Here is a 56896-nt window from a genome sequence, read left to right as displayed (position 1 = left end):
CATGACGATGGCGGCCAGGGCCAACAGCGCGATGAGCCAGAACAGGCCACTGAGCCCGACCGCCCGGGTGATGAGGGGGCCGGTCACCATGGCCACGGCGAAGGTGAGGCCAAAACTCACCCCGATAAAGGCCATCGCCTTGGTGCGATTCTGTTCGCGGGTGAGATCCGACAAGAGCGCCATGACGGCGGCCGAGATGGCGCCGCTGCCCTGCAGGGCCCGACCGGCGATGACCCCCCAGATAGAGTGAGCGCTCGCTGCCAGCACGCTGCCAGCGGCGAAGAGCAGCAGGCCCCCGACGATGAGGGGCTTTCTGCCGATGCGATCCGAGAGCAGGCCAAAGGGGATCTGCAACAAAGCCTGGGTCATGCCATAGACGCCGATGGCCAGCCCGATGAGGGGTTCGGAGGCGCCGGCCAGCGTCATGCCATAGGTGGTCAGCACCGGCAGCACCATAAACATGCCCAGCATGCGCAAGGAGAAGACGGTGCCGAGCGCCCAGGTGGCGCGCCGCTCACCGCGGGTCATGGTGAAATCGTTCATAACGGCCTCTTTGCTTGGAATTCACGCGCCGGGCGCGTCGGAAAATGGACCGGGGGAGGCCCCCTGAGACAGCAGAGCCGGGAAAGTCCCGGCTCTGAATTCTACGCCATATGCACTCAGGGCAACATGCTTACCAGCACAGGCGCCGCCTCGGGCTGGAAGTCCACCGACATCATCACGCTCAGACAGGTGATGGTGACGATCGAGAAGAGGAACAGCTTGCGCGCCCAGAGGGAGTCATCCACCGCCGGCTTGTAACCCGACAGGGCCATTCCCAGCCACCAGACACTCACGGCACCGGCGACGATAAGGTACTTGTAGCCGGCGTAGCCGCCCAAGAACAACATCAAGGTCGGCACCATAAAGGCCAGGATGTAGAGAATGATATGGCGCTTGGCCACGACAATCCCCTTCACCACCGGCAGCACAGGGATGTTGGCCGCCTGGTAATCCTTGAGACGGAAGATGGCGATCGCATAGGAGTGGGGCATCTGCCACAGGCTGAAGATCGCCAGCAGGATAAGCGCCCCGGAGTCGAACTGGCCGCTCACGGCGCAATAGCCGATGACCGGCGGCGCGGCGCCGGAGAGGCTGCCGACCAGGGTGCCATAGACCGAGTGGCGCTTCATGTAGAGGCTGTAGACCCCCACATAGACGATGAAGCCCAGCACCGCCAACAGGGCGGCCAACGGATTGGCCGCGAAGTAGAGCAGTGCAATCCCCGCAAGGCCCAGCGCCGTGGCGTACCAGAGGGTGACCCCGGGGGCGATCAACCCCCGCACCAGCACCCGGTTCTTGGTCCGCTCCATGATGCGGTCGATGTCCCGATCGATGTAGTTGTTGAACACACAACCGGAGGCGACCACCAGGGAGACCCCCCCCATGGTCAGGAGGAAGAGAGGCAGATCCAGGCTCCCTCTGGAGGCGAGCAGGAAGCCACCGATAACCGAGATGAGGTTACCGAAGATGATGCCCGGCTTGGTCACTTGCAGGTACTGCTTCATCATCACCGGCCTCAGTGAACCATCATGTTGATGTTGAGGTTGTACATGATCCACAGGGATCCCACGACCACGATGGCGATGATGATCACCGTAAACACCAGGGCGGTCAGGTTCCAGCGCTCCTCGGACGAGGTGTTCATGTGCAGGAAGTAGACCAGGTGCACGAAGATCTGCACCACCGCCAGTCCCACCACGGTCAGCAGGGTGGTCTGGTGGGAGAAGCCCCCGTCCATCACCATCCAGAACGGAATACCGGTGAGGATCAGCGACAGCACGAAGCCGATCAGGTAGGAGTTGGCAGAGCCGTGGCTGGCGCCGTGATTGTCGACAGAATGACTCATTTACATTGCCCCCATCAGGTAGACCACGGTGAAGACGCAGATCCACACCACGTCGAGGAAGTGCCAGAACAGGCTCAGGCACATCAGGCGAGTACGGTTGCGCTCGGTCAGCCCCTTCCTGGCCACCAGGATCATCATGACGACGATCCAGACAAGGCCGCTGGTCACGTGGATACCGTGGGTACCGACCAGGGTAAAGAAGGCGGAGAGGAAGGCGCTGCGATCGGGACCGAAGCCCTCGGCGATCAGGTGATGGAACTCGTAGATCTCCATCGCGATAAAGCCGGCACCGAACAGGAAGGTGATGAACAGCCAGGTATTGACCACCGTCACCTTGTTCTTGTTCATGGCCAGCATGGCGAAGCCGAAGGTGATCGAGCTCAGCAACAGCAACATGGTCTCGCCGAGCACGAAGGGCAGCTCGAAGAGATCCTTGCCGCTCGGACCGCCAGCGGTACCGTTAACCAGGACTGCATAGGTTGCAAACAGGCATGCAAACAGGATGCAGTCACTCATCAGGTAGATCCAGAAACCGAACACCTTGGTGGCGCCGGCATCATGGTGCCCATCCTCGTGGGCACCGTGAGTGTGATGTAAAACGTCAGTCGCCATGGAGTTAAGCCACCTTGTTGATGTTGGCAAAATGGTGCGCCTCGATGCGCTCGATCTCGTCCACCTGGACGTAGTAGTCCACGTCGTCGTTGAAGCTGTGGGCAATCCAGGTCGCGATCATGCCGACGAAGCCCAGCCCCGCCATCCACCAGATATGCCAGATCATTGCAAAGCCGAAGAGAACGCTGAAGGCGGCGATGATGACCCCGGCGCCGGTGTTCTTGGGCATGTGGATCGGTGCGTACCTGGCCGGCTGCCTGAAGGCGCTGCCGTCTTCCTTGGCATCCCAGAAGGCATCCAGACCCTTCACCTTCGGCTCGATGGCGAAGTTGTAGAAGGGGGGCGGAGAGGAAGTGGACCACTCCAGGGTACGGCCCCCCCAGGGGTCGCCGGTGAGATCGCGGTTTTGTTCCCGGTCACGAATACTGACCACGAGCTGGATCACCTGGCACAGCACGCCGATGGCGATGAGGGCGGCGCCGACGGCGGCCACCACCAGCCAGGGGTGGAACTCAGGGTCAATCTGCTGGCTGACGCGACGGGTCATGCCCATGAAGCCCAGCACGTAGAGGGGCATGAAGGCCACGAAGAAGCCGACGATCCAGAACCAGAAGGAGCGCTTGCCCCAGGTGTCATTGAGCTTGAAGCCAAACGCCTTGGGGAACCAGTAGGTGATACCGGCGAAGCAACCGAACACCACGCCACCGATGATGACGTTGTGGAAGTGGGCTATCAAAAACAGGCTGTTGTGCAGCACGAAGTTGGCCGCCGGCACCGAGAGCAGCACCCCGGTCATACCACCGATGGAGAAGGTGATGATGAAGCCGACGGTCCAGAGCATGGGCGAGGTGAACTCGATGCGACCACGGTACATGGTGAACAGCCAGTTGAAGATCTTCACCCCGGTCGGGATGGAGATGATCATGGTGGTGATGCCGAAGAAGGCATTCACGTTGGCCCCGGAGCCCATGGTGAAGAAGTGGTGCAGCCACACGATAAAGGAGAGCACGGTAATGGCGACGGTCGCCCACACCAGGGAGGTGTAACCGAACAGCTTCTTCTTGCAGAAGGTGGCCACCACTTCGGAGAAGATACCGAACACCGGCAGCACCAGGATGTACACCTCGGGGTGACCCCAGGCCCAGATCAGGTTGATGTACATCATCATGTTGCCACCCATGTCATTGGTAAAGAAATGGGTACCCAGATAACGGTCTGCGGTGAGCAGGGCGATGGTGACGGTGAGGATCGGGAAGGAGGCGATGATCAGCACGTTGGCACACAGGGCGGTCCAGGTGAAGACCGGCAGACGCATCATGGTCATGCCCGGGGCGCGCATCTTGATGATGGTGGCGAAGAAGTTCACCCCGGTCAGCAGGGTGCCCAGACCCGATATCTGCAGACTCCAGATCCAGTAATCGACCCCGACCCCGGGGCTGAATTCCAGTCCCGACAGGGGCGGATAGGCCAGCCAGCCGGTCTGGGCGAATTCACCGACCCCGAGGGAGACGTTGATCAGCACCACGGCGGCGGCGGTGAACCAGAAGCTCAGGTTGTTCAGGAAGGGGAAGGCCACGTCGCGGGCGCCGATCTGCAGCGGCACGACGATGTTCATCAGACCGATCACCAGCGGCATGGCCACGAAGAAGATCATGATGACACCGTGGGCGGTGAAGATCTGGTCGTAGTGGTGTGGCGGCAGAATGCCGTCGCCGCCGGCAGAGGCCATCACCTGCTGGGTGCGCATCATCACCGCATCGGCGAAGCCGCGGATGAGCATGATCATGCCGAGGATGAGGTACATGATCCCGAGGCGCTTGTGGTCCACCGAGGTGAGCCACTCTTTCCACAGATATTGCCACTTGCCGTAGTAGGTGATGAGCCCGGTGATGGCCAGACCGCCCAGCAGGATGCAGGCGATGGTGACCATGATGATAGGCTCATGAAACGGGATGGCGTCGAGGGTTAATTTTCCAAACATCAGTGAGTACCCGCTGTCACAGTCTTGTCGGCCGGCAGGTGGCCGCTGTGGCCAGCCTGCTCCTCATGGTGCATGGGCGCGTCGTGCGCCATGCCTTCGTGATTCATGGAGGCCTGATCGCCGTCGTGATTCATGTCTTCGTGATTCATGGGGGCCTTGGCATCGTCGTGATGCATGCCTTCATGATTCATGGGGGCCTTGGCATCGTCGTGATTCATGCCTTCATGATTCATGGGGGCCTTGGCATCGTCGTGATTCATGCCTTCATGACTCATTGCGGCGTGCTCACCATGCTTCATGTCGCCCATAAACTTGTTGATCAGGTTGACGAACAGTTGGGGATCGGCGCTGGAGTAGTACTCCACCGGATGGTACTGGGTCGGCTTGGCGAGTTCATCGTACTGGGCCATGGTGGTGAGTTGCCTGGGCGAGCCCTTGACCTTGGCGACCCAGGCGTCGAAGGCGGCCTGGTCCGGGGTGGCGATGGCCTTGAACTTCATGCCCGAGAAGCCGGCGCCGCTGTAGCTGCCGGAGATCCCCTTGTACTCGCCCGGTTCGTTGGCGATGAGGTGCAGCTTGGTCTGCATGCCGGCCATGGCGTAGATCTGGCCACCCAGTTGCGGGATGAAGAAGGAGTTCATCACAGTGCCCGAGGTGACGCGGAAGTTGACCGGGGTGTTGGCCGGGAAAGCCAGCTCGTTGACGGTAGCGATGCCAAGATCCGGATAGACGAACAGCCACTTCCAGTCCAGAGAGACCACATCGACCCTGACCGGTTTCACCGCCGAGTCGAGGGGCTTGTAGGGATCCAGCTCGTGAGCCGTCTTCCAGGTAATGGTCGCCAGGATGACGATGATGATGACCGGAATGGTCCAGACGACCGCTTCGATTTTATTGGAGTGGGCCCAGTTGGGGGCATAGGTGGCCCCGGTGTTGGCGGCCCGATACTTGCGGGCGAAGGCGACGGTCATGATGATGACAGGAATCACCACGATGAGCATCAGCATCAGGGCGGTCAGGATCAGGGATTTCTGCTCCACACCGATCTGCCCTTTGGGGTTCATCAAGGCCATGTCACAACCGCTGAGCAGCAGGCTCAATGGCACTCCCAGCAAGGCTGCACACCCTCTTATCAGCCGAGAAGGTCTCATACTGCGTCCTCTAATACGAAAGGGGTAAAGGTATCGATAAAATGCATTATTCTATTGCAATGCCCCATCCCGTTAACAACGTGAAAAATTAATCGCAACAAGCCGCCTCAATTTATTCAAGCGACGTACCGTGCCGCTTGATATATCGCCTCAACAGGATTAATTATTTCGAACAACAAAACCCCAGAAAGGCTGTTTTTTGTCCGCTCAAGCGAAAAAAAGCCCGATAAAACCATATGAAAATTGATGCCATTCAAGGATTTTCATTCAACATTCAGAAAGCACCTCCCGACGAAACCCAACAATAAGCCCCAATGGAGTCACAAATTAATCACGATAAACAATCTCGGATAGGATAAAATAACGACAGCGCGCATTTCCCACCTCGCCACAAACAAACATTTTATTAACACACCAGGTTAATATGGAAATCAGGAAATAAAGGAGGAAAAACAGAGAGGATAAAATTGAATCGGGAAGGAAATAATAAGTCTCAATGGCGACCCTTTCAGGCACCCGCAGCGGCAGAGATATAAGGGGAAAACAGGGTGGCCCGAGCGATAGACGCCACAGGCCACCCGAGAGCGTCAGGGGTGAGACCTTCCCCAGTCGATCAGGGTCTGGCGATAGAGGGCCAGCAGGGCCCCGTCATCCACCGCCACCCCGACCCGCTGCGCCCGGTAATCGGCCCACTCGTCGTGCGGGTGACGCCGGCCGTCAAACTTCTGCAGGGTGTGGCCGATGGCAGGCCCCTCGGTCACCACCCGAACCGGTCCGTCGCGCAGGGTAAACAGGGCTGGGTCGATGACATAGGCGATGGCGGACGGATCGTGCACATGGCAGCCGTCCATGCCGATGCGCGACGAATAAAAGCGCAGGTAATAGCGGCTGACATCCCAGATGAAACGCCCCGGCTCGCCCGCGTCATCGCGCAGGGCATCCAGGTAGGCGCCGCTGAAGACGCTCTGCTGGGTCACGTCGAGGCCGATGATGACCAGGGGCCAGTCGGCGGTGAAGACCCGGTCGGCGGCCTCGGGATCGTCGTGGATATTGGCCTCGGCATAGGGGGTCACGTTGCCCCGATGGCCGTTGACGCCAAACGCCCCCCCCATCACCACCACCTGCCTGACCAGGCCGGTTATCTCGGGCGCATGCTCGAGGGCCAGCGCCAGGTTGGTGAGCGGCCCTATGGCCACCAGGGTGATCTCGCCCGGCGCCGCCTTGACGGCATCAGCCATGTATTGCCAGGCGGGGCGCGGGTCGGGGCATCCCCGTACGGCGCCGGCCTCGACATCCCCGAAGCCGTGTTCCCCGTGGACGATAGTGGTCGGCCCCACCGGCGGACGCCGCAGCGGGCGGTCAGCCCCTTTGGCCACGTCCGCCTTCATGGCGTATTTTTCCTTGAGCCAGAGGGCGTTGCGAGTGCCATCCTCGATGGTGGCATTGCCAAAGACGGTGGTGATGGCGAGCAGCTCGACGCCCGGATGGGCCTCGGCAAAGAGGATGGCCATGGCATCGTCGATGCCGGGATCGGTATCCAGAATGATCTTGTGGGTCATGGTACGGCTCCAACCGGGACGAAACCGCCAGTGTAGCGGTGGCAACGGGACAAATCCGGGCCCGGCTCACATCCCCGGCTTTCCATCGCGTCCGCCTCGTGCTATCTCTGCCCCTCCCCTTCCAGCCAGGAGAGAGTGTGTTTACCCTGATCCCCCAATCCCGCTACCGCCCCATGCCGTGGAAGAGTGGCCGCGGCACCACCGCCGAGATCCTCGTCTCCCCGGGCGGCGCCAGCCTGGCAGCCCTCGACTTTGACTATCGCCTGAGCATGGCGCCGATCCGCGAGGATGGCCCCTTCTCCCCCTTCCCGGGCTTCTCGCGCATCCTGCTCCCCATCAAGGGGGCCGGCTTCGTGCTCAACGGGCACCCCTATGCCACCTACGAGATCGCCCACTTCGACGGGAGCGAGCCAACCCACTGCGCCCTGCTGAAAAAAGAGGTGACCGATCTCGGGCTCATCTACGACCCGGCACGCATCAAGGCCAATGCCCGGGTGCTCAACCTCCCCTTCTCCCTGAGCCTGACCCTGGAGCCGGCCAACACCTACCTGGTGGTCCTGCTCGATGGCACTCTGGAGGCGGGCGGACATGAGCTGCAAAGCGGTGACACCCTGAGCATCAGCGGCGAGCCGGCGCTGGCGCTGACCTGCCAGAAGCGGGCGACGCTCGCCTTCTTCACCCTGCAACCCTGCGGTTAAGACATAAAAAAGGGGCAGCGTCTGCTGCCCCTTCACTACGGCGGGATTAGCCCACCTTGAAGCTGCCCTTCATGATGGCCCAGTGGCCGGGGAAGGAGCAGAAGAAGCTGAGATCCTTGCCGGCCAGATCCTTGGTCGGGAAGGTGATGGAGGTGCTCTCACCGCCGCCCACCAGCTTGGTATGGGCAATGACGCGGGGATCGTCTTGCTTGATGTAGTTGTTGTCGGCCCCGGCGCTCATCCCCTCGGTGGCGACCGCCTGCATGTCGGCAGTAGCCGCCAGCACCCAGTTGTGGCCCATGGCGGTGACCGGCAACTTGCCCACGTGCTTGAGGGTGACCGTCACCTCCTGGCAGGTGGCCGGCACCGTCATGGCGGCGGTATTGAACTTCATGGCGTCGTCCGCCTCGACAGTCAGGGAGCACTCATCGGCAAAGGCAGGAGCCGCCATGGCCCCCAGCAACAGAAACGGGATTACGGATTTCATCGGACTCTCCTTTCGCAACAGGTTTCACCATGATAACAACCAGACTCATTTCAGCCACATTTTGGTGACAAGCCGTCCCGATTTTGTGAGCGGGTCGCCATAGTCAACGCGATCAATCCCCTTGACCCTTCTCACTTTTACCGCCTCGGTAACGTGTTAGCATCGCCATTTTCTAACCCGATGGAATCCACTATGAGCCAAGAGATTGTCATCATCGCCAACGGCGCCCCCTATGGCAGCGAGTCCCTCTTCAACGCCCTGCGCCTCTCTCTCGCCCTGGCCGAGCGCGAGGGGGTCAGCCTCAGGCTGTTTCTGATGTCCGATGCGGTCACTGCCGCCCTCCCCGGCCAGGCGCCGGCCGAGGGGTACAACCTGCGCCAGATGCTGGAGATCCTGCTGGCCCAGCAGGTACCGGTGCGCCTGTGCAAGACCTGTTGTGACGGCCGTGGCCTGAGCCCCTTGCCCCTCATCGAGGGGGTCGAGATAGGCACCCTGAGTGAGCTGGCCGACTGGACCCTGGCCGCCGACAAGGTGCTCACCTTCTAATCTTTGCAGCCGGCCGGCCCGGCCGATGGGCGCACCTCCCGGCTGCCCGCCCCGTAGAGGGCAAACACCAGCACGCAGATGCCGGCCATCACGGCAAACAGGGCCGGGCCGCCCCATACCTGCAACAGCCATCCCCCCACCAGGGGTGAGAGCGCCCAGCCGAGCCCGGCCAGGGCACTCGCCCCGAAGTAGCTTCCCTTGAGGTGAGCCGGCGCCATCTCATCGATCAGCACGTTGAAAAGCGGGAACAACACCGCCTCCCCCACGCTCAACAAGAAAACCGCCACCAGCCAGGGCCAGTACAGGGCCGGACTCGACAGGGCGAACAATACCTGGGCCGATGCCATCAGCAAGATGGAAAACTGCAGCCGCAGGCTCACCCGCCAGCGCCGGGTCAGATGCAGCAGGGGAAATTGCAATGTGATGATGGTGAGCGCATTGGTGGCCACCAGCAGGGCCACCAGCGTCTCCACCTCCGGGGCACCGGCGCGGGTCAGATACTGGATCAACGGCGACTCCACCTGGGCATAGACCAGCATCATCAGCAAGTTGGCGAGGATAAAGAGCAGGAAGGCCCGATCCCGCCCCACGACCCTGAGCATGGCCCCCAGGGTGAGGCCCGCATCCGGTCGACCGACGCAGTCGCGGCGAAAGCCGAGCAGAAAACCGATACCGAGCAGGGCATAACTGGCCGCCGTCACCACGAAGGTCTCCTGGCGCGCCCCCAGCCCCACCATGACGCCAACGAGAGGGCCCACCCCTGCCCCCACGTTGAGCAGGAAGTAGCGCAGGTGCAGGGCCAACTCGCGCTGCGCCTTCTCGGGCAGCAGATCCCCCATCAGCGCCTTGCCCGGTGTGTCGATAAAGGCATAGGAGAGGCCCGAGCCAAACACCCCGATGGCGATGATCCAGAGGGAGTGGCCAAAGCCAAGCAACAGGTAGGCGCCGCACGACAGGGCGCAACCGAGCAGCAGTATGGTGCGCCGGCCGAACTTGTCGGAGAGCCAGCCCACATAGAAGCCGATAAGGCAGGAGAGCACGGCCGCGCCGCCCAACAAGACCCCGATGCCGGAGGCCGACAGGGCGTACTCCCGGTAGAGCAGGATGGAGAGGAAGGGCCAGACCATGAAGAAGCTGGTACGCACCATGAAGGTGCCGAGGATCAGGATCCAGACCAGCGGGGGAAAGGGGGGCAGGCGCATAACGACTCCTTGTGTGCGCCCGGCATGGAGGATGCCGGAAACCTTCAGTGGTAACAAAAGAGACCCACCGGCGCAATCCCCGGCCACAAAAAAGCCACCTCTCGGTGGCTTTGGGCAATCAGGCGAGGCGGAAACGGCCCACCGTCTGCTGCAATCCGGCCGCCAGCTGACTCAGCTCCACGCAGGCGCTCGCCGTGTGCTGGGCCCCCTGGGCCACTTCGCTGGCCGAGTCGTTGATCCGCTCCACGTTGCGGCTCAGCTCATCGGAGACCGCATCCTGCTCACCGCAGGCGCTGGCAATCTGGATCCCCATGTCGGCGATCTTGTTGGCCGCCTCGGCGATGCGACGGATCCCCTCGCCGGTACGCTCACTCTGGGTGACACACTCCTCGATCATCTCACGACTGAGTTCGGTCACCTGCCGCACCGCATTGGCCCGCTGCTGCAGGGACTCGATGATCCTGGCGATCTCACCGGTAGAGGATTGGGTACGGCCGGCCAGGGTGCGCACCTCGTCAGCCACCACCGCAAAACCGCGGCCCGACTCGCCGGCACGGGCCGCTTCGATGGCGGCGTTGAGGGCCAGCAGGTTGGTCTGCTCGGCGATGTCGCGGATCACATCCACCACCATGTTGATGCGGCCGGACTCCTGCTCGAGCTGTACCACCAGGCTACCCGCCTCCTCGATCTGCTCGGCCAGGCGGCTGTTGGCGGCGATCACCCCTTGCACGTCGTGATCCCCCTGGCGCACCAGCTCGCTGGTGGCCGTGGTCTCGCCGGAGGCGATCTCGGTGTTGGCGGCCACATTGGCCACGGTCGCCTTCATCTGGGTCATGGCGGCGGCGACCTGGGTGATCTCCGCCTGCTGGGCACGCACGCCCCCCGACGTCTGCTCGGAGACGGCGCTCACCTCCTCGATGGAAGTACCGAGCTGGGTCACCGCGGCCACCACCTCCTCGATGAGGCGACGCAGATTGTCCTGCATGGCAAGGGATGCGTCGGCCAGTCGGCCCAGCTCGTCGTTACCGATGGCTCGGCGATCGATGCGGGTGGTGAGATCGCCCCGCGCAATGTCGTTGGACAGACGCACCACGGCACTCAGAGGCTGGCAGATCTGGCGGCTCAGAAACCAGGTCATCACCACCATGAAGAGGAGCATGGCCCCCAGGCTCACCAGGGTAGAGGTGCTCACCAAAGAGAGGGTCGCCAGCAGATCGCTGCGATTGTTGCTGACAAAGCCGAGGTTGACCTCAACCAGGGCATCCATCGCCTTCTCCAGCTCACCGAACAGGGAGAGGGTCCCCATCAGGGCGGGCTGGGCCGCGACCATGTTGCCGCTTGCCACCGAGCTCTCGAAGGGGCGCAGGGCCTGTTGATAGCGCAGCCACACCTGCTTGACCTGGTCGAACACCTGGCGCTCGTGGCCATCGCCCACGGTGTGTTCGTAGTCGGCAAACATGCGGTCGATACGGGCCAGGGTCTCACCACGGCGAGCCAGACGGCGCTGCAGCTCCTGGGGATCCGGTATGGTCAGGATGGCGAACTCGGCCCGGCGCAGGTAGGAGATCTCGTAGATGAGCTTCTCCACCGAGAGCACGCTCGGCAGGGTCGAATCGGTGAAGTTCAGCACCCGACTGCGGATGCCGCCGAGTTCGGAGAAGAGATAGACACCGAACGCCATATTGATGGCGGCGATGATGGAGAAGACCACGGCAATCTTCTTGCCGATAGCCAAATCTTTGAATGACATGGGTAATCCTCAACTGGCCTGGGAAGGGGTGCGTTGACGATCACGTCCTTATGATGGGCGTCTAGGCGAAATGAAGCGCAGGATCATAGCAGCCAAATGGCACTACGACAAAACCTGTCCACAGAGTCATAAACCGGGTCGACATGCTCCCGTTGACCCATGGTTCAGGAATATCGACCAACTGGCGAGACTCTTGAGTCCTGGCGAAAAGAGGGGTCAACCACCGATTCCAGCCGGGGAAACCCGGCACAAAACACCACAAAAGAAGCAATAATCAGTGTTTGCCACCACCTGAAGTATTAACTTTAAACACAGTAAATCAGTTTATATTTCAAAATATAACGATTAAACCAATCAAAAAAACCATTAATAAAAAAACCATCAGAACGAATCACCACAAAGAGCACAAAAAAAAGAAAATAGCTCAAAAAACATCCGTTTGACGAAGGGAAGGTGGCAATGATAGAACCACTCTCCCTGCATCCCGAATGCAGGAAAGTTCAGGCGCAACGGAAGCAAAAACAATGACAATCAGGATAATGACGGCAGGCCTTGCGGCACTGCTGCTGCAGGCTCTGCCCACCACGGCAGTGGCCCAAGAGTGTGCCCCCGACTCTCCCTGGGGCGGCTCGCTGGAGCTCGACTACACCAGCAACTTCTACGAACACGGCAGCTATCACGAGATGCGTAGCGCCGGTCTCAACGCCATACTCGACTACCGCTTCGACAACGGCAGCAAGGCCAGTATCAACCTGGCCGGGATCCACGCCTTCGATAACCCCAAGGGGCAGTATTGGCAGGATGGCTGGATAAAATATGGCAACAGCGATCTGTTCACCCTGACCGAAGAGATCACCCTGGGTCTGGATGGCAGCCTGCGCCTGCCCTTGTCAACCCAGAGCCGCAAGGACGATCTGCACACCTCACTGCGAGTCGCCACCCCCCTCTCCATCGACCTGGCCAGCCTGCTGGACGGGCTCGAATTCACCTGGCAACCCAGGCTGATGAAGAACTTCCACGAGTACAAGACCCGTGGCGGCCGCTCCCTCAAGGAGTGGACCCTGGAGAACCTGCTCAGCCTCGATTACACCGGCTGGGAGCGCTGGAGCCTCAACGCCAGCCTGGTCTTCAACTCCCATCGCACCTATCAGGGTACTCGGCAGAAGGATGACTATATCCACGCCGAGAGCATCTATTACGACCTGACCGATAACTGGTCCATCGGATTGATGTACTCCAACACCGGGGTTGTCTATGACCTCGAGCGGGGCGGCACCGGCTCCATCGAGCTGTTCAACAAGCGCAACTCAACCTGGTCGGCCCTGATCTCTTACAGCTTCTGACCACCATAAAAAACTAAAGGAAAGGAAACCCTTATGTTCAGGCAAACACTGATTGCGGCATCGGTGAGCATGCTGCTGCTCGGCTGCGGCGCTGGCGACGAGCCCTATAAAGAGGTCCCCAAGGCGGCCGAACAGCAGGCATGGCGCGCCTTCGACACCGGCGAGCTGTGGCTCTACGTTCCTTCGACCGCCGATGCCCCCCGATACGCATCCAACATGGACCCCTTCTTCCAGGGGGACGAGAAGGTCGTCCGCCTGCAGTTCGTCGAAGAGGGGCTGCGGGTGGTCCAGGTAGACCGCGACACCACCGCGGCCGGTCAGCCGCCACGCTGGAACGATGTGGCCCCCGTGCTCACCATTCCGGGCGACTATCGGGACTATCGCTGCGCCGAAGATGCCTACGGTGAGTGCACCCGCAAGGAAGAGGAGAACACCGACAAGAACGTCACCTGGGACAAGAAGGCCTTCTTCCACCCCGTCTTCAAGGATCTGAAGGGGCACGAGATCAACACCATCGATCTCTGGTACAACAACGACAGCATCAGCGAAACGGCCGACCCCCGAGTGGTTCGCTGGGAGATGGATGCCGAGAAGGGCGTTATCAACGTCGAACTCGAGCGCACCTTCACCGTCAAGCGCAACGCCCTGGACGATTACTACAACCAGAGCCTGAGCGATCTCTCCTTCACCACCAGCTTCTACTACTCCCTGGTCAAGCTCGACAAGATCGCCTCCCCCGGCTATAAGCCCATCCGCTATGCCCCGGACGACGAGAGCGAATTTGGCTTCTTCACCTCAGAGTTTGACAAGCTCGACGCCCAGGGCTCCGCCACCGATGGCAGCAAGCGCGCCTACCTCAACCGCTTCAACCCGGGCAAGGCCACCATCGACTACTACCTGAGCGACACCTTCTTCAAGCCGGAGAACAAGCTCTTCCTCGATGTGACCCTGGACTCGGTGCGCCACATCAACCAGTCCCTGGCCGGCACCGGCGTACCGCCCCTCAATATCGTCAACCCGAGCGCCCCCGCCGGTCGCCAGGTCGGCGATCTGCGCGTCAGCATGATCAACCTGATCGACCGCCCCCTGGCCAACGGTCTGCTCGGCTACGGCCCCTCGGTCGCCAACCCCCTCACCGGCGAGATAGTCAAAGCCCACGTGAACCAGTATTCCGGCGTCATCAAGACAGCCGTTCCCCGGGTCTGGAACGATCTGGCGCGTCGCTTCAACCGCCAGGAGCTCAAGGCCGATGGCATCATGTCCGGCATCGACTTTGCCAAGTTGGCCGATCCGGCCAACGCCATGAAGGCCAGTGTCGATCTCTCCGAGCAGCAGGTGGCCCAGGTGGAGAAGAGCTTCACCCAGCAGCCCCTGCGCAAGGAGCAGGCCACCCTTGGCATCACCCAGACCACCCAGGACAGCGATCTCAAGACCCTGGCCAAGGCCAATGCCGAGCGTCTCAAGCGCTGGTCCGAGAACAACGCCTTCGGGGAAGAGGCCATCTGGGTCTCTGCTACCAGCAAGGGGCTGGTCTCCGGCATCGACTATCAGGATGCCAGTCTCTACGAAGACGACGCCAAGACCCGCATGAAGAAGTGGAAGGCCCTCGACGAGGGACAGCGGGAGCGTATCAGCACCGCCATCTCCGCCCACATGTACCGCTCCACCCTGGTCCACGAGCTCGGCCACAACCTGGGTCTGCGCCACAACTTCGCCGGCTCCCGTGACAAGAAGAACTTCTACAGCCCGGAAGAGGCGAAGAGCCTGGGGCTGCAACATGTACCGGCCTACAGCTCCATCATGGACTATGCAGCCTCCGAGTTTGACGAGCTGCCCATCTTCGGCCCCTACGATCGCGCCGCCCTGCGTTTTGCCTATGCCCGTCAACTCGAGGTGCCCTACGGGGAGGCCCCCAAGGATGGGGAAGGCAAGCCGACCGGCCCGCGCCCGGCCGTGCTGCTGCCCCTGGACGAGCTGGATCTCGCCTATCTCAACAGCAACCCGGCGGTGAACTACGGCCAGCTCAATGCGGTTAAAACCCTGCTCGACAAGGGAGAGCTCCTGAGCTCGTGGCAGAGCCTCGACAACTCCTTCCAGGAGCAGCTCAAGAAAGGCAGCCTGGCGCGCAAGCCCTATGACTTCTGTACCGATGGCAACGTCTCGCTCAACAGCAACTGCAAGCGCTTCGACGAGGGGACCAACCTGGCCGAGATCATGGCCTTCCGCCGTCAAAACTATGTGGACAGCTATGAGCGTCGCAACACCCGTCTCGACAAGCAGGAGTTCTGGGATAACACCCTGATGGGATACACGGTGGGGCGCCTCAACGAGTTCTCCGAAGTCCGCGACTTCATCGAGGATTTCGAGCGCATCGATACCATCTTCCGCAACGCCTATGGCTCGGGTGACGAGAAACCCGGTGAGTTTCTGAGCTCCATCGTCACCAGCCCGCGCTTCTGTAACCCGAGTGCTGCGGCGCCGACCGATGCCTGGTTCTGTGCCTATGGCCGCGCCGCCATGGATGCGGCCGACTTTATGCTGGATGTGATCGCCCGTCCGGACAAGGTGTGTGAGGTACAAGACAGCAGCGGTAATATCAGCCAACTTCCCCTCACCAAACTCTATGGGGAGGTGAAGTACGACATGCCGGCCGGCCAGTCCCTGCCGATGAGCTGCTTCGCCCCCGGCTTTGGCGATGCCCTCGCCAAGCACGACAAGGGGTACAAGGTTCTCTCCGAGACCCGGGATGGGGTACCGCTCGATTCGGTCAGCCCCAACGATCCCAACCATCCCTTCTCCAACGAGCGGGATGTACTGGGTGCCTGGCCGGACAAGCTGCTTGCCATGAAGTTCCTGGTCAGCCGCGACACCCGCCGCTGGACCGAGAACGGGGATGCCCTGGCCCTGATCGATCTGCCCATGGTCGAGAGCCGCCTCAAGGCACAGATCCGCGCCATGGTACTGGGTGAGGCCCTGCCCGAGCAGCCGGTCTTTGTGGACAAGGATGGCAGGCAGGTCTTCCCCTTCAGCCCCTATCGCTGGGATAGCAAGCGTACCCTGGAAGGGCTCAACCCCTCCCTGGCGACACTGGCCAACTACTTCGATCTGGATTCGACCTCCAACGCACGCCTTAACAAGGCGATGCTGAGCCAGATCCTCAAGTGGGGTCAAACCGGCGACAGCCTGCAGAAAGAGAGTGCGCGCCGTTTGGTGGACTACATTTCTCTGCCACTCGCAGCGGACGAACAACCGGCACTGCGCACCCTGGATTACAAGGGAAGGAAGTTCACCTTTGGCAACGGCAACGTGCTGGCCTGGGACAGTACCAACCTGCTGTTCGACCGTGCCACCAATCAGGGCATCAAGACGCTGTTTGACACCATCAATCTCCCGGCCTATGCACTGCGTCTGCGCGCCGTGTACGGGGATGTGCTGACCAATCCAAACATTCGCAACCTGTTCAGTGGTGAACAACGCGTGGCCATGGCCAAGGCCGCCATCACGCTGGATAAGGCGATGCTCGACAAGCTGAATGCCGCCTGGCTCAGCGGCAAGCCCTATGGCGCAGCCCTTGGCGAGCTCACCGTCTCGGCGACTGGCTACAAACTCGGTAGCGGGCCCACCTACACCGACAGTCAGTTGCAGCAGGCATGGGCCACCTTTGACGGTATCGGCAGAGCCATCAAGCAAGAGTTCTGGGGAGAGGTCGTCGGCTGGCTGCCCCAGTGGAGCGAGCAGATCCGCGCCCATGCCAGCAACAGCGCATTGAGTGCAGACGAGCGCACCTTCTGGCGCGGTGAGCGGGCCCTGATCGCCTTTGTACTGGCCCAGACCAGCAACCAGAGCATGCTCGACAAACTGACCGATCCGCTCGAATCGATTCCTGCGACGACGAGAAATAACGTCAACGTCAGCATCTATGTCAAAAACTGACGATCCCATGCGGGATCATGATCAAAAAGGGGCGCAAATGCGCCCCTTTTTTTTGCCATCTCAACCATCATCCCGCCTGGAGCAACACCAGCCGTCGCCAGGGACCGGTCACCGGGCACTCGCCCCGCTCCATGTCATCCTGCCAACCGAGACGATGATAGAAGCCGATGGCCGCCCAGTTGCTCTCGCTCACCTTGAGGGAGGCCGGGCCCGAGCCCAGAGCCAACGCCCGCTCGAGCAGGGCACGCCCCACCCCCTGACCTCGGCTCTCCTCCTCCACATAGAGGTGATGGATAAAGCGATCCGCCGGCCACAGGCTGACCAGACCGACGATCCGCTCCCCCCGCTCGGCCAGCCAGACCCGTTCACCGGCACTCTGCTCGGCCCACTCCTCGAGACAAAAGTGATGCCCCGCCACCCAGTGAAAGGTGTTGCGTCTCTCCCGCAAAAAAAGGCGCGCCAGCGCCTCCTCATCGGCTCTCTCGGCCTCTCGAATCCGCATCCTGTTACCCCCTTCTCTCCTTGAGCAGCAACCACAAAGCATGGACCATGCCGGGCAATCCTCCCAGCAGGGTGAGGACTATGTTCAGCAGGAAGTGAAAGGAGAGGCCCACTTGCAAGAAGGCGCTCAAGGGGGGCAGAAAGATGGCGATCAGGATCTTGATAAGGTTTTCCATCGTTGGCTCCTCGCTCAAAGACCCTCTCACCCTATCCCGCAGGGCCACAAGATACAATCGCCGGGGCGAGGCGAGGTCCATTATTACTTAGATCCTGCTCACGCTTTTCTGGTACACTCTGCGCCCCTGCAAACGGGCACAAGATGCCGTCACGCGAGCAGTAACACATTGATTTAACAGCAATACATAGTATTAGCTGCTGATTTGCAATCAGACCAGAGAGACCCCCATGTTCAAGCCAGAATTGCTCTCCCCGGCCGGGACCCTGAAAAACATGCGTTACGCCTACGCCTATGGCGCCGACGCCGTCTATGCCGGCCAGCCCCGCTACAGCCTGCGGGTGCGCAACAACGAGTTCGACCACGAAAACCTGCAGCTCGGCATCAACGAGGCCCATGCCCTCGGCAAACAGTTCTATGTGGTGGCCAACATCCAGCCCCACAACTCCAAGCTCAAGACCTTCGTGCGCGACATGCGCCCCGTGGTGGAGATGAAGCCGGACGCCCTCATCATGTCCGATCCCGGTCTCATCATGATGATGCGCGAAGCCTTCCCGGATATGCCCATCCACCTCTCGGTGCAGGCCAACGCGGTCAACTGGGCCACGGTGAAGTTCTGGCATCAGATGGGCCTGACCCGTGCCATCCTCTCTCGCGAGCTGTCGCTGGACGAGATCGAGGAGATCCGCATGCAGGTGCCGGAGATGGAGCTGGAGGTGTTCGTCCATGGCGCCCTGTGCATGGCCTACTCCGGCCGCTGCCTGCTCTCCGGCTACATCAACAAGCGCGATCCCAACCAGGGCACCTGCACCAACGCCTGCCGCTGGGAGTACAAGGTGCATGAGGGCAAGGAGAACGAGGTGGGCCAGATCGTCCACCGTCAGGAGCCGATCGCCGTGCAGAAGGTCGATCCGACTCTGGGGGCCGGCAAACCGACCGATGCCCTGGTGCTGCTGGAAGAGTCCAACCGCCCGGGCGAGTTCATGACCGCCTTTGAGGACGAACACGGCACCTACATCATGAACTCCAAGGACTTGCGTGCCATCCAGCACGTGGAGCGCCTGACCAGGATGGGGGTCCATTCGCTCAAGATCGAGGGGCGCACCAAGTCCTTCTACTACTGCGCCCGCACCGCCCAGGTCTATCGCAAGGCCATCGATGACGCCGCCGCCGGCCGTCCGTTTGATCCGACCCTGATGACCACCCTCGAGAATCTGGCCCACCGCGGCTACACCGAGGGCTTCCTGCGCCGCCACACCCACAGCGAATACCAGAACTACGACTACGGCTACTCGGTCTCCGACACCCAGCAGTTCGTCGGCGAGATCACCGGCCGCCAGGGTGACATGGTCGAGGTCGAGGTGAAAAACAAGTTCCTGGTGGGCAACAACCTGGAGCTGATGACCCCCCAGGGCAACCTCAGTTTCAACCTGGAGCAGATGCAAAACCGCAAGGGCGAGCTCATCGACACAGCACCGGGCAACGGCCATGTGGTCTATGTACCGGTGCCCAAAGAGGTCGATGTGAACTACGGCATCCTGCTGCGCAACCTGAGCGATCGGGAAGACACCCGCAATCCCCACTCGGCGCCCTGATATGTCCCTGCTCATCACCGACAAGTGCATCAATTGCGACATGTGCGACCCGGAGTGTCCGAACCAGGCCATCAGCCTGGGGGAGGAGATCTACGAGATCGACCCCAGTCGCTGTACCGAGTGTGTCGGGCATTACGAGAAGCCGACCTGTATCAGCGTCTGCCCTATCGACTGCATCATCTGGGATCCCGCCCATGTGGAAACCGAAGATCAGCTGATGGAAAAGTTCGTGCGGATGCACCGGCAGTAACACCGGCATCAGCGTCAGCTCTACACGGAGTGCACCCTCCGGGATCCCCTCCATACATATGGTGGAGACCGAAGAGCCGCTGATGGAAAAGTTCGTGCGGATACACCGGCAGTAACCCCGGCATCAGCGTCAGCTCTACATGGAGTGCATCCTCCGGGATCCCCTCCATACATAGGGTGGAAACCGAAGAGCCGCTGATGGAAAAGTTCGTGCGGATGCACCGGCAGTAACACCGGCATCAGCGTCAGCTCTACATGGAGTGCATCCTCCGGGATCCCTCCCATACATATAGTGGAGACCGAAGAGCCGCTGATGGAAAAGTCCGCCACACTGCACGGCTAACCGCGTAAAGTGGCAAAAAGCGAGGCGCGACCAGGTTGCGCCTCGCCCCCCTGTGGCATTCAGACTACTTCACCAATTCACCGAGTGACCTATGAGAGTTGTGACCCTCTTGCTGTTGCTGCTGGCGCTGCCCGCCGCCGCCGACACCATCTGGCTCAAGAACGGCGATCGCCTGACCGGCGAGGTGACGCCGGGCGAGGAGAGCCTGACCCTGAGCTTCCCCTTCGGCGGCGAAGTCAAGATCCCGCGCACCGCAGTCAAACGCTGGCGTGCCAAGCAGGCCCCCTCCCCGGCGCTGAGCAAGAAGGGGATCGATCTCGCCCTGCTGAGCCCCGACGAAGAGAAGTGGCACCTCTCGGGCAGCAGCGATGTCAGCCTCAAGATCAAGCAAAACAGCAGCCGCACCAACAACCTGAGCGTCAAGGGCAAGCTGGAGATGGAGGACCCCAGCTGGCGGACCGGGCTGGAAGGGGAGTACGACTACGACACCTCCAACAGCACCACCACGGATCACAACTATCGACTGCAGCCGAAGGTCGACTACTTCCTGGCCGATCGCTGGTACTGGCGCACCACGGTGGATTACCAGTACAACATGCTCGACAGCAACTACCTGCAAGTGGACTACAACAGCGGGGCCGGTTACCGCTTCTGGAAACAAAAGCGCAAGCGGTTGGAGTTTCTGCTGCTCGGTGGCCTGCGGGATGCCTATTTTGATTCGAATGAATTTATCCAGATCTTCTTCAATACCCAGCACGTCTCCTACCCCACCGCGACCCTGGGCTGGGACTACCAGCAACGCATTGGCGATAGCCAGCTAGAGCTTTTTAGCGAGGGGAAATACATCTATTACCTCTCCCAGGCCTCACCGTATTTCAGCTACGAGCGCACCATAGATGGCAGCCTGGGGATGCGTTACTACCTGAGTGAACACCTGCGCCTCTCCTGGTCGAGCTCGCTCACTTGGGATGATATGCGCTCCAATATCGATGGACTGACCATGGACGATGACAAGGAGTGGCGCCAGACCCTGAGCCTGGGCGCCAGCTTCTAACGAGAGAGGGCGCCACCGGCGCCCTCTGCTCACTTGTTCTTGCCTTTACCCTTGCTCTTGCCGTCATCGTCATAGAGCTCGATCTTCACACCGCCATCATTGCCCTTGTAGGACTTGTCGTGACCCTTGCCCGGGTTGTTGCCGCTGTGCACGCTGCGGTTCCAGTGCTCCTTGTCCTTGTCACTGCAACCATCGCTGGCGACCCGGACGCTACCGATGTCGATAAAGGAGCAGTCCCCTTTGTGCTTGTCCTTCCACTTCTGCATCTCGTTCTGGTCATCCACATTGATACGGATGCCATTGGAGTCGATCTTGATGCCGCCGGTGTCGATCTGGATGCCGGCCCAGGCCGGGGCAGTCATCGCCAGAGAGAGCAGCAATACGGAGCCTTTCATGGATTCACCTCACACAGAGTTATCCGCCCCATCTTAGCCTGCCATCGCGGCACTGTCCGCCACCCGGTGAAAAAATCCCCTGTCGATTCAGCACTCATTAACCCTTGTTACAGTTTTTCACTTGGGTCACCATGCCCAACCCTGCAAGATGACCTCCCCAACCGACACGAATCATGCCCATGAAGACGCTTCTCTCCCGCTGGCGCTGGCTACTCGCCCTCTCCCTCGTCGCCACCTTGCTCGGCTGGTGGCTCTGGCCCCAGACCCCTCCACCCGATTACCTCACCGCCAGGGTGCAACGCCAGGATATCGAGCAATCGGTACAGGCGAGTGGCGTGCTGCAGGCCCGCGAGCAGGTCGACGTGGGGGCCCAGGTCAACGGTCAGGTGGTGCGCCTGCTGGTCGATGAGGGGCAACAGGTGAAGAAGGGGGCGCTACTGGCCGAAATTGACCCGACCGTGGCCCAAAACAAGCTCAAGAAGGCCGAGGCGGATCTCGCCCGCGCCAGGGCAGATCTGCGTATGAAGCAGGCGCTGCTGCGTCAGGAGACCCTGGCACTGAAGCGCCAGCGCGCCATGATCCGCGACGAGGCCACCTCTCGCGCCGATCTGGAGCAGGCCGAGGCCAAACAGGCCACCAGCGAGGCGGATGTGGCCAACGCCCGCACCGCCATCACCAGCGCCGAGATAGAAGTCGCCACCGCCCGCACCGAACTCGGCTACAACCGAATAGTGGCCCCCATGGATGGCACCGTGCTCTCCCTGGTCACCAGGCTGGGCCAGACCCTGGTCTCCTCCCAGGTGGTGCCGACCCTGCTCAAGCTCGCTGACCTCGATACCATGACCATCAAGGCGCAGATCTCCGAAGCCGACGTCATCCGTATTCACGCCGGCATGCCGGTCTACTTCACCCTGATTGGGGACCCGGACACCCGCTACGATGCAACCCTGCGTACCGTGCAACTGGCGCCGACCAACATCAACGACGCCGCCTCCGCCAATGCCAGCAACAGCGCCGTCTACTACTACGCCCTGTTCGACGTTCCCAACCCGGAGCACAGGCTCAGGGTCGCCATGACGGCCCAGGTGAGCCTAGTGCTGGGTCGCCGTGAGGGGGTGCTCTCCATCCCTCTCACCGCCCTCGGCGCATCCAAGGGCAAGGATAACTTCGAGGTGACGGTACTGAGCGACGGGCAAACGCAGCCGCGCACCGTCCAGACCGGCCTGCGCGACGAGGTCAATATCGAGGTGGTCGAGGGTCTCAAGGAGGGAGAGTCGGTGATCCTCGGCAGTGGCAAACCCGCCGAGCCCCACGACGGGGAGGTCATGCTGTGACCCCCCTCATTCGCCTCGAGGGGGTGAGCCGGCGCTTTGTCAGCGGTGAACAGGAGGTGACCGTGCTGCACCCCCTGGATCTCGACATCATGGCCGGAGAGATGGTCGCCATCGTCGGCGCCTCCGGCTCCGGCAAGTCGACCCTGATGAACCTGCTCGGCTGCCTGGACCGCCCGAGCGAGGGTCAGTACCGCTTTCGCGGCGAAGCGACCGGCCATCTCGACGCCCTCGGCCTGTCGCGCCTGCGCTGCCACCACTTCGGCTTCATCTTCCAGCGCTACCACCTGCTGCCCCACCTGGACGCCGCCGCCAACGTGGAGATCCCGGCCATCTATGCCGGTAGCCGCCGCTGCGAGCGTCGGGAGCGGGCTCTGGCCCTGCTGGCACGCCTGGGCCTCGAGGAGCGAGCCCACCACAGGCCGGGACAGCTCTCCGGGGGCCAGCAGCAGCGGGTCAGCATAGCGCGGGCCCTGATGAACGGCGCCGAGGTGATCCTCGCCGACGAGCCGACTGGCGCCCTCGACAGCCAGAGCGGGCGCGAGGTGCTGACCATCCTCAAGGAGCTGCATCAGCTCGGCCACACCATCATACTGGTGACCCACGATCCGGCCATCGCCGCCCATGCCGAGCGGGTCATCGAGCTCAAGGATGGACATGTGATCCGCGACAGCGGCACCTTGCCGCGCGCCACGGCCCCCGTCCAACCCGAGCCAACCACCCAGGGCAGCTGGTGGGACGGGCTGGATCGCCTGCGCGAGGCATTCCAGATGGCATGGCACGCCATGAAGGCCCACCGCATGCGCACCTTCCTCACCATGCTCGGCATCATCATCGGCATCGCCGCCGTGGTGAGCGTGGTGGCCCTCGGCCAGGGGGCCCGCAACAAGGTGATCAACGACATCAGCGCCCTCGGCACCAACACCATCGACATCTTCCCGGGCTCAGGTTGGGGAGATGAGAAGGCCGCCTCGATCCGCACCCTGAACGAGCGGGATCTGCGGGTGCTGGCCGGCCAACCCTATCTGCAGGGAGCCACCCCCCAGCTCGGGGCGGGCTCCCAGATCCGCTGGCGCAACAAGAGCCTGTCGGGCAGCCTGACCGGCGTGAGCCCGGCCTTCTTCGAGGTCAAGGGGGTCACGGCGGTGCAGGGGCGTTTGCTGAGCGAGGAAGATCTGCGCAGCCGCGCCGCGGTGGCGGTGATCGACGAGACCTCCATGAAGAGCCTGTTTGGTGATACCTCCCCCATCGGCCAGGTGGTGTTCGCCGGCACGGTGCCCCTTCGTATCATAGGGGTCGCCAAGGAGCAGAACCGCTGGGGCGGCAGTCAGAGCCTGGCGCTATGGATCCCCTACAGCACCCTGATGAGCCGCATCCAGGTGCAGGACTACTTCAGCCAGATCACGGTGCGCCTGGCCGATGGCGTCACCGTGCCCATGGCCGAACAGGGGATCATCGAGCTGCTCACCACCCGGCACGGCAAACGGGACTTCTTCACCTTCAGCAATGACTCGATCCTCAAGTCGGTGGAGAAGACCACGGCGACCCTGACCCTGCTGGTCTCCTCCATCGCGGTCATCTCCCTCATCGTCGGTGGCGTCGGGGTGATGAACATCATGCTGGTCTCGGTGGTGGAGCGCACCCGGGAGATCGGCATTCGGGTCGCGGTCGGCGCCCGACGGGGCGATATCCTGCAGCAGTTCCTCATCGAGGCGGTAATGGTGAGCCTGGTGGGGGGCCTGATCGGGGTCGGCCTCTCCCTGCTTATCGGCCTGCTGTTTGGCGCCCTGGTGCAGAGCATGCAGATGCACTTCTCCCTCTTCTCCCTGCTGATGGCCTTCGGCTGCTCCAGCCTCATCGGCATACTGTTTGGCTACCTGCCGGCGCGCAATGCCGCCCGGCTCGATCCGGTGGAGGCGCTCGCCCGCGAATGATGACAAGACCCCTGCTACTCATGGTGGGCAGCCTGTTGCTGCTCGGCTGCAGCCAGCGCAGCGACTACCACAGGCCCGATCTCGACCTGCCGACCCACTGGCAGGGTCAGCAGGCCTCCACCCCCTTGCACGACACCTGGTGGCGCGCCTTCGGCGACCCGGCTCTCGACTCCCTGGTCGAGCGAGTGCTGGCGGCCAACCCGGATCTGGCCATCGCCGGACTGCGCCTGCGTCAGGCCGCGTTGGCGCTGGATCTTGCTCAAGGGGAGTCCCGCCCCTCGGTGACCGGCGCCCTGGGAACGAGCGCCTCGCGTCCTCTCGACCGACACGCCGCCAGTGTGCGCAGTGCCAACAGCAACCTGGGTCTGGGCTATGAGGTGGATCTGTGGGGGCGCCTCTCGGCGGTGGAGGAGAGCGCCCGCTGGGAGGCCGAGGCGACCTGGGAAGATAGAGAGGCGACCCGCCTCACCCTGATCGGCAAGACCCTGGAGGCATATTGGCAACTGGGTTACCTGCATCAGGCCATCGCCAGCGGCGAGGCGGATCTCGCCGCCGCCCGTCAGACCCGGCAACTGACCGAGAGCCGCTACCGGGCCGGCGCCGTGGGTCGCCTCGAGCTGGCCCAGGCCGAGCAGAGCCTGGCGGGGCGCACGGCGAACCAGCTCGATCTGACCCGCCAGCAGGAGACAGCCCGCAACACCCTGCGCCTGCTGCTCGGTACCCCCCATGGTCCGCTGCCGGTCATTCCGAGCGCACTGCCCGATGCCCTGCCCACCCCGGCCCCCGGTCTGCCGGCCGAGTTGCTGTCGCGCCGTCCGGATGTCAAGGCCGCCGAGCTGCGCCTGCGCAAACAGCTGGCCGAGGGGGATCAGCTGCGCGCCAGCCTCTATCCCACCTTAAGCCTCACCGCGGCGGTCAACGGCAGCAGCCAGGCCCTGGCCGAACTGCTGCAAAACCCGGTCGGCAGCCTGGGGGCCAACCTGGCCCTCCCCTTCCTCGAGTGGGAGAAGGGCCGTCAGCGGGTTGCCCAAAGCGAGCTCGCCTACCAACAGGCGGAAATCGCGTTCAGAAAGCAGCTCTACGAGGCGCTGGTGGAGGTGGACAACGCCCTCACCGATACCCGCATCGGGCGTGAGCGGGAGACCCTGCTCGCCGATCAGCTGCGCCTGGCCCGCGAGAGCGAACGACTGGCGCGTGCCCGCTATCGGGCCGGCGCCACCGGCGTGCAAGCCTGGCTCGATGAGCAGGGACGGCTGCGCAGTGCCGAGCTCGCCTGGCTGGATCAGCGCCGCACCCTGTTGCTCTCCCTGGCGCGCCTGTGCCAATCCCTGGGGGGCGGAATGGGGAGTGATGCCAGACCCGACCTGCGCACTTGATACGAGGAGGCCGGCATACGCCGGCCTCCTGCTATCCGTGACCGGGCTGGACCGCGAGATCCACGCCCCGCTGGCGCCGTTCCCCACGCCAGGCCGAGAACATGCTCCAGGCGGTGTAGATGACCACGGCACCAACCAGCCACTTGAGCATGGCCAGATCCATGGCACTCACCAGGGAGGAGGCAAGCAAGACTCCCACCGGTCCGAGCAGGGCTACCGCCAACACGGCCTGGGCATCGAAGGCGCCGCGACGGATGAAGGTGCCGGCAGAGAAGAGGCTCAGCAGCGCCGCAGATCCCATCATGATGGGGAAGGCGGCGATGGGGTGAAGCCCCAGCAGATAGAGCATGGTCATGCAGGGGGCAAACAGGCCTATTCCTACGTTCATCAGCACCCCGAACAGGAAATTGCCTGCGATCGCGACCGCCAGCTTGCCGCCGCTGAGCCCCATGGCCTCACCACCGAGGGGGAAGAGACCGAGCAGGCCGGCGAAGATGAGCCCGGCCACCACCAGCAGCGAGCTGGCCATCACGATACGCACCGTCTGGCGATCGAATGACGAGACGTAACGGGCGCCGACGGCGGCCCCGACCGCCGCGCTGACCATCATGGGGAGCAGCGTGGTCGGCTCGACCCGCACCATGCCGATAAAGATGAGGGCTTGGGTGATGGTGGGCAGCACGCACTGGCCGTTGAGGGTCCCGGGTAGCAGACGATCGTCGATTAGCTTCAGGTATTTGTAAAAGGCGGTCTTGACCGCGAAGCTGCCCACCCCGAGCGTATCGAGAAAATTGGCGAAGCAGCCGATGGCACCGACGGTCCAGAAGGGGGTCGACTCCAGCCTCCCCTCCTCCCTGCGACGCCACCAGGCACGCAGCAACATGACAACATAGACGAGGGCGCCGACTACGAAGAGGCAGCGCAAGAGGGACATCAGCATAAGGCTCTCCTGCAGAAGGGGCGGGATTGTAGGGCAGTGGACCCGTAAGGAGAAGTGGGGCGCGGCAAAATAATCTGCCGAAAAAGGGGGAAAGCGTTCGTCGCTAGCAAATGAATCTGCTATTACTACCAGAGGGGGTTCAGCGAGCACCCTGTCCCATCGGAAGTGGTTATAGTCATTCGCGACGACTCATGGTCAACCCGATGGTTACCAAAAGGCCGGGAATTTCCCGGCCTTTGCTTGTCTATTTGGTGGCCACACGCAGCACCTGGGTTAACCACCCCACACGGGCCAGCCCCCTCTCACCACTGCGCACCAGTGCCGGTGCCAGCGGGGTCAGCAGTAACCAGGGCAACAGCAAAGTGGTGATGGCCAGCGACCCCATGTAGATGTCGGTCACCCAATGTGCCCCCACCATGATGCGCGGCAGGGTGAACAGAGGCACCATCAGGCAGGCCGCAACTCCCACCCAACGCGGGGCGAAGCGCAGCATAAAGCCGGCGAAGATCATCAGCATCAGACCGTGATCCCCCGGGAAGCTGTCGCTCGAGGAGTCCTTGGTAGGAAAGTCGATAAGCGCAGTCAAACGCAGGGCCCCCGGCAGGGAGAGGGTCGGACTGGGGCGTTCGACGGGAACCAGATGGCCAACGCGATTGAGGATCAGGGCGGTCACCACCATCAACAGGCTCATGGCCAGCAGGCGGCGGCGAGCGGCCAAATCCCCTTGCAGATATTGCCAACCGAGCAGTACCAACATGCAAGAGATGGAGACCAGATCGAACAGACGGTTGTTGGTGATGGCCATCAACAGGCGCCACTCACCCGGCTCGGCGATCAACGTGTTGAAGCTGTGGAAGACCTGGAAGTCCCAGCGCGCCCAGAAGCCATGGCCCGGCAACAACAGCCAGCTCAAGGCGATGAACGCACCCAGCAGATTCCAGATCAGAATACGGGGAAGAGATCTCATTGGATACCTCGGTGCCTGATGGGGGGCAAGATGATACCCCCGGCAGGCGGTGAGACAAACCAAAATAGCGTGAGAGAATGTAACAGCCCCCTATATGGGGCCGTGACTGGACTTGGCCGCCCGGGGTCATCCGATCTAGTATGCCCCCCGAATGCTTAACAGGGATTGTCGCAATGCGCAGCTATCTTCGAATGATGTTATTTGCCTTGAGCCTGCTGGCCGGTGTTCAGATCCCCGGCATGCTGGAGCTCTACTTCCAGCGGGTGGATGCCCGTTTGCAACAGGCCGAGGTGAGCCTGGCCCCGTTCCAGAACAATGCCGATGAGCACTTTGCCGGTAGCCTGAAGGGGTTGATTGAGCACTACCGCACCAATCCGGATCCGGTCGTGCAACGGGATGCCAACAGCATCCAGAGCCTGGTCGATCAGAAGGCGTTACTGGAGCGAGAGCGGGCCCGGCAGGGGGCCCCCTGGTATCGCCAACTGCTCCACTTCGCCACCGCAGCCGATCGGACTCTGGTGCAAGACACCCTCAATCACTACAACTATCTGGTGCCCCTCAACCAGGCCGCCATCGTCTGCGGCCTGCTGGCAGGACTCCTGGGGGCCCTGCTCGGGGATCTGCTGTTTGCCATCCTGGCCTGGCCGTTTCGTCCCGCCCCCCGCCGCCGTTTGGATCTGCGTTAACCGAGGTTCGGGCATTATCCCTGATAGGCACTCAGGGGAACCGGCAGGCGCTGCTCCCTGACCAGGGTCAGCAGGGCCGTCACGACCTGGGGATCAAACTGGCTGCCGGCGCGCTCCTCCAGATAGACGAGCACCTGATCCAGCGGCCAGGGCTCCTTATAGGGGCGCTTGCTGAGCAGGGCATCAAACACATCCACCACCGCCACGATGCGTGCCGAGAGGGGGATCTGCACACCCTTGAGATGTTCGGGATAGCCGTTGCCGTCGAAGTGCTCATGGTGGTAGCGGGCTATCTCGGCACCGAGGGAGAGGTAGCTCATTCCCTCGACCATACGGCTGGCATCGGCCAGTATGTTGGCGCCGATGGCGGCATGCTGCTCCATAATGCGACGCTCTTCGGGATCGAACCGGGCCGGCTTGTGCAAAATGCTATCGGGCGTGCCCACCTTGCCCACGTCGTGAAGGATAGAGGCCATGCCGATCATCTCCCGAAAACGGGGAGTCAACTCATCCCGATAGGTAGATGAAGCCGCCAGCTCCATGGCAATCGCCTCGGAGAGCTTCTGCACCCGCAGCACATGTTCCCCGGTGTCGCTGTCACGAAACTCCGCCAGCGCGGCCAGGGCCACCACGGTCGCCTCCTGGGCACTGAGCAACTGACGGTTGAGATAGAGGTTGTCATAGGCGGCCGAGATCCGCTGACAGAAGATGCCAAACAGATCCTGCTCGATGGGCTCAAGAGGCCAGGCCGGGGTGAGGCAGAGTACAAACTCGCGGCCATTCTGGGCTCGCAGATAGATGGCCTCACGACTCTGCTCCAGATGGCGACTCCCGTCGATGGCCTCATCGAGGGCCTTCATCAGATTGGGGAAGCGCGCCAACTCGGCCCCCTCCAGCAGGGGATCATAGATGCCGGTAGTGGCGAGCACCTGCAGCTCCCCATCATGACGAATTCGCTCGGCGCAGAGGATTCCCTCCGCCCCCACATCCAGCAGGGCGCTTACCTGGCGCAGCACCCCGGAGGCAAACTCCTTGAGGGAGCGCAGCCGGTAGAGGTCACCGGCACCATCGAGGATCTTGGAGAGCCCCTGACGGCTGCACTCCAGGGCATAGAGGCTCTCATAGGAGCGCAGGGAGGCCACCACGCTGGTGAAGAGCTTCTGGGCCGTCAGTTCGGTCTTGGTCTTGTAGTCGTTGATATCGTAGTCGAGCACCACCTGCTTCTCGGGGGCCTGCCCCGGCTGACCGGTACGCAGCACGATCCGCACCAGATGATTGCCCAGCTCCTCCCGGATGCGCCGGGCCACCTTGAGGCCCGCATCGTCGCTCTCCATCACCACATCGAGCAGCACCAGGGCGATGTCGGGGCGCCCCTTGAGCATCTCGATCGCCTCGTGGCCGTTGTGGGCGCTAAGCAGCTCCAGGCCCCGCCCCTTGTAATGAATGTCCCGCACCGCCAGCCGGGTGGCGGCATGGATATCGGGCTCGTCATCCACGATGAGCACGGCCCAGGGAAGATGCGGACGTGCGGCCACCGTCTCTTCCGAGGTGGGTTCATCGTCGATAAACAACAGATCCGATTCGTCTTGCTGCTCTGTCATGACTCGCCTCCGTGCAACTCCAATAACTATAACAGGCAAAAATTGCGCCTGATTAAAGAGCAATGCCTCCAAACAGACCCGCCGGCCAGGCTCAGTACTCCTCGTAGAGCTCCAATGGCAGGCCGTCGGGGTCGGCAAAGAAGGTAAAGCGTCGGCCGGTCAGCTCGTCCACCCGCACCGGTTCAACGGCCACGCCATGGGCCACCAGGTGTGCGACAAGAGGCTCGAGCGCAGCCACCCGGAAAGCCAGGTGGCGCAGACCGCACGCCTCGGGACGGGAAGGGCGCGGCGGCGGTGAGGGAAAGCTGAAGAGCTCAATCTGACCGCCCCCCGGCAGGGCCAGATCCAGCTTCCAGGATCCGCGTTCGGCACGCCAGGTCTCGGCCACAATCGGAAGCCCCAGCAACTCGTGGTAGAAGGCCCGCGAGCGGGCATAGTCGCTGCCGATGATCGCCACATGGTGGATGGCGCCGAGCCAGGCTGTCCCTTCCGGTTTCTCCATATCCATACCTACTGGAAGAAGTTGTTGAACCAGTTGTCGAGCACGCTCTGGGGGGCGCCACCACAGGACATGGCCTCTCCCAGGGTCGCCAGCTTGGCCGGCACAGAGACACTGCCCGGGCAGCTGCTGTCGACCCGGCTGCCGCTGGCACGGGAGAAGCTGGCCCAACCTATCCCTTCGGGCAGGTTGAGCTGCAGGCTGTTGACCCCGCGCTGGGCCATGTAACCGGAGAAGAGCTGCAGGGCACCGTTGGCCCCGGTCAGCCCCGCCGGAGTGTTGTCATCGCGTCCCACCCAGACACTCACCAGCTCGTTGTTGTCGATACCGGCAAACCAGGAGTCGCGCAGCTCGTTGGTGGTCCCCGTCTTGCCCGCCATGGTGAGCCCCGGGAAACGGGCGCTCAGGGATCGCGCCGTCCCCTGGCTGACGGTCCGGGTCATGGCAAACAGGGTCAGCCAGCTGGCCTGCCCATCCACCACCTGCTTGGCCGCCACACTTGGCTTGTAGAGGCTCTTGCCACCGCCATCGACGATGCCGCGAATGGCCGACAGGGGCTGGGTCAGCCCCCGGTTGGCGATGGGCAGGTACATCTGGTTCACCTCGAGGGGGCTCAGGGCGATGGCCCCCAGCACCAGGGAGGGATAGGGCTGGATACTCTGATCCACCCCCAGCTTGTGCAGGGTATCGACCACCTTGTCGAGCCCCACCTGCATGCCGAGGTTGACGGTCGGCACGTTACGCGATCCGGCCAGGGCATCCATCAGGGGGATACTCTGGAGGAACTTGCGGTCGTAGTTCTGGGGGGTCCACACCTGGCCATCCTGACCACGAATGCGGATCGGCTGGTCCTTGAGCGGCGTCGCCAGGGTCATGCCGTTGGCCAGGCCGGTGAGATAGACGGGGGGTTTGACCAAAGAACCAATCTGGCGACGGGCGTCGAGTGCCCGGTTAAAACCGGCGTAGCGGGGATCGCGCCCCCCCACCACGGCCACCACCTCCCCCTTGCGCCAGTCGGAGATGACCATGGCCGCCTCGAGTTTCTTCTTGCCGCGGGTCTTCTCTATGGTCGCCAGGCCAGATTCGACCGCCTGCTCGGCGGCGTGCTGGGCGATGGGGTCCAGACTGGTGAAGATCTTCACCCCGGACTGCTTGAGCAAGTCCGGGCCAAACTGGGCCTGCACCTCGCGCTTGAGCAGGGTCATGAAGGCCGGGGTACGGCCATAAGACATCTGCCCGCGGGGGATCAGGGCCAGGGGCTGCTTGCTGGCGAGCTGATACTCGGCATCGGTCAGGCTGCCGTGATCGGCCAGCAGTTTCAGCACCAGGTTACGACGCGTCTTGGCCCGCTCGGGGAAACGCCAGGGATCGTAGTAGGAGGGCCCCTTCACCAGCCCCACCAGGAGAGCAACCTGATCGATGTCGAGCTCGGTGACCGGAATACCAAAGTAGAAGTAAGAGGCGAGGCCGAAGCCATAGACCCCCTGGGAGAAGTTCTGCCCCAGGTAGACCTCGTTGAGATAGGCCTCCAGGATCTCGTCCTTGCTATAGCGGTAATCGATGATCACCGCCATATAGGCCTCCTGGAGCTTACGCCACAGGCTGCGCTCCCGGGTCAGGAAGAAGTTCTTGGCCAGCTGCTGGGTCAGGGTACTGCCCCCCTGCACCGTGTGGCCAGCCAGCAAGTTGGCCACCATGGCCCGGGCAATCGCCACCGGCGACACGCCGCCGTGCTGATAGAAGTCCCGATCCTCGGTGGTGAGCAGGGTCACCAGCAGGCTGTCGGGCACCTCGGCGATGCGTACCAACAGGCGGTCCTCCCGATCTTCCGTGTTGATCCGGTCGAGCAGCACAGGGTCCATCTGGGCAAACCCCATGGGGCGCCCCTTGTCGAGGGAGGCGATGGTGGCCAGCCGTGGCCCGTTGAAGGTGAGGCGCATGCCGCGCGCCCCGTCGGCTCCGTCGAGGAAGTCGAAGGCGCGGCGCACCAGGTCGATGCTGCTACCGGCGATGGCATACTCACCGGGCTGGCGTGGCTGACGCACCGGCTTGTAGTTGAGCATCTTGAGCTCGCGCACCATCTGGTCACGGGAGAGACGCTGCCCCGGATAGAGCTCCAGCGGACGGCTATAGACCATCACGGGCAGTTGCCACTTCTCGCCATCGAAGCGCTCGCGCACCTTGGTGTCGAGGTAGATGCCAAAGACCACCAGAAACGCCGCCACCACCAGGGAGAGTTTCACCCCCAGCCAAAACAGGGTGCGCCACAGGGCTCGGCGCGCCGGGCTCTTCTTCACCGGTCGTTTTTTTCGTGTTGTTGCCATCTCTTCCACTTTTCCCAAACGGGTTATTCGTTGTGCCTGACGCTCAGCCCTGCTCCATCCGCTTCTTGGTAAAGCGGGTGGGCATGGCTTCCAGGGGGTTATCCGGCCAGTAGTGGCGAGGATAGCGCCCCTTCATCTCTTTCTTCACTTGTTCGTATGACCCGGCCCAGAAGGCGGCCAGATCGGCGGTGATCTGCAGCGGCCTTTGGGCCGGCGAGAGCAGCTCCACCAGCAGCGGCACCCGGCCACCGGCCACGCAGGGGGTACTGGCCTGGCCAAACATCTCCTGGATCCGCACCGGAATGGCGGGCACCTGGCCCGGTACATAGCGGATGCGCACCCGGGTGCCGGTCGGCGCGGTGAAGTAGACCGGCAACTGCTCGTCGAGCAGGCTCGGCAGTGGCCAGGGCAGCTGGGCGCGCAGCGCGGCCACCAGGTCGACCCGCTTCAGCTGCTCGAGCCGGGTCATGCCGAGCACCGCCGGCAGCAGCCACTGCTCGAGACCGGCCAGCAGCGCTGCCTCGCTCACTGCGGGCCAATCCTGCCCGGGCAACCAGTCGGCAGCGCAGCGCAGACGCGCCAGCAAGCCTTCGCTGGCCTCATCCCAGGGCAGGCAGTGCAGTCCCTTGCGGCGCACCCCGTCGAGCAGGCAGCGCCCCTTCTGTTCGTCACTCAAGGCGGCGAGCGGCTCACTGCCGAGCACCAGCTCGCCCAGGGTGCGTTGGCGTTCGGCCCGCACCCGATCGGCCTGCTCGTCCCAGGCGAAGTGGTCGCGCTCCCCCACCAGCTCGGGCAGGTGGCGCACCAGCTCATCCAGCTCGACCGGCTCGGCCACGAAGATGCGGCTGCCCCGATCGCCCTGACCCATGTTGACCGCCACCAGGGCGCGCGCGCCGGTGCAGGGATGATCGTCCATCAGATCGGCGCTCACTCCACCGGCGAGCTGGTAGCGGCTGCCGCTGCGCAGCCGGCCGATGCGATCGGGCCAGGCCAGGGCACACAAGAGCCCCAGCCACTCTCCCTGAGGCTGGGCCGGACGCGCCGCTATTCGCTCGAACCAACGCTGGGCCTGGGTACGCAGGCTGCCGACACGACGACCAAACAGCACCGACAGGCGCTCCGATCCTCGCAGATCTTCCTCCAGCAGGGCTACCAGATAACAGGCGTCGGCGACAATCCCTGACAGACCCCCGGCCTCGAGCTCCACGGCCCGCAGCAGCAGGTGTGCCAGACGAGGATGGGTGCCGAGGCGGGCCATGGCGCGTCCGTGGGGAGTGAGTTGCTGCTCCCCGTGTACAGCACCGAGCGACCTGAGCAGCCCCTCGGCCGCCGCCAGGGCGCCGACGGGGGGCGCATCGAGCAGGGGCAGCGCCTCGACCCGGCTGCCCCACTGGGCCGCCTCCAGCATCAGACCGGTCAGCTCCTGGGTCAGCAGATCGGGGGGGCTCTGCTCATCGAGCCGGTCCTGCTGCTCGGCACTCCACAGGCGATAGCAGACCCCGGGGGCGAGACGACCGGCACGGCCGGCCCGCTGCACCGCCGAGGCGCGGGCAATCTGACGGGTCTCGAGGCGGGTCACGCCGCTCTTGAGATCGAACTGGGCGCGTCGCTCCAGGCCGCTGTCGATCACCAGGGTGATCCCCTCGATGGTGAGGGAGGTCTCGGCCACATTGGTGGTGAGCACCAGCTTGCGCCGTCCGGCCGGCGCCGGATCGATGGCCGCCTGCTGGGCGCAGATATCGAGCCGGCCATAGAGGGGGGCAATGTCCACCTCCCCCGCCACCCGCTCGCGCAGCCACTCGGCCAGGCGCTCTATCTCCCCCTGCCCCGGCAGGAAGACCAGGGCGCTGCCGGCGTGATTCGCCAGTGCCTCCAACACCACGGCGCCGAGCTGGGGCTCGAAACGCTGCTGGCGGTTCCAGGGGCGGTAGAAGCACGCCACCGGGTGGCTGCGCCCCTCGGAACGCAGCACCTTGGCCCCGGTCAGCAGCCGCTCCAGCGGCAGCCCATCCAGGGTCGCCGACATCACCAGGATGCGCAGATCATCGCGCAGGGCCTGCTGGCTCTCCAGGGCGAAGGCCAGGGCCGTGTCGGCGTGCAGGCTGCGCTCGTGGAACTCGTCAAAGATGAGCAGATCGACACCGGTCAGTTCCGGGTCTTGCTGCAACATGCGGGTGAGCACCCCTTCGGTCACTATCTCCAGGCGCGTCTGCCGGCTGACCCGGCTCTCCCCGCGCACCCGCAGGCCGATGCGCTCCCCTACCTTCTCCCCGAGCCGGGCGGCCAGGTAGCTGGCGATGTTGCGCGCGGCCAGCCGGCGCGGCTCGAGCATGATGATGCGCCCCGCCACCCGCTCCCGACGAACCAGTTCAAGAGGCAGCAGGGTAGACTTGCCTGCACCGGGAGGAGCTTGCAAAATCAGCTGGTTATGGGTCGATAGGGCCGCCTCTATGGCGGGGAGCAGGTCGGCGATCGGCAGGGTCGACAAATCAGCGCTTCCGTCATGATAAAAACGGCGCCTATGATGCCACACTTTGCCCCTGCCGTGACGGCGTACCGAGAGGTTTTACCTTGTCCCGACTCTTCTTCGCCCTCCCCGCCCGGGAGCTCGCCGCTCCCATCCAGGCCTTTCGGGACGGCCGCCCCTGGCCCGGGGTGCCGGTCCCCCCGGATAACTTCCACCTGACCCTCGCCTTTCTCGGCGAGGCAAGCGACGAGCAGCGCCAACTGCTGATGACGGCGGCGGCCCGCCTCCACTGCCCGCCGCTTACCATCCCCCTCGACACCTGCGGCTGGTTTGCCCGCGCCAGGGCGGCCTGGATAGGTCCGGCGCACTGGCCCAACGAACTCTCGGTGTTTGCCCGCGAGTTGCAGCGCCTGGGAGCACGCCTGGGCCTTGGCAACGGCGAACAGCACTATCACCCCCATGTCACCCTGTCGCGCAAGGCGAGTGAGGCACCGGGTGCCGAACCGGCCCCTAGTTTCAGCCTTGGCGCCGACAGCTTCTGTCTCTATGAGTCGGTCAGCACCGAGCAGGGGGTCCGTTACCGCCCCCTGGCTTGCTGGCCATTGCGATCGCGAGTCTCTGCATGAAATTTCACCCACCGCTCGAAAGTGGCCTGCTTATCCAGCGCTACAAACGCTTCCTGACCGACGTCCAGCTGGAGGCGGGCACGACCCTCACGGTGCACTGCGCCAACACAGGCGCCATGACCGGCTGCGCCGACCCCGGTACCCGGGTCTGGTACTCCACCTCGGACAACCCCAAACGCAAGTTGCCCCATAGCTGGGAGATCGCCCAGAGCCCGCGCGGCCACTTCATCTGCGTCAACACGGCGCGGGCCAACCAGATCGCCCGTGAGCTTATCGAGGCGGGCGAGATAGGGCCGCTCGGCGGCTATGCGCGGCTGCGCCCCGAGGTCAAATACGGGGAAGAGGGCAGCCGCATCGATCTGCTGCTGGAAGATGACGCCCGGCCCGCCTGCTACGTGGAGGTCAAATCGGTCACCCTGCTCGATGCCGGGCGCGGGGATGGCATGGGCTACTTTCCCGATGCGGTGACGACGCGCGGGGCCAAGCACCTGCGTGAACTGATGGCCATGAAGGCCGCCGGTCATCGCGCCGTACTGCTCTTTATGGTGCTGCATTCAGGGATCGAACGGATGAAACCGGCGGGCCATATCGATCCGCACTATAGTCAGCTCATTAGAGAAGCAATAAAGGCAGGGGTTGAAATTTTATGCTATCGGCCCCATGTTGGGGTCGAGGGCATTGAACCACAAGGCTTTATTCCATTTGAAACCGATGGAGAGCCCGCCGGCGAGGCGAAATAAATCGGAATAGGGTAACAATAATGAAAAGGCTCGTTTGCCACGTCGTTACCCATCTGATATAGATACCGGCCTCGATTTATGGATGGCACGGGCATCGTGCAGTATTAGGAGACAGGGCATGCCAACAGGCGAAAACAGGAAATCTCTGGGCCCCCTGGCCATTGCGGGTGTAGAGCCTTACCAGGAGCAACCGGGTGAGGAGTACATGAATGAGCGTCAGAAGACGCACTTTCGCAAGATTCTGGCGGCCTGGCGTAATCAGCTGATGCAGGAAGTGGATCGCACCGTTGATTACATGAAGGACGAAGCAGCGAACTTCCCGGATCCGGTGGATCGCGCCGCGCAGGAGGAGGAGTTTGCCCTCGAGCTGCGTACTCGTGACCGTGAGCGTAAGCTCATCAAGAAGATCGAGAAGACCCTGCAACTGCTGGAAGATGACGACTTCGGTTATTGCGAGCACTGCGGCATCGAGATTGGCATCCGCCGTCTGGAAGCCCGCCCGACCGCCGATCTGTGCGTCGACTGCAAGACCCTGGCCGAAATCAAGGAGCGGCAGATGGCTGGCTGATGCCAACCACCACAGGTTTGCAGACAGAGGGAGCCTTTGGGCTCCCTTTTTGCTTTTCGACACCTGCGTCCCCGGGTGGTAGAATCCCGCGGTTTTTTACAGTTAAGAGTCGATGCCATGCCCTGGATACAAATTCGGATCAACGCCACCGCCAAGAGCGCCGACAAGGTGAGCAACATGCTGCTGGGGCGTGGCGCCCAGGCGGTCACCTTCATGGATGCCAAGGACGTGCCCGTCTACGAGCCCATGCCGGGCGAGACCCCCCTGTGGGGCGAGACCGAGGTGATGGGCCTGTTCGATGCCGAGGTGGATCCTGCCCCCATCGTCGCCTTCTTTCAGCAGATCTTCGGCGAAGAGGTCGGCTACAAGGTGGAGCAGCTCGAGGACAAGGACTGGGTGCGCGAGTGGATGGATCACTTCCACCCCATGCAGTTTGGCGAGCGCCTGTGGATCTGCCCGAGTTGGCGCGAGGTGCCCAATCCCGAGGCGGTCAACGTCATGCTCGATCCGGGCCTGGCATTTGGCACCGGCACCCACCCCACCACGGCCCTGTGCCTGAAGTGGCTCGACGGCCAGGATCTGGCCGGCAAGACGGTAGTCGATTTTGGCTGTGGCTCCGGCATCCTCGGCATCGCCGCCCTGAAACTCGGTGCCGAACGAGTCATCAGCATCGACATCGATCCCCAGGCCATCCAGGCCAGCCGCGATAACGCCGAGCGCAACGGCGTGGCCGAACGCCTCGAGCTCTACCTGCCTGCGGATCAGCCGGCCGGCCTCAAGGCCGACGTGGTGGTCGCCAACATACTGGCCGGCCCCCTGCGCGAGCTGGCGCCGCTTATCGCCGATCTTGGCAAGCCGGGCAGCCTGATGGCCCTCTCCGGCGTGCTGGAGAGCCAGGCCCCCGAGCTGGAGACCATCTATGGCCAGTGGTTCACCATGGACCCGACCGCGGTCCAGGAAGAGTGGTGCCGCCTCTCGGGCACCAAGCACGGCTAAACAACAGGGCTCCTTCGGGAGCCCTGTTTCGTTTAGAAAGATGGCGCTATCTGCGGCGCCATGCCCTGAGTGCCAATATGGCAAGAGTGATGGCAGTAAGTGGCAGCACGAAACCGACCATAGCCGCAGAGAAAGCGCCCTGCATGGGGCTGGCTGTGGCGTGCAGGATCAACCAGACGGTATAGGCGACATAGAAGGCCAGAAAGAGGGCCCCTTCCCAACGGGCTATGGTGTAGCCGGTGAAGAAGATGGGAAGACAGGCGAGGGCCACGGCGATCATCACCGGGATATCGAAGCTCAGGGCCGTCTCCGAGACCTCGAGCCCGCCCGGCGCTACCATGGAGGTGAGCCCCAACACGCAGAGAATGTTGAAGATATTGCTGCCTACCACGTTACCCACGGCGATGTCCCGCTCCCCGCGCAAGGCGGCAACGATGGAAGTGACCACCTCGGGCAGGGAGGTACCGGCAGCCACTATGGTCAGCCCGATGACGAGATCGCTCACCCCGAAGTAGTGGGCAATCTCGATGGCCCCCTCGACCAACAGACGAGAGCCCATGATGAGCAGTGCCAGGCCTGTGACGATAAACGCCAGATTGCGCCCCCAGGTGAGGGGGGTGTTCGCCTCTCTGGCACCAAACTCCTGCTCATACTCCTGCTCAACCGCCTTGCTCTCCTTTCGACTCTGCACCACCAGAAACAACGTATAGGCGACGATACCGGCAAACAGCAGGGCTCCTTCGAGGGGGGAGAGGCGCCCATCCCACCCCAGCAGCAACACCAGCAGCGAGGCTCCAATCATCAGGGGCACATCGAGCCGCACCAGCTGTTGAGAGACGACAAGGGGCACGATCAGGGCGGAGATCCCCAGGATGAAGAGCACGTTGAAGATATTGCTACCCACCACGTTACCCACAGCGATGCCGGCCTGACCGTCCAGTGCCGACTGAATGCTCACCGCCAACTCGGGAGCGCTGGTCCCGAAAGCCACCACGGTCAACCCCACCACCAGAGGAGAGATCCCCACCAGGGTGGCCAGACGTGATGCCCCCCTCACCAGCGCCTCGGCCCCCAACACCAAACACACCAAGCCCAGGGTCATCCACAACAGGGTTGCCATAATTCATCCTTGTAAAGAGAGTTAAATGATGTTAATTCTCATTTAGAAACATAAAGGGCGTCGTTAAGACGCCCTATTTTATTGATAGGATTAATAAATGTCTCGTTTCTTGCTGTTCGGTGCCGGCCGCGGCCTCGGTCTGGCCACTACCCGCCATCTGCTCGCCCGGGAGCATGAGGTGCACGCCCTGGTACGCTGCCCGATCCAGGGCGGTGAGTTGGCGGCTATGGGGGTCAGTGTGACGCCAGGCGATGCCCTGGACGGTGAGGCCGTCGCCATGGCCTGCAAGGGGGCGGGTGAAGAGGCGCTCGTCATCTCGACTCTGGGCAGCTTTCGCGCCGCGCGGCCGGTTGACTTTGAGGGCAACCGCCTGGTGATCGACACCCTTGAGCAGTGCGGCCTGCGCCGCCTGCTGCTGGTCACCTTCCTCGGTTGTGGCGACAGCTGGCACTCCCTGTCCGAGCGCGCCCGCGCCGTCTTCGGCCACGAGGTGCGCCTCAAGTCCCTGGCCGAGAGCTGGCTGCAGAGCAGCTCCCTGGCATGGACCATACTGAGGCCCGCCGGCTTGCAGGATGGCGAGCCAACCGGTCACGCCCGTCTCGCCCCCCAAGGGGAAGAGCTGCACGGTCTGGTTCGGCGTAGCGACGTGGCCCGCCTGGCCCATACCCTGGTCCAGGATCCCCAGCACATAGGCCGGATTTACGGCTGCGTCGACGACGCCCTGATCCGTGCATCATGAAGAAGGGGCCACAGGCCCCTTCGCTTTACCCCTTGACCCTTAACGGCTCCGCAGGCGCCAGGGTACGCTGGCGCCAAGCGAGCGCCCACCAGGCCAGCAGGCCATAGATCAGCGCCAGGCCCCACAGTTGCCACCAGTAATGGCTCACCTGATCCATGCCCGCCCCCATCTGGTTGAGCCTCAGCATCCCCTGAATCACCGCCGTACTCGGCACCCACTGGGCCAGCCAGTTAAGAGAGGGGGGCACCATCTCCACCGGCCAGATAAAGCCCGCCACGAAGATGAGCGGCATGGAGGAGATCAGCACCACCTGGGTCGGCAGATCACGGCGCACGAAGAGAGCACCGAGCAAGACCCCAAGCCAGAGGGTGGCCAATACGAAGGGGAGCAGGAAGAGCAGCACCTGCCCTGCACTCGCCTCCCGCGCCACCCCGTAGTGGTGCAGGCAAAATCCCATCATGTAGGTGATTGGTGCCAGATAACCGATGCCGATCACCAGGGTGCGTGCCAGCAGCAGCGGCAGCAGGGGGGCACTCTGCCAGTACCCCTCGCCACCGCGCACCGTGATCTGGTTCTGGGTCGCCCCGAGCAGGGCACACCCCATCAGCAGGATCTGGTGCAGGATCAGCAGGAAGACCGCCGGCACCACATAGTTCACATAGCCCATGGTGGGGTTGAAGACGGGCACCAGGTTGAGAGCCACCGCACTCCAGCCGCTGGCCGCCCCCGGCAGGGGCTCACCATGGGCCAGCAGCCGGGCCACCTTGATCTGGGCACCCAGGGTACCGCTCGCCGAGGCGAGCCCCTGCACTATGGCCCCGTAGACCAGAAAGTAGCTGGCATCGCCGGCGTAGCTCAGGGTCACCGTGTGGCCCTGCATCACATCCCGGTAGAAGTGGCGGGGGATGTGCAGCAGACCACTCGCCCTCCCCCCGTCGATCAGTGCCTTCGCCTCGGCAAGCGTCGCCACCTGATCCACCAACCACACCTCGGGGGTCGCATCGGCCATAAAGGCGAGACGCCGGGCCAGCTGGCTGCCATCTTCGTCCACCAGCACCACCGCCTGCTCACGGGGAGTCTGCTGCAGATAGGGCTGGGGATAGAGAAAGGAGTAAAACAGGATGCCACCAAACAGGGTCAGCAGTATGGCCCTGTCCGCCAGCAGGCTGCGCAGCTCAAGGCGCAGCAGATCGCGAAACCCTAGCATTGGGCCTCCTTGCGGCTCGCCCTCAAATAGCAGTAGCCGGTCGCCGGCACCATGAGCCAGAACAGGGCAAGAGCCCCGAACTGGGGCGCCAGCTCGACCAGCCCGGCCCCGTGGCTCACCACCGCCACCTGAATGTCGGCGTAATGGGAAATGGGGAGCAGGGCGCGCCAGAAGGTGGCGAAGCTCTCCATGGAGACGGTCGGGAAGGTGATCCCCATAAAGGCGAGGCCAGGAGCGGTGAGGGCACCGGCCATGGAGACCGCCCGCGCCGCGTCGCGGATCCCGGCGTAGAAGAGCATGCCCAGGCCCACACAGGCGCCGCTGGTGAGCCCAAGGGACAGCGCCAGCAGCCAGGGGGAACCCTGTAGGGGATAGCCGAGCAGCCCGTAGAGCCCGTAGCACCACAGCAGACCCCAGCCCCAACCGATGAGCCCATGAAGGGCAAACTTGCGCCCCAGCGCGGGCCAAAGCCCGGCAGCATCCCACTTCAGCCCCAGGCGGTCCTCTCGTGCCAGGGCGTTGAGGCCGTAGAGGGTGAGCAGGATCTGCCAGGCGGCCGGGAAGATGGCGCCAAGAAGAAACTGGGCGTAGCTGGAGTTGAGGTTATAGAGCGCCGTCACCTGCCCGGTGAGCGGCAGCGACTGCCCCAGGGCGCCCGGCAGGGCGCTGCCGTCGGCCAGCGCCTGCAAGACACCGACCTGGCCGTTGAGGGTACCCACCACCTGGGCCAGGGCGCTGGCGATCACCTTGGCGATAAGCACAAACTGGCCGTTGTTCCAGGCGGTGATGCGAGGGCCGGTGCCAAGGCGCGCATCCCGCTCCAGATGAGCGGGCATCACCACCAGGGCATAGATCTCTCCCCCGCGCAGGGCGCGGCTCCCCTCCGCCACCGAGGCATACTCATCGGCCAGACGCAGAGAGGGGGAGGCGTCCATCTGGCGGGCCAGCTGGCGCGACATGGCGCTCTTGTCGAGATCGACCAGACCGACGGGAAGATCCCGCACCAGGGCCGCCGAGAAGATCCACCAAAGCAGCAGCATCATGCCAAGGGGAAGCCAGAGCACCAGCATGCGACCCCAGCCATCCTGCCAGAGCAGGCGAAGTTCACGCCCCATTTACTGCTCGACCAGCACGCTCATGCCCACCCGCAACTCAGGGATGGGGTTGACCGGGCGCGCCTCCACCTCGAAGGTGCGCATGTCGAAGCCCTGGCGGGTATCGGTGGCCCGCCAGGTGGCGAAATCCCCCATCACGGCCACATGGGTCACCCTGAAGCGATAAGGAGCATCACCCAAGGCCGGAAGACGCGCCTCAAACTCGGCCCCCATGGGGAAACGAGCCAACTGATCTTCACGCACATGGAGCACGGCCCAGGCATCGTCCATGTCGAGCAGGGTCACCACCGGGAAGCCCTGGGGGGCCAGCTCGCCACTGCGCAGCAGCACCTGGCTCACCTCCCCCTGATGGGGGCTGGGGACGCGGGTGTCGGCGAGATAGGCCTCCACCTCGGCCACCGAGCCGGCGGCCATACGCGCCTTCTCACGAGCCGCCACCTTGGTCTCGGCCTGGGCCCCCTCGAGGGCCAGCTGATACTGTTGCCAGGCCATCCCCTCGGTGTAGCGGGCCGCCTGCCAGGCGGTCCATGCTTCGTCCCGCTTCTGCAAGGGGAGCACCCCGTCCCGATGGAGACTGGCCACCCGCTGATAGGTCTTGCCGCGCAGCTCGGCGGCCGCCTTGGCCTTTTGCCACTGATCCTTGGCCGCGGCGATCTGCTGGGCACGCGCCCCCTTCTCGGCCTGCTGGGCCAGGGCATCGGCCGCCGCCTCGCCGGCCTTGGCCTGGGTCAATTTGGCCTCGATCTCGGGGCTGGCCAGGGTGAAGACCAGATCCCCGGCCTTGAGTTTTTGCCCCTTGTGCACCAGCACCTCGTCGATACGACCCGGCACCTTGGAGGAGACCGAGTACTGCTGGGCCTCTATCTGGCCCTGCAGTCGCACCGGCTCGGGCTGGTAGGCAAGCCAGAAGCGCCAGCCCAGCCAGGTGACGGCCAGCATCAGGACCCCGAGCAGGATCAGGGGTCGCTTGGAATTCATGCTCTGCTTCAACGCACTCATTGGGTCACCTCTATGCCCTGCTCTTGCTGGTAGTGTCTGAACTGATCGGTCTCGCCACCCAGGGCCATCAGGCGCGCCAGTGAGACCACGTATTGATAGGCGGCGGCGGCGCGCTGGGTCTTGACCCCGGCCAGCTGGTTACGGGCATCCACCACATCCAGTGAGGTGGAGAGCCCCTGACCGAAGGCCTTGTCGCGCAGCTTGACGTTCTCCTCGGCCAACTGCTGGGTCGAGGAGAGGGATTGGTACTCCTCCAGCGCCTGACCTGCCTCGCGCCAGGTTTTCTCCACCAAGAGCTCGAGGTCGCGGCGAGTCTTGGCCTCCAGATGGTTGACCTGCAGCTCGGCACTCTTGGCGGCGGCCACCATCTCGGAGCGACCGTCACGGCTCACCAGGGGCAATGAGACCCCGACCCCCACCAGCCAGTCCGGTGCCATCTTGGCCGCCAGGGTATCCTGCTCGTAGAGGTTGTAGTTACCGTAGAGAAACACCTCGGGGGCATACTTACCCTGCTCGACCCGGATCAGCCCCTTGGCCTGCTCGCGCTTGGCCATCAGCATCTTGAGACCGGGGTGAACCGCCAGGGTCTGGGTCACCAGGGGAGCGAGCGGCGGGGTCTGCTGGTTGACGAAGAGGGGGTTGCTCGGTTCGGCGCCATCGAGCTTGATGAGCCGCGACAGGGCCAGCTCGGCGATCTCCAGGCTGCGGCGCGCCTTCTGGGTCTCGATGCGGGCGCGATCCAGGGCCGACTGGGCGGAGAGCAGCTCGACCCGGGCGATCTGCCCCTGGGCCTCGAGCTTTCTGGCGTGATCGTAGTGGTGAGCCAATCCCTGCTCTATCTCCTGGCGGGTCTGCACCACCTGGCGCGCCAGCACCACGCCGAAATAGGTCTGGGAGAGATTCTCGAAGCTGGCCTGCTGCTTGATGGCCAGCAGCTCACGCGCCTCGTTCACCTGAGCCTCGCGGATGTCCTGGGCCGCATCGATGCGCCCGCCGACGAAGAGGGGCCAGAGCATCTTGACCGAACTGGTCACCACGTTCTGCTCGGTCAGAGGGGTCACAAAGGAGCTGGCGCCGACCCCGAACAGCCGCCCCAGGGCGAGGATCAGATCCCGCTTGCCTGCCATGGGGTTGAGATCGAGCATGTCCATCTCCACCGGCTGGTCGAGGCGGGTGTAGCTCGCCCCCACGTCAATCTTCGGCAGATAGAGATCCCTGGCGGCCTCGCGCATGGCCTGTGCCCGCGACACCCCCTCCCGCTCGGCGGCGAGTCCCTCGTCCTGCTGCAGCAGACGGCTCCACGCCTCGGCAAACGTCACCTCTGCGGCCCCTACCCTGACCGACAGAAGACAGCACAGCAGTGCGCCCCCTATCCCGATAATCCGTGCTGTCATGGTCACCCTGTAGATGTTAATAAATTGACTAGAGCTTTTGCTCTGCACAAGCGCCGTATGATAGCGCAAAGGTGCGCCAGACAGAAAAAGACAATTGACTCGCCCCTCATTCGGCGCGGGTCGGCATCAATTGGCTGATTTGCAAGCTATCCAGATTTTGCAAGCCTTGGAGGCCATTTTTTTCCGAAAAAAAGTTGCCTGACGCTCAAATACTAACCTTTTCTCCTGCCTAAAAAATGCGTAATATACGCCGCCCTAAGCCGATGGTAACCGTAGTAATGCAGATAGGTCCCCACACGCTTGATACCCCCCTGATCGTCGCTCCCATGGCCGGTGTTACTGACCGTCCATTTCGCGAGCTTTGCTTGCGCCTGGGTGCCGGGATGGCGGTGTCCGAGATGTTGTTGGCCAATCCGGATGTCTGGGATTCCCAGAAGACCCGGATGCGGATGGATCATGCTGCGGAAGGTGGTATCCGTTCGGTACAGATTGCCGGTGCCGATCCGGAGATGATGGCGTATGCGGCCCGCTACAACGTAGAGCACGGGGCGCAGATCGTCGACATCAACATGGGTTGCCCGGCGAAGAAAGTGAATAAGAAGCTGGCAGGCTCAGCCCTGCTGCGCGACCCAGTCCAGGTCAGAGCCATCTGCCGGGCCGTGGTCGATGCAGTAGAGGTGCCTGTCACCTTGAAGATCCGCACAGGATGGGATCCGGATAACCGCAATGGCGTGGAGATCGCCCGAATCGCCGAAGATTGCGGTATCAAGGCCCTTGCCGTGCATGGTCGCACCCGCGCCTGCCTCTATAAAGGGGAGGCGGAGTACGACACCATCAGGGCGATTAAGCAGGCCGTATCGATTCCTGTTGTCGCCAATGGCGACATCAACAGTCCGGAGAAGGCCCGGTATGTCCTCGACTATACCGGTGCCGATGCCGTGATGATCGGCCGAGCTGCACAAGGACGACCCTGGATTTTCCGGGAAATCCGTCACTACCTGGCCACAGGTACCCTTCTGCCTCCGCCGCCGCGGGATGAGGTCAGGGCCCTGATGCTGGAGCACGTCGCCAACCTGCACCGTTTCTACGGTGAGTATCTGGGGGCACGTATCGCTCGCAAGCACGTGGGATGGTATCTGGACGGGGATGAGACGGGCCGAGAATTCCGTAGGCGCTTCAATGGCCTGGAATGTGCCACGGCACAACTTGAGGCACTTGAAGCGTATTTCGATGGATTAGGTTAACGCATAACATAAGAGCCGACCGAATATGTTCGAACAAACCCTGACTTCTGATGCATTGGTAACGACCACTCACAATCACGCCGCCGAGCCGACCCAGCGCCCTCTGCGTGACTCTGTGCAACAGGCCCTGCGTAACTACCTGGCCCAGTTGAATGGTCAAGAAGTGGTGGAACTGTACGATATGGTCCTCTCCGAAGTCGAGGCTCCCATGCTGGACGTGATCATGCAGTACACCCGTGGCAACCAGACTCGTGCTGCCATCATGATGGGCATCAACCGTGGTACCCTGCGCAAGAAGCTCAAGCGCTACGGCATGAACTAAGCTTCAATAGCCAAAACATTGAAAAACAAAGGCACTTTCATTTATATGAGAGTGCCTTTTTCGTTATCGATTCACCACAGTCCCTCAGCAAGGTGGCAATCCTCCCGGCTCAGCCCCTTGGCCTGTTTCTCGCTTGGTTGCTACCTTTCCAACGTATGCCGCTGCCCCCTCCCTCGCTCGCTCGCGCCCAGCTGCTCTTGCCGCCTCCACTCGCCCAACTGATGCACTCAAGGCGGCTGTCAGCTGCAAAATAGCCGCGTCATACCTAACCCTGGCAACGAATAACCCCGGCCGAGTATATTCGGCCGGGTTTTATTTATCTCGCCGCCTGATCCACCAGATAGAGGATGCTGTGATAGGGAATGCCGGCGTGCTGGCTAAGCCCCATCTCGCAGGTGCGGCTATTGCTAAAGCCCTGGCGGCAATCGCTGGGGACCTGGGCGGGCAGGCTGGCGAGTGCGGCGGCGTTGAGCTCCGGGGTCATCAGCCCCTTGTCGCCGGCAAAGCCGCAGCACTGGATATGCTCAGGCACGATCACCTCCCGGGCGCAGGCGCGGGCGACGCTGAGCATCGCCTCCCCCAGCCCCATGCGCCGGCTGCTGCAGGTGATATGGAGCATCACAGTCTCATCGATGGGGGTCAGCTCAAGGTGGGGCAGCAGGTGTTCCAGCACAAAGGCGGAGGGCTCGAACACCCGAAGGCCCTTGCCGAGCTCCCCCGAGAGCAGCCGCTGCACGCAGGGGCTGGTATCGAGCAGCGCGGGCCAGCGCCCCTGCTCGCTTGCCTGCCACAGGGCCTCGGCCAGATCAGCACGCTTGGCTTCCGCTACCTCACTCATCCCCTTGCTGTCATAGGGCATGCCGCAGCAGAGCCCCTCAATACCAGTCGGCACTATGACCCGGCAGCCCGCTTTATTGAGCAGGGACTGCACCACCTGTGGCAGTGACGGGGCCTCCTCCTGCTGGCCGAATACCCGGCTGGCGCAGGAAGGCAGATAAACCACGGCGCGATCCCTCGCTTCGTCATTGCCCCCCTCCCCTGGCGGCCACCGATAGCGGCTCGGCCCCGGCAGTGTCGGCAGCCAGGCGGGCGTGCGCTGGCCGCTCAGATGGCGAACCCCGTTCACCAATCCTGCCAACGCCTTGTCACCGAGCAGCTTGCCGGCAATCCCTTTGAGGCCGAGGGCCCCGCGGGCCGAGCGAGTGACCCCGGCGAAGTGATCGGCGCTCCAGCGGGCGATGGGCACGAAGCGCTGGTACTTGTCAGAGCGCAGCTTCTTGATGAGCGCTCCGGTGTTGATGCCCACCGGGCAGCGATCGGCGCAGAGCCCGGTGGCGGCGCAGGTGTCGATGCCCTGATAGTCAAACAGCCGGGCCAGCTGGTTGGAGGGCTCATCGGCACGATTGCGGCGGGCCAGTTCACGATAGAGCACGATGCGCTGGCGTGGCGACAGCGACAGGGTGCGCGAGGGGCAGACCGCCTCGCAAAAGCCGCACTCGATGCACGGATCGACGATGGCATCGCTCGCCGGCATGGGTTTGAGGTGGGCCAGGTGGGCCTTGGGGTCGTCATTGATGATGACGCCGGGATTGAGCAGGCCGTCGGGGTCCAGCAGCGCCTTGATGCGGCGCATCAGCGCCATCCCCTCCGGCCCCCATTCCAGCTCCACATAGGGGGCCATGTTGCGGCCGGTGCCGTGCTCGGCCTTGAGCGACCCGCCAAAGCGCACCGCGACGAGCTCCGCTACCGCATCCATAAAGGCGCCGTAGCGGGCCACCTGCGCCGGATCCTCGAACCCCTGGGTAAAGACGAAGTGCAGGTTCCCCTCCAGCGCGTGGCCGAAGATGATGGCTTCATCGTATTCGAAGCGATCGAACAGGGCTTGCAACCCCGCCACCCCCTCCGCCAGACGTTCGATGGGAAAGGCGACATCCTCGATGATGACGGTGGTGCCTGTGGTGCGCACCGCCCCCACCGCCGGGAAGAGCCCCTTGCGAATGGCCCAGAGCCCAGCGCTGTCGGTAGTAAAAGGCACCGAGGCGACCTGGGCGAACTCGGCCGCCATGGCCGTCACCTGCTCGCAGCGATCCACCAGCGCCTCTTTCGATTCCCCATGCACCTCCACAAGCAGGGCGCAGGCAGCCAGATCCAGCGTCTTGATAAAGTCCGGCAGGCCGGGCTTGCCAGCCACCGAGCGTAGGGAGCGCCCATCCATCAGCTCCACCGCCGCCACCGGCGCACTTTTAAGGCGCGAGGTGGCCAGACACGCCTGCTCGGCGTCCCGAAACACCAGCAGGGCCGAGGCCTTGTGGAGGAATTCGGGCACGGTATCGAGCACCACCTCGGCGATAAAGCCGAGGGTCCCTTCCGAACCAATCATCAGGTGGGTGAGGATATCGACGGGGTCATCATGGTCGAGCAGGGCATTGATGGCGTAGCCGGTGGTGTTCTTGAGCCGGTACTTGTGACGAATTTTGGCGGCAAGCTCGGCGTTCGCCAGCACCTCGGCGCGCAAGGCGGCAAGCCCCGAGAGCAGCTCCGGGCGCTTGGCCGCCAAGGCGGCGCGGCTGTGGGGGTCACTGCTCTCCAGCACGGTGCCATCGGCCAGCAGCAAGGTCATGGCGTGCAGGGTGTGATAGCTGCTCTGGGCAGTGCCGCAGCACATGCCGCTCGCGTTGTTGGCGGCGATGCCGCCCAGCTTGCAGGCGTTGATGGAGGCAGGATCCGGCCCAATCTTGCGCCCCAGAGGCGCCAGATAGCGGTTGGCATCGGCGCCGATCACCCCGGGTTGCAGGGCAATGCGGGCCCCCTCGTCCAGAATGCGGTGGCCGCGCCAGCTGTCGGTCAGGGTGATGAGCACCGAATCGCTCAGGGCCTGGCCCGAGAGGCTGGTGCCGGCGGCGCGAAAGGTGCACGGCAGGTGCAATTCGCGGCACACCGCCAGCACAAAGCGCACTTCATCGAGGGAGTCGAGGCGTACGATGCGCTCGGGCACCAGCCGGTAGAAGCTGGCGTCCGTGCCGTGGGCCAGCCGAAGATCCGGGTCGCTCACCAGCCGCTCTGGCGGGATGCGCGAGAGCACGGCGGCGTCAAATTCATTCCAGCGCATCAGCAATCCTCCACCAGCACCACCAAGAGGCGACTCGGGCCATGGGCACCGTAGGCCAGGGTCTGCTGGATATCGGCGGTCTTGGAGGGGCCGGAGACCAGCAGCAGGTTGGTGGGCATGGCCTGCTGCCAGCGCCCGGCCGCCACCAGCCCCGCCAGGTTGTCGGTTATGGTGGAGGCCGCCAGCAGGGCGATATGGCAGGGGGGGACCAGGGACAAGGTGCGCGGCTCACCGCCATCCGGCAGCAACACCAGGGTGCCGGTATCGGCGATGGCCCCCGCGCAGTGGGTGATGCCCGCCTGACAGGCATCAAACAGCTCGTCTTTCCAGCCGGCGAACTCCCCCGCCGGGGTCAACACAGATCGCCCGGCGCAGGCGGTCGCGACGTCGGCTTGCCAGCGGCCGCCCTGGCCACAGGCAAGATGCGTTATTGCTTCGCCATCCAGCCAGGCGGCCAGATCCCGGGCTAGATGAGCCTCCTTGACGGTGAGGATCTCGGCGTGGCTGGCGCTGATCCCGGCAAGGAAGCGCTCGCGCCGTGCGCCGTCATCTTCCCCGCGCCAGGGCTGCCAGCCGTGCGGTGCGTGGGCCATGGGGGTGGCGGCGCCGCGCAGGCGGCTTAATATGGCCTCTTTGCTCGACATCTCAAGACTCCTTTTTCTTCTGGCGCAGCAGGGCGTGCAGGCTCTGGGGGGCGGGTTTGGGGGCCTCGCGGCACTGGGTCCAGGGACCCAAGTGTTTAGGCATCAGCCCCCGCAGGCGACCGGCCACCCCGGTTGCGGCGTGATAGAGGCGCGGGTGGGTGGCGGCAAAGGCAAAGCCCTGCATGGCCAGGGTCTCGAGCCGGCTTTTGGCCGCCCCCTGCCCCGCCAGCGGCTCGTGGCCAGGCAGGGCGTCGTGCTTGGCCTCCCGGCGCAGGCGCTGCAACAGGTCGGGGATGGGAATGCGCACCGGGCACACCTCGCCGCAGGCACCGCACAGGCTGGAGGCAGTCACCAGATCCTGGGTGCTTTCCAGCCCCAGCAGATGGGGGGAGACTATCTTGCCGATGGGGCCTGGGTAGATGGTGCCGTAGGCGTGGCCGCCGATGCGGGTGTAGACCGGACAGTGGTTCATGCAGGCGCCGCAGCGGATGCACTGCAGGGTTTTTCGCAGCTCTTCGTCCCGGTAAGCCTGGCTGCGGCCGTTGTCGAGCAGCACCAGGTGCACCTCGTCCGGGCCATCCAGCTCCCCTGCCCGGCGCGGGCCGCTGATGACGTTGAAATAGGTGGTGATGGCCTGGCCGGTGGCCGAGCGGGTCAGGGCGCTGTAAAGGGGCGGCACGTCGGAGAGGAACTCCACCACCTTCTCGATGCCGGTGATGGCCACGTGCACTTTTGGCACAGTGGTGCACATGCGCCCGTTGCCCTCGTTCTCGACGAGACAGAGGCTGCCGGTCTCCGCCACCGCGAAGTTGACGCCGGAGAGCCCCATGCCGGCGCGGCGAAACGCTTCGCGCAGGGCCCGCCGCCCGGTCTGGATCAGGGTGTCCACATCGGTGGTGGGGGTAAAGCCTTCGAGGTTATGGGCGAAGGTGTCACTCACCTCCTGCTTGTTCTTGTGAATGGCGGGCATGATGATGTGGGACGGGGTATCGCCGTCGAGCTGGACGATAAACTCCCCCATATCGCTCTCAAGGCAGCGGATGCCGTGGCGCGCCATCTCGTGATTGAAACCCACCTCCTCGCTCACCATGGACTTGCCCTTGACGATGGAACTCACCCCATGCTTTTGGGCGATGCGAAGGATGATGGCGTTGGCCTCGGCCGGCGTCTGGGCCCAGTGCACTTGGATGCCGTTGCGCTCGCAGTTGGCTTCGAGCTGCTCCAAAAGATCCGGCAGGCGCGAGAGGCAGCGCTGACGGATCTGCTCGGCCGCATCGCGCACCGCCGACTCTTCCCGCGGGTCGGCGAAGGCATCCCGACGCTTGGCGCGCAGGTAATCCATGGCGCCGCGAAAGTTCTGGCGCAGCACGGGGTCGGCCAGGGCCGCCTCGGCCTGGGGATGGAAGCGGCGCGGCGAATACTTGGCGTGCTCACTCATGATGGGCCCCCTGTTTTTGCGCTTGCAAACACTGAGCTACCGGCTCGCTATGGGCGAGCAGGAAGCTCGCCAGATGGGTGGCAGGGAGCGTCTTGCCCTGATAGGCCAGGGATCCCTTGATGTTCAAGAGGCACCCCCAGTCGGCGCTCACCAGGGTGTCGGCACCGGTGGCCAGCAGGTGGCGGGTCTTGTCCTCCACCATGGCCTGGCTGATGTGGGGATGGCGCACCGAGAAGGTGCCGCCAAAGCCGCAGCACTCGCTCTCGTAGGCCTGTTCATGCAAGGTGACGCCGCCCAGTTGCCCCAGCAGGCTGCGGGCCGTGGTGTGCACCTGCATCTCGCGCCGGGCCGAGCAGGAGGTGTGCATGACGATGCTCGCCTCCCCCACCGTGCGCCAGCGCACCCGGCAGACCCGGGCCAGAAACTCGGTGAGCTCGAACACCCGCTCGCAAAACGCCGCCACCTCGGGGCTCTCCGGGAAGAGGCGAGCATAGTGATGGTGCATCATGCCGCCGCAGGAGCCCGACAACACCACCACGGGCCAGGGCTCGGGGAAGAGCGCCATCTGGCTTTGCGCCACCTGGCGCGCCTCCTCCTCATGACCCGAGGTGTAGGCCGGCTGGCCACAGCAGGTCTGTTTCTCGACAAAGTGCACCCTTATCCCTTCCCGCTCGATCAGGGCGATGGCATCGATTCCCGCCACCGGGTCGAACAGGTCCACCAGACAGGTGGCGTAGAGATAGACATCGGCCGGCTTGGCCGGATAGACCCGCATTACCTTCATCACTTGCTCTCCTTTACTTCAACTGCAGCAGTGCGTCCGAGACGTGGAAGCTGTACATGAGCGCCAACCCGATAAGGCCGCTGGCCAGCAGGTAGTAGAGGGTCGGCAGCGCGGTCTTGCGCAATGTCGCCCCCTCGCGGCCCAAGAGACCCACGGTGGCCGAGGCCGCCACCACGTTGTGAATGGCGATCATGTTGCCAGCCGCCGCGCCAACGGCCTGCAGCGCCAGCATGGCGGCGGTGGAGACCCCCAGGGTCTGGGCCACCTCGAACTGGAACTGGCTAAACATCATGTTCGACACCGTGTTGGAGCCGGCGATAAAGGCCCCCAGCGCGCCTATGGTGGCGCTGAGCGCCGGGAAGAACTCCCCCACCAGCCCTGCGGCAAAGTTGGCGGTGGTCACCGGCATGCTGGCGAGATCCCCCCCGTTGACGCCGGAGTTGATGAAGATGCGCACCATGGGCACGGTGAAAATCAGCACGAAGCCGGCGCCGATCAGGGTGCGGCTCGACTCGCTCACGGCGCGGCCGAGGGGGGCCAGGGCGCGGGCCTGAATGAGGGTGGCGAGCAGGGCGCAGAGCACCAGCAGGCCCCCCGGCAGGTAGAGCGGCTCAATGGAGGCACTCACCCCCTTCTCCCCCAGCAGATCGGTAAAAGCGAGGCTCACCGACAACAGGCTTGCCTTGAACTCCGGGCTCACCCGGCTCGCCACCAGCAGGAGGGCCAGCGCCACATAGGGGAGCCAAGCCAGCATGAGCGACATGGGGCGGCCGGCGGCCTCTTTGAGATCGAGCTTGAGGGATCCCAGCCACTCGGCGGGCCACTCCTGCTCGGGGGCGAAATCCCAGCTGTTCTTGGGCACCAGAAAACCATGGCGTGCCGCCGTCACCACCAGGGCCAGCCCCACCAGGCCGCCGATAAGGGACGGGAACTCGGGGCCGAGCAGCATGCCGGTGAGGGCATAGGGCACGGTGAAGGCGAGCCCCGCGAAAATCGCGAAGGGCAGGATGGAGAGCCCCTCGGTCCAGCTGCGGTTGCGGCCAAAGAAGCGGGTCAGCATCATCACCATCAGCACCGGCATCAGGGTGCCGACGGTGGCGTGGATGAGGGCCACGTTGGTGGTCACCTGTTGCAGGTAGATGTCCCAGCTGCTGCCGCCGGCGCTTAAGGTGTGGCCGATGGCCTGGTTATCCAGCCCCTTGTTGATCCCCACCAGGATGGGGGTACCCACCGCACCGAAGGAGACCGGGGTGGACTGGATCATCATGCCAAGCAGCACGGCGGCCAGCGCAGGAAAGCCGATGGCCACCAGCAGGGGGGCGGCGATGGCGGCCGGGGTGCCAAACCCCGAGGCTCCCTCGATAAAGGCGCCGAAGCACCAGGCGATGATGATGGCCTGGATGCGCCGATCCGGCGAGATATTGGTGAAACCGCCGCGAATGGCGCTGATGGCACCTGTGTGTTTCAGGGTGTTGAGCATCAGGATGGCGCCGAACACTATCCAGAGCACGGTCACCGTGATGATAAGCCCCTGCAGGGTGGAGGCGAGCACCCGGGTCGGGCTCATCTGCCAGCCCCACAGGGCGATGAATACGGTCAGGATAAAGGCGATGGGCATGGCGCGCTTTGCGGGCCAGTTGAGGCCGACCAGCAGCACGGCGGCCACCACGATCGGCGAGAAGGCCACCAGGGCCAACAGGGTGTCTGTCATCATTGCGTCCTTGTCCGAGCGGTGCAGGATGCACCTTGTTGTCATTTTGTTAACCGAACGTGACCTTACCCTGTTCCTTTTTCGCGATATATGGAAATAATGAACAACATTCGTTCCAAAAATCGATAAATATGGCCAGTACCGACGACCTCATTCTCTTCGCCCAGGTGGTGGAGGCCGGCTCCTTCAGCAAGGTGGCCGAACAAAATTCCCTGACAAATTCAGTGGTTAGCAAGCGCATCGGGCGTCTGGAGGAAGAGCTCGGAGTGCAACTGCTCTATCGCACCACCCGCCGGCTGACCTTAAGCGAGGCGGGCAAGGAGCTCTATCAGGGTGCCAAAAATGTGAAGGCCGCCGCACTGGACGCCTTCGATGCGGTAGCGGGTTTTGGTGAAAAGGTGAGCGGTCATGTGCGGATGTCGGTGCCCACCATCTCGGGGGAGCTCTTGCTCGCCGACGCCGTGGCCGATTTTTGCCAGCAGCACCCCGGGCTCACGGTGGAGATGTCACTGGACAACCGCTTCGTCAACCTGGTGGAAGAGGGGTTCGATCTGGTCATTCGCACCGGCTATCTGGATGACTCGAGCCTGATTGCCCGCCACATCCTCGACTCCCAATGGGTGATCTGCGCCGCCCCCGCCTACGTGCGCCGCTTCGGGGCGCCGCGCGAGCCGTCGGATTTGCTCACCCACAACTGCCTGCGCTACGCCTACCAGAGCACCGGGGCCTCGGAGTGGGCCTTCAAGGGAAAAGAGGGCAACTATCTGTTGTCGGTGTCGGGGAGCTTCTCCACCGACAACGCCGGCGCTTTGCGCAAGGCGGCGCTGGGAGGGCGCGGCATCGTCTATGTGCCACGCTGCCTCGTCTATCACGACCTGATGAACGGCGATCTGGTGGACTTGTTTCCGGACCGGGTGGGCAAGAAACTCGGGATCTACGCCGTCTACCCCTTCACCCGCCAGCCACCGCGCAAGATAAGGCTGCTCATCGAGCACATCCGCCAGCGCTACCTCGATATTGCCCACTATTTTGTGTAGGCACCTGTGTCGGCGATCCCGCGCCACCATGCGACGCCCCTAGCCAGAACGGGCCTCTTTTCTTTATCCTCTTCACTTCACCCGATCACCACGGATGCCTCATGTCTCGCCTCCCCCTCCTCCTGATGCTGCTCACCACACTGCTGGCCGCGGCCGGCTGGCTCTTCTCAAAGGAGGCGATCAGCGAACTCCCCCCCGCAGCCTTTATCGGCAGCCGCTTTCTGTTGGCCTCTCTGCTGCTGCTTCCTCTGGCTTGGCGGCGCGAGGGGACCCTGTCCAGAGGAGCCCTGTTGCGGGCCGCCGCCTGTGGTGTGCTGATGGGGTGCAGCCTGCTGCTATGGGTGACCGCCATCAGCCAGAGCGACGCACTGGGGAGCGGCGCCTTTATCATGAGCATCGCAACCCTGATGGCACCTCTGGCCGCCTGGGCTGCCTTCCAGACTCGCCCGGGGCGACGCTATTGGGCCACGCTGCCACTCGCCATCGCCGGCCTGATCCTGCTCTCCCGAAGCACTCAGTGGGGGGTCTCTCTCTCCTTGCTCTGGTTTCTGGCTGCGGCCACCATGCTGGGTACTCAGCTGGCTGTACATCGCCACTTCGCCCAATCGATTCCCCCCACCTGGCTCACCTGTATTCAACTGGCGATCACGGGTCTGCTCGGCACTCTGCTCTCCCTGCTAACCGAATCATGGCCTGCCACCATCAGCACCGGAATATGGGGCTGGTTTGCGGCCAGCGTGCTGCTCGCCACCACTCTGCGCTATCTGCTGCTCACCCTGGCCTTACGGCAGATGAGTACGGCTCACGCAGCCCTGCTGATGCTGCTTGAGCCTGTCTGGACCCTGGTCCTGAGCGTACTCATCTATCAGGAACCCCTGGGCGCACTCAAGCTGGCCGGCGTTGCCTTGGTGCTGAGCGCCCTGCTCTTCTATCAGTTACCGCTGCTGCGACTCCCGCGTCTGCAGCGTGATCGCTGACAGGAGAGCTTGCGCCCGATACAGGTAATGGAAGAGGCCTTCAACGATACCCTTATCCGAAGCCTGCCTTCGGATAGCGCACCACGATTTGTGATCCCAGACTGTCGCAGACAGCTCGGCCACTCATCGGGCTGCGACATCAGAGATACCTCCTCGGCAGATAAGGCTCACAAGGCATAACAGTGTGGCAATATCGACACCGGATAGACGGTTACCATGCCAAGCAATCGGGGCATGGTCACCCTGGCGCGCAAGGTCGGGTTCAAGGTAGAGGTGTCGATGGAGGATAACCTGGTGAGCATGGTGCTGCCGCTCGCCGTGAACACGCCGTGAGGCGCGGATGGAGAACCAGGGCCTGCCGAGCTCGCGGTCGCTCGGTGAGAGTGAGCAAACCCCAAAGAGAAAGAGGCCATCCCGGGTGGGATAGCCTCTTGTTGTCTCGACAGCCTTTCAAAACTGCAAATGCAAAAAGACCATCTCAAACGAGATGGTCTTTTTATCTTCAAATTGGGTGCCTGGCAGTGTCCTACTCTCGCATG

At 63.2% G+C, this 56896-nt stretch carries 50 protein-coding genes (1 of these 50 cut by a window edge); 21 read left to right on the top strand and 29 right to left on the bottom strand.

Going from position 1 to position 56896, the window contains the following annotated elements; translation table 11 throughout:
- From AB5Y48_RS10775 to AB5Y48_RS10745, 7 genes are all read right to left on the bottom strand, one after another.
- A protein-coding gene (locus AB5Y48_RS10775; RefSeq protein ID WP_368164403.1) for an MFS transporter crosses the window boundary here: on the bottom strand, positions 1–543 show its 5' portion. It extends 831 nt beyond the left edge of the window; only the first 543 of its 1374 coding nucleotides appear in the window; the start codon lies at positions 541–543; the stop codon falls past the left edge of the window.
- A 116-nt stretch (positions 544–659) separates the two neighbouring features.
- Positions 660–1553 carry a heme o synthase gene (gene cyoE, locus AB5Y48_RS10770; protein WP_050667267.1) on the bottom strand — a complete coding sequence of 298 codons (894 nt, stop codon included), beginning with the start codon at positions 1551–1553 and terminating at the stop codon, positions 660–662.
- Positions 1554–1558: 5 nt separating this feature from the next.
- Positions 1559–1888, bottom strand: a complete 330-nt coding sequence (locus AB5Y48_RS10765) for a cytochrome o ubiquinol oxidase subunit IV (protein ID WP_050667266.1) — start codon at positions 1886–1888, stop codon at positions 1559–1561.
- Positions 1889–2500, bottom strand: a complete 612-nt coding sequence (locus tag AB5Y48_RS10760) for a cytochrome o ubiquinol oxidase subunit III (RefSeq protein WP_050667265.1) — start codon at positions 2498–2500, stop codon at positions 1889–1891.
- Positions 2501–2504: 4 nt separating this feature from the next.
- Positions 2505–4481 carry a cytochrome o ubiquinol oxidase subunit I gene (gene cyoB, locus AB5Y48_RS10755; RefSeq protein WP_224161212.1) on the bottom strand — a complete coding sequence of 659 codons (1977 nt, stop codon included), beginning with the start codon at positions 4479–4481 and terminating at the stop codon, positions 2505–2507.
- Positions 4481–5587 carry a cytochrome o ubiquinol oxidase subunit II gene (cyoA, locus tag AB5Y48_RS10750; protein ID WP_368164413.1) on the bottom strand — a complete coding sequence of 369 codons (1107 nt, stop codon included), beginning with the start codon at positions 5585–5587 and terminating at the stop codon, positions 4481–4483. The genes cyoB and cyoA overlap by 1 nt, the downstream gene beginning before the upstream one ends.
- Before the next feature lie 632 nt (positions 5588–6219).
- Positions 6220–7191, bottom strand: a complete 972-nt coding sequence (locus tag AB5Y48_RS10745; protein WP_136614047.1) for a nucleoside hydrolase — start codon at positions 7189–7191, stop codon at positions 6220–6222.
- A gap of 137 nt (positions 7192–7328) precedes the next feature.
- Between AB5Y48_RS10745 and AB5Y48_RS10740 the strand changes: the two genes are divergently transcribed.
- Positions 7329–7889 carry a HutD family protein gene (locus tag AB5Y48_RS10740; protein ID WP_136614048.1) on the top strand — a complete coding sequence of 187 codons (561 nt, stop codon included), beginning with the start codon at positions 7329–7331 and terminating at the stop codon, positions 7887–7889.
- A gap of 46 nt (positions 7890–7935) precedes the next feature.
- Here the strand turns inward: AB5Y48_RS10740 and azu are convergent, their stop codons facing one another.
- Positions 7936–8376 (bottom strand): azurin, encoded by a 441-nt coding sequence (gene azu / locus AB5Y48_RS10735; protein ID WP_136614049.1) that lies wholly within the window; start codon positions 8374–8376, stop codon positions 7936–7938.
- Positions 8377–8568: 192 nt separating this feature from the next.
- Here azu and AB5Y48_RS10730 point away from each other — a divergent pair, with 192 nt between their 5' ends.
- Positions 8569–8922 carry a DsrE/DsrF/TusD sulfur relay family protein gene (locus AB5Y48_RS10730; RefSeq protein WP_050667259.1) on the top strand — a complete coding sequence of 118 codons (354 nt, stop codon included), beginning with the start codon at positions 8569–8571 and terminating at the stop codon, positions 8920–8922.
- Here the strand turns inward: AB5Y48_RS10730 and AB5Y48_RS10725 are convergent.
- Positions 8919–10124, bottom strand: coding sequence for an MDR family MFS transporter (locus AB5Y48_RS10725; protein WP_368164401.1), 1206 nt, complete (start codon positions 10122–10124; stop codon positions 8919–8921). The genes AB5Y48_RS10730 and AB5Y48_RS10725 overlap by 4 nt on opposite strands.
- A 118-nt stretch (positions 10125–10242) precedes the next feature.
- Complete coding sequence (locus AB5Y48_RS10720) at positions 10243–11874, bottom strand: methyl-accepting chemotaxis protein (protein WP_368164399.1); 1632 nt, start codon at positions 11872–11874, stop codon at positions 10243–10245.
- Between the two features lie 524 nt (positions 11875–12398).
- On the opposite strand from AB5Y48_RS10720, the gene AB5Y48_RS10715 reads away from it, so the two are divergent.
- Together AB5Y48_RS10715 and AB5Y48_RS10710 are read left to right on the top strand one after the other, a co-directional pair.
- Positions 12399–13217, top strand: coding sequence for a hypothetical protein (locus AB5Y48_RS10715; protein ID WP_153006712.1), 819 nt, complete (start codon positions 12399–12401; stop codon positions 13215–13217).
- Positions 13218–13250: 33 nt separating this feature from the next.
- Positions 13251–17150 (top strand): zinc-dependent metalloprotease, encoded by a 3900-nt coding sequence (locus tag AB5Y48_RS10710; RefSeq protein WP_368164398.1) that lies wholly within the window; start codon positions 13251–13253, stop codon positions 17148–17150.
- Positions 17151–17217: 67 nt separating this feature from the next.
- Here the strand turns inward: AB5Y48_RS10710 and AB5Y48_RS10705 are convergent, their stop codons facing one another.
- Both AB5Y48_RS10705 and AB5Y48_RS10700 read right to left on the bottom strand, forming a co-directional pair.
- Positions 17218–17652, bottom strand: coding sequence for a GNAT family N-acetyltransferase (locus AB5Y48_RS10705; RefSeq protein WP_050667254.1), 435 nt, complete (start codon positions 17650–17652; stop codon positions 17218–17220).
- A 4-nt stretch (positions 17653–17656) separates the two neighbouring features.
- On the bottom strand, positions 17657–17827 hold the full coding sequence (locus tag AB5Y48_RS10700; RefSeq protein ID WP_082178021.1) for a YqaE/Pmp3 family membrane protein: 171 nt from the start codon (positions 17825–17827) through the stop codon (positions 17657–17659).
- Positions 17828–18056: 229 nt separating this feature from the next.
- Between AB5Y48_RS10700 and yegQ the strand changes: the two genes are divergently transcribed.
- The 3 genes from yegQ to AB5Y48_RS10685 all read left to right on the top strand — a co-directional run bounded on the left by yegQ (position 18057) and on the right by AB5Y48_RS10685 (position 21067).
- Positions 18057–19421, top strand: coding sequence for a tRNA 5-hydroxyuridine modification protein YegQ (gene yegQ, locus AB5Y48_RS10695; protein ID WP_368164397.1), 1365 nt, complete (start codon positions 18057–18059; stop codon positions 19419–19421).
- A gap of 1 nt (position 19422) precedes the next feature.
- Positions 19423–19671, top strand: coding sequence for a YfhL family 4Fe-4S dicluster ferredoxin (locus AB5Y48_RS10690; RefSeq protein WP_017787727.1), 249 nt, complete (start codon positions 19423–19425; stop codon positions 19669–19671).
- Positions 19672–20104: 433 nt separating this feature from the next.
- Positions 20105–21067 carry a DUF481 domain-containing protein gene (locus AB5Y48_RS10685; RefSeq protein ID WP_050667251.1) on the top strand — a complete coding sequence of 321 codons (963 nt, stop codon included), beginning with the start codon at positions 20105–20107 and terminating at the stop codon, positions 21065–21067.
- A gap of 29 nt (positions 21068–21096) precedes the next feature.
- On the opposite strand, the gene AB5Y48_RS10680 is transcribed toward AB5Y48_RS10685, so the two are convergent.
- Positions 21097–21462, bottom strand: coding sequence for a hypothetical protein (locus AB5Y48_RS10680; RefSeq protein ID WP_050667250.1), 366 nt, complete (start codon positions 21460–21462; stop codon positions 21097–21099).
- A gap of 179 nt (positions 21463–21641) precedes the next feature.
- On the opposite strand from AB5Y48_RS10680, the gene AB5Y48_RS10675 reads away from it, so the two are divergent.
- Genes AB5Y48_RS10675 through AB5Y48_RS10665 form a run of 3 tightly spaced genes read left to right on the top strand, consistent with a single transcriptional unit; the run spans position 21642 to position 26103 of the window.
- Positions 21642–22796 carry an efflux RND transporter periplasmic adaptor subunit gene (locus AB5Y48_RS10675; RefSeq protein WP_050667249.1) on the top strand — a complete coding sequence of 385 codons (1155 nt, stop codon included), beginning with the start codon at positions 21642–21644 and terminating at the stop codon, positions 22794–22796.
- Positions 22793–24727, top strand: coding sequence for a MacB family efflux pump subunit (locus AB5Y48_RS10670; protein WP_368164395.1), 1935 nt, complete (start codon positions 22793–22795; stop codon positions 24725–24727). The genes AB5Y48_RS10675 and AB5Y48_RS10670 overlap by 4 nt, the downstream gene beginning before the upstream one ends.
- Positions 24724–26103: an efflux transporter outer membrane subunit gene (locus tag AB5Y48_RS10665; protein ID WP_368164394.1), complete on the top strand. Its 1380-nt coding sequence runs from the start codon at positions 24724–24726 to the stop codon at positions 26101–26103. The genes AB5Y48_RS10670 and AB5Y48_RS10665 overlap by 4 nt, the downstream gene beginning before the upstream one ends.
- A gap of 31 nt (positions 26104–26134) precedes the next feature.
- Here AB5Y48_RS10665 and AB5Y48_RS10660 read toward each other — a convergent pair whose 3' ends face one another.
- Together AB5Y48_RS10660 and AB5Y48_RS10655 are read right to left on the bottom strand one after the other, a co-directional pair.
- On the bottom strand, positions 26135–27043 hold the full coding sequence (locus tag AB5Y48_RS10660; RefSeq protein WP_368164392.1) for a TSUP family transporter: 909 nt from the start codon (positions 27041–27043) through the stop codon (positions 26135–26137).
- A 244-nt stretch (positions 27044–27287) separates the two neighbouring features.
- A complete protein-coding gene (locus AB5Y48_RS10655; RefSeq protein ID WP_050667246.1) occupies positions 27288–28010 on the bottom strand; it encodes a hypothetical protein in 723 nt (240 codons plus the stop codon).
- 173 nt (positions 28011–28183) lie between these two features.
- Between AB5Y48_RS10655 and AB5Y48_RS10650 the strand changes: the two genes are divergently transcribed.
- Positions 28184–28696: a DUF2937 family protein gene (locus tag AB5Y48_RS10650; RefSeq protein ID WP_050667245.1), complete on the top strand. Its 513-nt coding sequence runs from the start codon at positions 28184–28186 to the stop codon at positions 28694–28696.
- 14 nt (positions 28697–28710) lie between these two features.
- Here the strand turns inward: AB5Y48_RS10650 and AB5Y48_RS10645 are convergent, their stop codons facing one another.
- The 4 genes from AB5Y48_RS10645 to hrpB all read right to left on the bottom strand — a co-directional run bounded on the left by AB5Y48_RS10645 (position 28711) and on the right by hrpB (position 35608).
- On the bottom strand, positions 28711–30297 hold the full coding sequence (locus AB5Y48_RS10645; protein WP_050667244.1) for a response regulator: 1587 nt from the start codon (positions 30295–30297) through the stop codon (positions 28711–28713).
- Between the two features lie 91 nt (positions 30298–30388).
- Positions 30389–30799, bottom strand: coding sequence for a VOC family protein (locus AB5Y48_RS10640; RefSeq protein ID WP_136614061.1), 411 nt, complete (start codon positions 30797–30799; stop codon positions 30389–30391).
- Between the two features lie 8 nt (positions 30800–30807).
- On the bottom strand, positions 30808–33120 hold the full coding sequence (mrcB, locus tag AB5Y48_RS10635) for a penicillin-binding protein 1B (protein WP_050667242.1): 2313 nt from the start codon (positions 33118–33120) through the stop codon (positions 30808–30810).
- A 43-nt stretch (positions 33121–33163) separates the two neighbouring features.
- Positions 33164–35608 (bottom strand): ATP-dependent helicase HrpB, encoded by a 2445-nt coding sequence (gene hrpB, locus AB5Y48_RS10630; protein WP_368164390.1) that lies wholly within the window; start codon positions 35606–35608, stop codon positions 33164–33166.
- Positions 35609–35691: 83 nt separating this feature from the next.
- On the opposite strand from hrpB, the gene thpR reads away from it, so the two are divergent.
- The 4 genes from thpR to prmA all read left to right on the top strand — a co-directional run bounded on the left by thpR (position 35692) and on the right by prmA (position 38517).
- Positions 35692–36213, top strand: coding sequence for an RNA 2',3'-cyclic phosphodiesterase (gene thpR, locus AB5Y48_RS10625; RefSeq protein ID WP_060587127.1), 522 nt, complete (start codon positions 35692–35694; stop codon positions 36211–36213).
- Positions 36210–36953, top strand: coding sequence for a DNA/RNA nuclease SfsA (gene sfsA, locus AB5Y48_RS10620; RefSeq protein ID WP_368164389.1), 744 nt, complete (start codon positions 36210–36212; stop codon positions 36951–36953). The genes thpR and sfsA overlap by 4 nt, the downstream gene beginning before the upstream one ends.
- A 118-nt stretch (positions 36954–37071) precedes the next feature.
- Positions 37072–37521 (top strand): RNA polymerase-binding protein DksA, encoded by a 450-nt coding sequence (gene dksA, locus AB5Y48_RS10615; RefSeq protein ID WP_050667238.1) that lies wholly within the window; start codon positions 37072–37074, stop codon positions 37519–37521.
- Positions 37522–37638: 117 nt separating this feature from the next.
- The gene (gene prmA / locus AB5Y48_RS10610) at positions 37639–38517 is read left to right on the top strand and encodes a 50S ribosomal protein L11 methyltransferase (RefSeq protein WP_368164387.1); all 879 of its coding nucleotides are present in this window, start codon (positions 37639–37641) and stop codon (positions 38515–38517) included.
- A gap of 46 nt (positions 38518–38563) precedes the next feature.
- Here the strand turns inward: prmA and AB5Y48_RS10605 are convergent, their stop codons facing one another.
- On the bottom strand, positions 38564–39637 hold the full coding sequence (locus tag AB5Y48_RS10605; protein ID WP_050667237.1) for a calcium/sodium antiporter: 1074 nt from the start codon (positions 39635–39637) through the stop codon (positions 38564–38566).
- 97 nt (positions 39638–39734) lie between these two features.
- Between AB5Y48_RS10605 and AB5Y48_RS10600 the strand changes: the two genes are divergently transcribed.
- Entirely contained in the window at positions 39735–40376 is a 642-nt protein-coding gene (locus AB5Y48_RS10600; RefSeq protein WP_136614064.1) for an NAD(P)H-binding protein, read from the top strand.
- A gap of 25 nt (positions 40377–40401) precedes the next feature.
- Here the strand turns inward: AB5Y48_RS10600 and AB5Y48_RS10595 are convergent, their stop codons facing one another.
- The 4 genes from AB5Y48_RS10595 to AB5Y48_RS10580 are packed head-to-tail and all read right to left on the bottom strand — an operon-like array spanning position 40402 to position 45091.
- The gene (locus tag AB5Y48_RS10595; RefSeq protein ID WP_368164386.1) at positions 40402–41583 is read right to left on the bottom strand and encodes an ABC transporter permease; all 1182 of its coding nucleotides are present in this window, start codon (positions 41581–41583) and stop codon (positions 40402–40404) included.
- Positions 41577–42698, bottom strand: a complete 1122-nt coding sequence (locus AB5Y48_RS10590) for an ABC transporter permease (RefSeq protein WP_368164384.1) — start codon at positions 42696–42698, stop codon at positions 41577–41579. The genes AB5Y48_RS10595 and AB5Y48_RS10590 overlap by 7 nt, the downstream gene beginning before the upstream one ends.
- Positions 42699–43697, bottom strand: a complete 999-nt coding sequence (locus AB5Y48_RS10585; protein ID WP_136614066.1) for an HlyD family secretion protein — start codon at positions 43695–43697, stop codon at positions 42699–42701. It lies immediately after the preceding gene.
- Entirely contained in the window at positions 43694–45091 is a 1398-nt protein-coding gene (locus tag AB5Y48_RS10580) for a TolC family protein (RefSeq protein WP_050667232.1), read from the bottom strand. Before AB5Y48_RS10580 ends, AB5Y48_RS10585 begins: the two co-directional genes overlap by 4 nt.
- 278 nt (positions 45092–45369) lie before the next feature.
- Here AB5Y48_RS10580 and dusB point away from each other — a divergent pair, with 278 nt between their 5' ends.
- Positions 45370–46335, top strand: coding sequence for a tRNA dihydrouridine synthase DusB (dusB, locus tag AB5Y48_RS10575; RefSeq protein ID WP_050667231.1), 966 nt, complete (start codon positions 45370–45372; stop codon positions 46333–46335).
- A 25-nt stretch (positions 46336–46360) separates the two neighbouring features.
- Positions 46361–46657, top strand: coding sequence for a DNA-binding transcriptional regulator Fis (gene fis / locus AB5Y48_RS10570; protein ID WP_005352164.1), 297 nt, complete (start codon positions 46361–46363; stop codon positions 46655–46657).
- Between the two features lie 316 nt (positions 46658–46973).
- On the opposite strand, the gene AB5Y48_RS10565 is transcribed toward fis, so the two are convergent.
- From AB5Y48_RS10565 to AB5Y48_RS10545, 5 genes are read right to left on the bottom strand one after another with little or no spacing between them, the layout of a single operon-like run.
- The gene (locus tag AB5Y48_RS10565; protein ID WP_368164383.1) at positions 46974–49766 is read right to left on the bottom strand and encodes an FAD-binding and (Fe-S)-binding domain-containing protein; all 2793 of its coding nucleotides are present in this window, start codon (positions 49764–49766) and stop codon (positions 46974–46976) included.
- Complete coding sequence (locus AB5Y48_RS10560; protein WP_368164381.1) at positions 49766–50410, bottom strand: lactate utilization protein C; 645 nt, start codon at positions 50408–50410, stop codon at positions 49766–49768. The genes AB5Y48_RS10565 and AB5Y48_RS10560 overlap by 1 nt, the downstream gene beginning before the upstream one ends.
- A gap of 1 nt (position 50411) precedes the next feature.
- Complete coding sequence (locus tag AB5Y48_RS10555) at positions 50412–51848, bottom strand: LutB/LldF family L-lactate oxidation iron-sulfur protein (RefSeq protein ID WP_368164379.1); 1437 nt, start codon at positions 51846–51848, stop codon at positions 50412–50414.
- Positions 51841–52632, bottom strand: coding sequence for a (Fe-S)-binding protein (locus AB5Y48_RS10550; protein WP_368164377.1), 792 nt, complete (start codon positions 52630–52632; stop codon positions 51841–51843). Before AB5Y48_RS10550 ends, AB5Y48_RS10555 begins: the two co-directional genes overlap by 8 nt.
- A gap of 13 nt (positions 52633–52645) precedes the next feature.
- Positions 52646–54343 carry an L-lactate permease gene (locus tag AB5Y48_RS10545; protein WP_368164376.1) on the bottom strand — a complete coding sequence of 566 codons (1698 nt, stop codon included), beginning with the start codon at positions 54341–54343 and terminating at the stop codon, positions 52646–52648.
- Positions 54344–54402: 59 nt separating this feature from the next.
- On the opposite strand from AB5Y48_RS10545, the gene AB5Y48_RS10540 reads away from it, so the two are divergent.
- The 3 genes from AB5Y48_RS10540 to AB5Y48_RS10530 all read left to right on the top strand — a co-directional run bounded on the left by AB5Y48_RS10540 (position 54403) and on the right by AB5Y48_RS10530 (position 56690).
- A complete protein-coding gene (locus AB5Y48_RS10540; RefSeq protein ID WP_136614073.1) occupies positions 54403–55380 on the top strand; it encodes a LysR family transcriptional regulator in 978 nt (325 codons plus the stop codon).
- A 101-nt stretch (positions 55381–55481) separates the two neighbouring features.
- Entirely contained in the window at positions 55482–56357 is an 876-nt protein-coding gene (locus tag AB5Y48_RS10535) for a DMT family transporter (protein ID WP_050667225.1), read from the top strand.
- 216 nt (positions 56358–56573) lie between these two features.
- Positions 56574–56690, top strand: a complete 117-nt coding sequence (locus AB5Y48_RS10530) for an acetyltransferase (protein ID WP_136614074.1) — start codon at positions 56574–56576, stop codon at positions 56688–56690.
- Positions 56691–56896: the final 206 nt, after the last annotated feature.

The sequence above is a fragment of the Aeromonas sp. R6-2 genome (assembly GCF_040908155.1).
GTDB classification, from domain to species: Bacteria; Pseudomonadota; Gammaproteobacteria; order Enterobacterales; family Aeromonadaceae; genus Aeromonas; species Aeromonas schubertii.
The sequence above is the reverse complement of the archived record's forward strand: the minus strand, read 5'-3'. Positions and strand labels throughout refer to the sequence as shown.

What these genes read in the sequence shown, in the direction of transcription:
- AB5Y48_RS10765 (WP_050667266.1), bottom strand. Translation starts at nt 1,888, where the DNA reads ATGAGTCATTCTGTCGACAATCACGGCGCCAGCCACGGCTCTGCCAAC.
- AB5Y48_RS10760 (WP_050667265.1), bottom strand. Translation starts at nt 2,500, where the DNA reads ATGGCGACTGACGTTTTACATCACACTCACGGTGCCCACGAGGATGGG.
- cyoB (WP_224161212.1), bottom strand. Translation starts at nt 4,481, where the DNA reads ATGTTTGGAAAATTAACCCTCGACGCCATCCCGTTTCATGAGCCTATC.
- AB5Y48_RS10745 (WP_136614047.1), bottom strand. Translation starts at nt 7,191, where the DNA reads ATGACCCACAAGATCATTCTGGATACCGATCCCGGCATCGACGATGCC.
- azu (WP_136614049.1), bottom strand. Translation starts at nt 8,376, where the DNA reads ATGAAATCCGTAATCCCGTTTCTGTTGCTGGGGGCCATGGCGGCTCCT.
- AB5Y48_RS10730 (WP_050667259.1), top strand. Translation starts at nt 8,569, where the DNA reads ATGAGCCAAGAGATTGTCATCATCGCCAACGGCGCCCCCTATGGCAGC.
- AB5Y48_RS10725 (WP_368164401.1), bottom strand. Translation starts at nt 10,124, where the DNA reads ATGCGCCTGCCCCCCTTTCCCCCGCTGGTCTGGATCCTGATCCTCGGC.
- AB5Y48_RS10720 (WP_368164399.1), bottom strand. Translation starts at nt 11,874, where the DNA reads ATGTCATTCAAAGATTTGGCTATCGGCAAGAAGATTGCCGTGGTCTTC.
- AB5Y48_RS10715 (WP_153006712.1), top strand. Translation starts at nt 12,399, where the DNA reads ATGACAATCAGGATAATGACGGCAGGCCTTGCGGCACTGCTGCTGCAG.
- AB5Y48_RS10710 (WP_368164398.1), top strand. Translation starts at nt 13,251, where the DNA reads ATGTTCAGGCAAACACTGATTGCGGCATCGGTGAGCATGCTGCTGCTC.
- AB5Y48_RS10705 (WP_050667254.1), bottom strand. Translation starts at nt 17,652, where the DNA reads ATGCGGATTCGAGAGGCCGAGAGAGCCGATGAGGAGGCGCTGGCGCGC.
- AB5Y48_RS10700 (WP_082178021.1), bottom strand. Translation starts at nt 17,827, where the DNA reads ATGGAAAACCTTATCAAGATCCTGATCGCCATCTTTCTGCCCCCCTTG.
- yegQ (WP_368164397.1), top strand. Translation starts at nt 18,057, where the DNA reads ATGTTCAAGCCAGAATTGCTCTCCCCGGCCGGGACCCTGAAAAACATG.
- AB5Y48_RS10690 (WP_017787727.1), top strand. Translation starts at nt 19,423, where the DNA reads ATGTCCCTGCTCATCACCGACAAGTGCATCAATTGCGACATGTGCGAC.
- AB5Y48_RS10685 (WP_050667251.1), top strand. Translation starts at nt 20,105, where the DNA reads ATGAGAGTTGTGACCCTCTTGCTGTTGCTGCTGGCGCTGCCCGCCGCC.
- AB5Y48_RS10680 (WP_050667250.1), bottom strand. Translation starts at nt 21,462, where the DNA reads ATGAAAGGCTCCGTATTGCTGCTCTCTCTGGCGATGACTGCCCCGGCC.
- AB5Y48_RS10675 (WP_050667249.1), top strand. Translation starts at nt 21,642, where the DNA reads ATGAAGACGCTTCTCTCCCGCTGGCGCTGGCTACTCGCCCTCTCCCTC.
- AB5Y48_RS10665 (WP_368164394.1), top strand. Translation starts at nt 24,724, where the DNA reads ATGATGACAAGACCCCTGCTACTCATGGTGGGCAGCCTGTTGCTGCTC.
- AB5Y48_RS10660 (WP_368164392.1), bottom strand. Translation starts at nt 27,043, where the DNA reads ATGCTGATGTCCCTCTTGCGCTGCCTCTTCGTAGTCGGCGCCCTCGTC.
- AB5Y48_RS10655 (WP_050667246.1), bottom strand. Translation starts at nt 28,010, where the DNA reads ATGAGATCTCTTCCCCGTATTCTGATCTGGAATCTGCTGGGTGCGTTC.
- AB5Y48_RS10650 (WP_050667245.1), top strand. Translation starts at nt 28,184, where the DNA reads ATGCGCAGCTATCTTCGAATGATGTTATTTGCCTTGAGCCTGCTGGCC.
- AB5Y48_RS10645 (WP_050667244.1), bottom strand. Translation starts at nt 30,297, where the DNA reads ATGACAGAGCAGCAAGACGAATCGGATCTGTTGTTTATCGACGATGAA.
- AB5Y48_RS10640 (WP_136614061.1), bottom strand. Translation starts at nt 30,799, where the DNA reads ATGGAGAAACCGGAAGGGACAGCCTGGCTCGGCGCCATCCACCATGTG.
- mrcB (WP_050667242.1), bottom strand. Translation starts at nt 33,120, where the DNA reads ATGGCAACAACACGAAAAAAACGACCGGTGAAGAAGAGCCCGGCGCGC.
- sfsA (WP_368164389.1), top strand. Translation starts at nt 36,210, where the DNA reads ATGAAATTTCACCCACCGCTCGAAAGTGGCCTGCTTATCCAGCGCTAC.
- dksA (WP_050667238.1), top strand. Translation starts at nt 37,072, where the DNA reads ATGCCAACAGGCGAAAACAGGAAATCTCTGGGCCCCCTGGCCATTGCG.
- prmA (WP_368164387.1), top strand. Translation starts at nt 37,639, where the DNA reads ATGCCCTGGATACAAATTCGGATCAACGCCACCGCCAAGAGCGCCGAC.
- AB5Y48_RS10605 (WP_050667237.1), bottom strand. Translation starts at nt 39,637, where the DNA reads ATGGCAACCCTGTTGTGGATGACCCTGGGCTTGGTGTGTTTGGTGTTG.
- AB5Y48_RS10600 (WP_136614064.1), top strand. Translation starts at nt 39,735, where the DNA reads ATGTCTCGTTTCTTGCTGTTCGGTGCCGGCCGCGGCCTCGGTCTGGCC.
- AB5Y48_RS10595 (WP_368164386.1), bottom strand. Translation starts at nt 41,583, where the DNA reads ATGCTAGGGTTTCGCGATCTGCTGCGCCTTGAGCTGCGCAGCCTGCTG.
- AB5Y48_RS10590 (WP_368164384.1), bottom strand. Translation starts at nt 42,698, where the DNA reads ATGGGGCGTGAACTTCGCCTGCTCTGGCAGGATGGCTGGGGTCGCATG.
- AB5Y48_RS10585 (WP_136614066.1), bottom strand. Translation starts at nt 43,697, where the DNA reads ATGAGTGCGTTGAAGCAGAGCATGAATTCCAAGCGACCCCTGATCCTG.
- AB5Y48_RS10580 (WP_050667232.1), bottom strand. Translation starts at nt 45,091, where the DNA reads ATGACAGCACGGATTATCGGGATAGGGGGCGCACTGCTGTGCTGTCTT.
- dusB (WP_050667231.1), top strand. Translation starts at nt 45,370, where the DNA reads ATGCAGATAGGTCCCCACACGCTTGATACCCCCCTGATCGTCGCTCCC.
- fis (WP_005352164.1), top strand. Translation starts at nt 46,361, where the DNA reads ATGTTCGAACAAACCCTGACTTCTGATGCATTGGTAACGACCACTCAC.
- AB5Y48_RS10565 (WP_368164383.1), bottom strand. Translation starts at nt 49,766, where the DNA reads ATGCGCTGGAATGAATTTGACGCCGCCGTGCTCTCGCGCATCCCGCCA.
- AB5Y48_RS10560 (WP_368164381.1), bottom strand. Translation starts at nt 50,410, where the DNA reads ATGTCGAGCAAAGAGGCCATATTAAGCCGCCTGCGCGGCGCCGCCACC.
- AB5Y48_RS10555 (WP_368164379.1), bottom strand. Translation starts at nt 51,848, where the DNA reads ATGAGTGAGCACGCCAAGTATTCGCCGCGCCGCTTCCATCCCCAGGCC.
- AB5Y48_RS10550 (WP_368164377.1), bottom strand. Translation starts at nt 52,632, where the DNA reads ATGAAGGTAATGCGGGTCTATCCGGCCAAGCCGGCCGATGTCTATCTC.
- AB5Y48_RS10545 (WP_368164376.1), bottom strand. Translation starts at nt 54,343, where the DNA reads ATGACAGACACCCTGTTGGCCCTGGTGGCCTTCTCGCCGATCGTGGTG.
- AB5Y48_RS10535 (WP_050667225.1), top strand. Translation starts at nt 55,482, where the DNA reads ATGTCTCGCCTCCCCCTCCTCCTGATGCTGCTCACCACACTGCTGGCC.
- AB5Y48_RS10530 (WP_136614074.1), top strand. Translation starts at nt 56,574, where the DNA reads ATGCCAAGCAATCGGGGCATGGTCACCCTGGCGCGCAAGGTCGGGTTC.